We start from the raw sequence: 56,608 nt of genomic DNA, 5'->3' as shown, positions 1-56,608 counted from the left end.
TCCTGTCCGGGCAGCCCGTCCCCGTCCCGGCGGCCCGGATCGCGACGGCGCTCGGCCTGCCGCGCTCCACCACGTACCACCTGCTGGCGGCCATGGCGGAGGAGTCGTTCGTCGTGCACTACCCCGAGGACCGCTGCTGGGGCATCGGCGTGGGCGCGTGGGAGGTCGGGCACGCCTTCGCCCAGCAGGAGCCGCTGGCCCGCCTCGCGCGCGTCCCGCTCGCCCGCCTCGTCGACGGCGTGGGCCTCTCGGCGCACCTGGCCGTCCTGCACGGGGCGGACGTCCTCTACGTCCTGGAGGAGCGGGCGCCGGGGCGGCCGCCGCTGGTCACGGACGTCGGGGTGCGGCTGCCCGCGCACCTGACGGCGTCGGGGCGCGCCATCCTCGCGGCGCTGCCGCCGGCGCAGGTGCGCGCCCTGTACCCGGGGGCCGCGGCGTTCGTCTCCCGCACGGGGCGCGGCCCCACCACGCCGTCGGCCCTGCGCGCGGTGCTGGCCGCGTCGCGGCAGCGCGGGTGGTCGGTGGAGGACGGCGAGGTCACCGAGGGGTTCACCTCGGTGGCGGTGGCCGTGCCGGCGCGCACGGTCCGCGCGAGCGTGGCGCTCACCTGGGAGGCGGGCCGCGCCGCGACCACCGAGGCGGACCTCGTCGGGGCGGTGCGCCGCACGGCCGCGGCCATCGGCGCCCGCCTCGGCGGCGGCTGAACCGCCCGCGGTTCAGGCCACGGGCCCCGCGGCGACGACGTCCACCTCGACGACGGCACCCACCGCGAGCCCCGTGACGCCGACGGTCGTGCGCGCGGGCAGCGGCCCCGCGAACCAGCCGCGGTAGGCGTCGTTGAAGGCGTCGAAGTCGGTGAAGTCGGTGAGGTAGACCCGGACCTGCAGGGCGTCGTCGAAGGTCAGGCCGAACTGCGCGAGGACGGCGGACAGGTTGCGCCGCACCTGCTCCGCCTGCTCGAGCAGACCGCCGGCGACGAGCTGCCCCGTCGCGGGGTCGGTCGGCATCTGGCCCGTGACGAACACCAGCTCCCCCCAGCGGGTGGCGTGCGCGAACGGTCCCACCTGGGGCGGGACGCCGTCGGCCGGGGTGAAGACGAACGTCTCCTTGGTGCGGGCCGGGGGCTGCTGCTCGGGGTCGCTCATGGCCGCACCCTGCCAGCCCCTCGGGGCGGTCCGCCCACCGGATCACGCACCGGGCAGATCATTGACATCTCAAGTACTTCCCCGCATGCTGGAGGTGTCCCGCCCCCACCACCGCCCCAGGAGCCCCCGTGTCCCAGCCCGCCCCGCTCCCGCCGACCTCCCCCCGGACCACCGGGGCGGCGGACCTGCTGGCGCCGGACACGGAGATGGACGCCGTGACCCTGCACGTGGCCGACCTGGCCGTGATGGGCGACTACTACCGCCGGGCCCTGGGGCTGCAGGAGCTGGACCGCACCCTCGCGCGCCCGGTCACGACGGTCGCGGGCGGCGCTCGTCCGGACGTCGCGGTGCTCGGCCGCGACGGCCGGCCGCTGGTCGTCCTCGTGCACACCCCGGGCCTGCCGGCGCCGCGCCGCGGGGAGGCGGGTCTGTTCCACACCGCGCTGCTGTTCCCCGACCGCGCCGCCCTGGCGGCCGCGGTGGCGGGCGCCGCCCGCCACCCCCGCTCGCGCTACGTCGGTTCCGCCGACCACCTGGTGTCGCAGGCCTTCTACTTCACCGACCCCGAGGGCAACGGCATCGAGCTGTACTGGGACCGCCCCCGCAACCTGTGGACCTGGCACGGCGGCCGCGTGCAGATGGCCACCGAGCCCCTCGACCCGAACGCCTTCCTGGCGGAGCACCTGGACGCCGAGGGCGGGAGCAACGCCGCGGTGGGCCACGTCCACCTCAAGGTCGGCGACATCGCCACGGCCCGCCGGTTCTACGTCGAGACCCTCGGCTTCGACGTCACGGCCGACCTGGGCAGCGCCCTGTTCTTCTCCGCCGGCGGCTACCACCACCACATGGCCGTCAACACCTGGGAGAGCGCGGGCACCGGGGCCCGCGCGGCCACGATCGGTCTCGGGCAGGTGTCGATCGTCGTGCCCACCGCCGGTGACGTCGAGGCCCTGGCGGAACGCCTGGGCGCGCACTCCGTGGACCACCGCTCCGACGGGCGCACGCTGCGCTTCGAGGACCCGTGGCGGACGCTGCTCGAGGTCAGCGCCGCCGACCGGGACTGACCGCGGCGTGACCGCAGCTCCGGCTCAGGGGCGCAGCGGCTCCACGAGCAGGCGCAGACCCCCCTTGGGGCGCAGCGTGACCAGGGACTCCACGGCGGGCCGGGCGCCCGGCGCGGGGCGGACGCGCCGGTCGCGCAGGAACGTCGCCAGGACCAGCGCGGACTCCACGACGGCGAGGTCGCGGCCGATGCAGAGCCGCGGCCCGGCCCCGAAGGGCACGTAGCCGACGTCCCGGCGCGGGGCGTCGAGGAACCGCTCGGGGCGGAACTCCTCGGGGGCCTCCCACAGGTCGGGGTGGCGGTGCAGCGCCCAGGTGCAGACGATGACGAGCGTCCCCGCGGGGACGGCGACCCCGGCCACCACGTCGTCGGCGATCGCCGTGCGGGTGATGACCCAGGCCGGCGGGTACAGGCGCAGCGACTCCTCGAGGACGGCCCGCGTGTACGGCAGGGCGGTGAGGTCGTCCCAGCCGGGTGCGCGGGGGCCGTCGGGCGTCGCGAGGACGGCCGTCAGCTCCTCGTGCAGGCGCTGCTGCACGTGCGGGTGGCGGGCCAGCAGGTCCAGCGTCCAGGTCAGCGACGACGCGACCGTCTCGTGGCCGGCGACGACGAACGTGACGAGCTCGTCGCGGACCTCGGCGTCCTCCAGCCCGGCGCGCAGCATGAGACCGACGACGTCGTCGGCGTCCTCGGCCACACCCTGCGCGCGGCGGGCCGCGACGATCTGCGCGCAGATCCGGTCGATCGCCGCGACCTCCCGCTCCAGGCGCCGGCGCGAGGGCGTCGGCCAGGAGTTCGGGACGGGGTTCTGCGCGCGCCCCACGACGAGCTCCAGCGCCCGGCCCACGGCGTCGACGAGGTCCTGCGCCACCCCGGACAGGTCGGCGGCGGCCAGGGTGTGCCCGACCACCTCGAGGCTCGCGCGCGACGTGGCCTCCAGCACCTCCAGCGGTTCCCCGGGCCCGAGGCGGGAAGCCCTCTGCCGCAACCGCTCCGCCGCGGCCACGGACTCCTCCGCCACGCCCGCGAGGGAGGAGTGGTGGAACGCGGGCTGCACGGTGCGCCGGTGCCGGCGCCACGCCTCGCCGTCGCTGGTCAGCAGCCCCGCCCCCGTCACGGTGGCGAGCGCGGAGTACTGCAGCGTCGCCCGGCCGTAGGAGCGGTGCGCCTCGACCAGGACGTGGCGGACGCCGGCGGGGTCGTTCAGCAGGAGCACGGGGGTGCGCGGCAGGGGGAACGCGACGACGTCGCCGTAGCGGCGCGTGGTGTCGGTGAGGAACTCCACGGGGCTGCGGCGGATCCCGGGCACGGCCCGGACCATGTCCCACGGCAGCGGGCCGTCGGCGCCGAGCGGGGTGTAGCGCGCGTTGCGGCGGGCCGGCGCGGGTTCCGCCGCCGGCGCGGGCTCCGGGGCGCTGCTCAGAGGTAGAGCCCGGTCTGACCGTCGTCCACGCGGGGCGCGGCGACGGCGTGCAGGTCGCGCTCGCGCAGCAGGACGTAGCCCCGGCCGTGCAGCTCGACCTCGGCCTTGTCCTCCGGGTCGTACAGGACCCGGTCGCCCACCTCGACCTGCCGCACGTGCTGGCCGAGGGCCACGACCTGGGCCCACGCGAGGCGCCGGCCGACCGCGGCGGTGGCGGGGATGAGGATGCCCGCGGACGACGTCCGCTCCCCCGCGCCCTCGGCGCTGACGAGGACCCGGTCGTGCAGCATGCGCACGGCGAGGCGGGGGTCGTCGGGGGTGGTGCTCACGGGGCCGACCGTAGCGCGCGCCCGTGCCGCCCGCCGACGGAGGGCGGGGGCACGACGCGGGCCGCGGTTTGGGCGGTCTAGGGGGTCAGCGCCGCTTGCGCACGGCCCGCACGACGAGCAGCACGGTGATCCCGACGACCGCCGCGGCGACCGCCCCGACGCGCTCGACGCGCAGGGACCCGTCCTCGGCGGTGGTGAAGGCGCTGACCTTCTGCTTGACCGTGGCGATGCCGCGCTCCTTGATCGCCGACGGGGCGAGGCGGGAGCTGAGCTCGTCGATGGTGCCCGCCAGCTGCGCCCGGCGCAGCTCGACCTCGCGCTCGAGCGCGCGGGGGTCGGTCGTGGTGATCTCGGCCTTGGCGCCGTCGTTGACCATCACGGCCCTCCTGCTCGTGTTCCATGCGGCCCCGTGGCGTGCTCCGGGGACCGCGCTGACGTGGCGATCCGTGCTGCACCCGCCCTGCGGGCCCGGCACGGAGCCCCGACCGTACCGGAGGCGGGCGCCCCCGCACCCGCGCGGGCGGCTAGCGTGCGCAGCATGCCCGAGCGACTCGCTCCGGGGGACGCCGCCCCGGACTTCACCCTGACCGCCTCCGACGGCAGCAGCGTGACGCTGTCGCAGCTGCGCGGCGAGCACGTCGTCCTCTACTTCTACCCCGCCGCGATGACCCCGGGCTGCACGACGCAGGCCTGCGACTTCCGCGACTCCCTCGACGCGCTGAACGCCGCCGGGTACCGCGTGCTGGGCGTCTCGCCCGACCCGGTCGACAAGCTCGCCCGCTTCGCCGAGCGCGACGCCCTGACGTTCCCGCTGCTGTCCGACCCCGACCACGCGGTGCTGGCGGCCTACGGAGCGTGGGGGGAGAAGACGAACTACGGCCGGACCTCCGTCGGCGTCGTCCGCTCCACCGTGGTGGTCGCCCCCGACGGCACCGTGGAGCTCGCGCAGCACAACGTCCGGGCCAAGGGCCACGTCGCGAAGCTCCGCCGGGACCTCGGCGTCGACGCCGCCTGAGCCCGGCGAGTGCGGGAGACGGGACTCGAACCCGCACGCCCGGAGGCACAGGATCCTAAGTCCTGCGTGGCTGCCAGTTACACCACTCCCGCTCGCTGCGCCGGAGCCTAGCCCGCGGGCGCGGAGGCGTCGCGCCACCGCGGGCCGCGGCGCTCAGCCGGCCTGCGCCCGGAGCAGCCCGCCGAGGAACCGGGCGATCTCGCGCGGCCCGGAGCGGGGCGCGGCCGCGTCGACGGCGGCGTTGTAGTTGGTGTTCGTGTTGACGTCGTAGGTGACGATCCGCCCCTCCGCCGTCTCGATGAACTCCACGCCCGCGATCTCGATGTCCCAGCGGCGCAGGAACTCCGCGTAGGAACGCAGCACCGGGTGGTCGAAGCCGTCGCGCAGGCTGAAGATCTGCTCCCCGGGTTCCTGGGGGACCGTCGCCCCCGGCGGCATCACGGGGCGCCCCGTCACCGGGTCGAGCGCGCAGGCGTCCGCGGGGCACAGCTGGAACCCGCCCTTGGCCGTGTCCGCCCGCACCGCGTACAGGAACTCCCCGCCGACGAACTCGCAGCGGGTGATGGAGTCGTCGGCGGGGCGCACGTACTCCTGCAGCAGCCACACGCCGTCGACGGGTTCCTCCAGGTCGCCGGCCGCGACGACGTCGGCGAGCTCCTCGTGGCTGTCGAAGCGGGCGACGCCGAGGCCCTTGCCGCCCTGCGCGTGCTTGGTCACGAAGGGCGCCGCGACGCCCTCCGCGGCGGCCAGCAGCCGCTCGGTGCCGACGACGACGACCGTGCGGGGCACGTCGATGCCGGCCGCGGTGAGGGCGGTCAGCTGGTCGACCTTGCTGAGCTCCAGCTCCAGGACGCGCCGGCCGTTGACGGTCCGCCGGCCCGCCGCCTCGACCCACGACAGCACCGCCCGGGTGTGCGCGGAGGACAGGGCGTGGCCGCGCGTGTGGGAGGACGCCGACATCCGCGACCACCAGACGCCGGGCGCCGGTGCGTCCGCCAGGTCCAGGACACCCCCGGTCAGCAGGTGCTCGTGCAGCTCCACGCCCTCGGCCGCGAAGGCCGCACTGAAGGGCGGGAACCAGTCCGGGTTCTCGTGCAGGACGTGGACGGCGGGCTCGACGCGGGGGACGCTCACCCCCCGAGCCTCTCCCCCGCCCCGGCCCGGCGCCACGGCGGGGCCCCGGTCAGGCGGGGATCGGGGCCAGGAGGATCGGGTCGGTCGTCGGCTGCTGCGAGCCCCCGACGGGCTCCACGGAGATGCCCAGGCCGCTCGCCCCGCCCGTGTCGGGCACGTAGAACGTCGCGCGGCCGTCGGTGGGCGCCGGCAGGAGCCCCGCGGAGCGCAGGGTCTGGCCCTCGACGAGCCACAGCTGGTACTGCCGGTCGCTCACGGCCGGCAGGTCGGCGAGCACCACGGCGCGGGTCCCGGCGTGCACGACGGTGGCCGCGCCGCCGCCCGTGGCGTCGACGCGCAGGACCCTCGCCCCCGCGCTGGTCAGGACCGAGTCGACCTGGTCCTGGTAGGCCTGCTGGGACGCCACCGTCTGCTGGAGCCGGTCCGCGTCGCGCCGGGCGTCCACGGCGTAGGTGACGCCCCCGACGGCGACGACGGCGCAGGCCGCGGCGGCGAGCAGGGCGAAGCCGGGGCGGGCCCGGCGGCGGCTGCGCTCGGCGGCGAGGTCGACGGGGGCCTCCGCGGCACGTCCGGTGGCAGGTGCGGCGGGAGGACCGGCGACCGCGGCGGCGGGCGACTGCACGACCTCGAGGGGCCGGTCCGCGGGACGCTCCTGCGGGGTGGCCGCGATCGCGGCCAGGATGCTCGCCCGCAGGTGGGCGGGCGGCTGCACGGCTTCGGCGGCACCGAGGCGCGCGGCGGTCTCCCGCAGCTCGTCGGCGTCCTCGCGCGCGGCCGGGGAGGCCGCCAGGTGGCGCTCGTAGGTGGCGCGGTCCTCGTCGTCCAGGGCGTCCAGGGCCCAGGCGCCGGCGAGGGAGTCGGCGTCCTCGCGGGGCGCCCGGTGGCGCCCGGTGGTCTCGTCGCCGGTCACGCCGTCACCCCCATCACGTCGCGCAGGCGGATCAGGGCGTCGCGCAGGCGGGTCTTCACGGTGCCGAGCGGCAGCCGCAGGTCCTCGGCGATCTCGCGGTGGGTGCGGCCGCCGTAGTAGGCGAGGTCGACCGCCTCGCGCTGGACGGGGGTCAGGGAGCTGAGCGCCCGCTGGACCTCCTCGCGTTCGAGCAGCACCTCGACCTCCTCGCTCACGCTGTCGTAGGGAGCCGGCTCCCGGATCCCCGCCCGCTCGTCGCGGTCGGAGCTGGCCTGGCTGGAGCGGACGCGGTCCACCGCGCGGCGGTGGGCCATGGTCACGATCCACCCGCGGGCGGTGCCGCGGGTGGGGTCGAAGCGGGCCGCGGTGCGCCACGCCTCGAGGAACACCTCCTGGACGACCTCCTCGCTCTGCGCGTGGTCGCGCAGCACGCGCAGGACGGTCCCGAAGACGACGGGGACGGTCGCGTCGTAGAACCGCGCGAAGGCGTCCTGGTCACCGGTGGCCGCGGAGAGCAGCGCCTCGTCGGCGCTGCTCCGTTCTGCGGCTCCCGTGGCGCGCGGTCCTGACGTGGTCATCGTGGACACTCTCGCACCTCCTGCCCCACCCCACCGGCCATGGTCGGGGTTCGTCGCCGCCCCGCCCCCGGATGGTCCCCGGGGCGGGGACCACCCGTGTGGAGCAGCGGGACCGCGGCCGAGGTCCGGCGCCTACCGGGCGGCCGCTCGACGCGGCCGCCCGGGAACGGGCCCTGCTCGGTGGTGCTCCTGCGGTTGTTCTCGACGCGTCGTCCTCCGCTGGTGGCGGTGGTCCCGCACGGTGCTCCTGCGTGGTGGCTTCAACGGTCGTGCCGTTCAGGTGGTGCTGGTCGGGCGGGGTGCTCAGGCCGGGGGCATGAGGACCGAGTCGACCAGGTACACGGTCGCGTTGGCCGTCTTCACGCCACCGCAGATGACGTTGGTGGTGCCGTTGACGGTCAGCATGTCCGGGGTGCCGGCCACGGTGACCTCGCCGCCCTCGAGGGTCTTGTGGGTGCCCACGATCTGGTCGGGGGACAGCTGACCGGAGACGACGTGGTAGGTCAGGATCTTCGTCAGCGTGGCGGAGTCCGTCTTCAGGCTCTCGATGGTCGCGGGGTCGATCTTCCCGAAGGCGTCGTCGACGGGCGCGAACACGGTGAGCTGCCCGCCGTTGAGGTCGTTGACGAGGTTCACGTCCGGGTTCAGCTGGCCCGAGACCGCGGCGGTGAGGGTCTTCAGCAGCGGGTTCGCGCCGGCCGCGGTGGCCAGCGGAGCGGTGGCCATGCCCCCGACGGACGCGGGGCCGTCGGCGTTGGCGGCGGCGTAGTCGGCGCAGCCCGGGCCGACCGGCATGGACATCATCGCGGGGCTGGTCGAGGCGGAGCTCGAGGACGACGAGGACATGGGCGAGCTGCTGCTGCTGCTGGACGAGCTCGAGGTGTCGGTCGTCGAGGCGGCGTCGGTGCCGCTGCCGCAGGCGGCGAGGCCGAGCGTCACCGTGGCGGTGAGGGCGAAGAGGGTGCCGATGCGCTTCATGGTGAGTTTCTCCTGCTGCGTGTGGTGCGACCCGGCCGGGAGGACCGGATCGTCGTTGCAGGAGTAGTTCGGAACCCCTCCCCCCGTGGATGGGTCCGGCGCGGGAGTTCCTCCCACGAGTTTCCCGGGGCGGACCCCTCGGGGTTTGTCCCGGAGTTCTCCCGCAGGCAGGAGTTTCCCCGCACGCGGGAGTTCTCCGGGCGGCAGCCGTCGTCCGGCTGCAGGGGTTCTCCAGGGCGCCCGGCGGTGCCCTGGTGCCGGCGCGGGAACCCGGGGACGACGAAGGCCCGCCACCGGAGCTCCGGTGGCGGGCCTGCGTCTGCTGCGGTGGTGCGGCTACTGCACGGTGACGGTGACGGAGTCCCAGCCGCTGGCGCCGTCGGGCACGGGAGCGGCGACGTCCTGCGTCTGCGTCTGCCCGGTGCCGTCGGTGGCGCGGACCTGGATCGTGTGGCTGCCGGCCCCGGAGGCGTCCCAGTCGTAGACCCACTGGCACCAGGTGTCCTCGGACACCGACGGGACGAGCTTCGCGGGGGCCCACTCCCCCCGGTCGATGCTCACCTCGACCTTCTCGACCCCGCGGTGCTGCGCCCACGCGACGCCCGCGATGGGCACGCGGCCGGCGCGGACCGTGGCGAAGGACTGCGGCACGTCGATGCGCGACGCCGTCTTGATCGGGCCCTTCGCCGACCAGCCCCGGTCGGTCCAGTACGCGGTCTTCGACGCGAACGTCGTGACCTCCAGGTCCGTGACCCACTTGCAGGCCGAGACGTACCCGTAGAGCCCGGGGACGACCATGCGGACGGGGAAACCGTGCTCGCGCGGCAGCGGCTCGCCGTTCATGCCGATCGCGAGCATGGCGTCGCGGCCGTCGGTGAGGTCGGCCAGCGGGGCGGAGAGGGTGAAGCCGTCGGTGCTGGTGGCGTAGACCATGTCGGCGCCGGCGCCGGGCGCGACGCGCTCCAGCAGGTCCTTCAGCGGGTAGCCGAGCCAGCGGGCGTTGCCGACGTAGGTGCCGCCGACCTCGTTGCTGACGCAGGTGAGGGTGATCCAGCGCTCGCGCAGCGGCATCCCCAGCAGGTCGTCGAAGGTGAGGGTGAGCTCCTCGCCGACCATCCCGTGGATGCGCAGCGACCAGTCCTCGGCCTTGACGTCGGGCACGCTGAGCGCCGTGTCGATCCGGTAGAAGTCGGCGCTGCGCGTCGCGTACGGGGTCAGCCCCGAGGGGCCGGGGTCGATGCCCGCGGGCAGCGGCGGCGCGGGGTCCGCCGGGGCGGGCAGGACGATCGCGTCGCGCGACGCCTCCGCGCTGCGGGTGCGGATCAGCAGCTGACCGCCCCCGGCGGAGGCGCCCGCCACGGCGGCGGCCGCGCCCAGGAGCACCGCGCGGCGCTGGGGGCCCTCCCCCGGGCCCGTGCGGAGCAGCCGGCGGGTCAGCACCGTGAGCGCGTAGGCCCCGGCACCCGCGCCGAGCACCGACGGCAGGGGCGAGAGCGGCGAGGAGTCCGGCCGCGTCACGGCGGCCGCGACGCCCACGAGCCCGAGGGCGCCGACGACGATCAGCCCGGCGCCGAGCCGGCGCCGCGCGAGGACGCCGGCGACGGCCGCGAGCACGGCGATGACCGCGCCCATGGTCAGCAGCAGCACCAGCTTGTCGTTCGTGCCGAACGACCGGATCGCGAACTCCTTGAGCCACGGCGGCACGCGGTCGATGACCGCGCCCCCCACGACGACGAGAGGAGCCGCCGACGGCGAGACGATGCCCGCCGTCAGCTGCCCCACCCCGAGCGTGAGCGCCGCCGACAGGACGCCCGCCCCCGCGAACCAACCGCGACCGGCGCGGGACGGCGTGGGCCGTCCCGCGCTCCCCTCCTGGCCGCCTGCGGCGGTGACGTCCTGCTGGGTGCTCACGAGGAGGTTTCGGAGCCGGTGCCGCCGCGGATGGGTCCGAGGGCCTGCACGAGCGCGGGCACGAGGGCGCGGAAGGCCCGCCCGCGGTGGCTCACCGCGTTCTTCTCCTCCGCGGTGTGCTCGGCGAGGGTCCGGTCGCTGCCGTCGGGGACGAAGACGGGGTCGTAGCCGAAGCCGCCGGTCCCGCTGCGGGCGGTGCGCAGCGTGCCGCGCAGCTCCGCGACCTCGACGTGGGTCGTGCCGCCCGGGCTCGCGAGCGCCGCCGCGCACACGAAGGCGCCGCCGCGGTGCCCGGCGGGCACGTCGGCGAGCTGCGCGAGCAGCAGGTCGAGGTTGGCCGCGTCGTCGCCGTGGCGCCCGGCCCAGCGCGCGGAGAAGATGCCGGGTGCGCCGCCGAGCACGTCGACGGCGATGCCGGAGTCGTCGGCGACGGCGAGCACGCCCGTGGCGGCGGCGACGGCCCGGGCCTTCAGCAGCGCGTTCTCCGCGAAGGTGACGCCGGTCTCGGCGACCTCGGGGACGTCGTCGAAGGCGTCGACGCCGAGGACCTCGACCTCCGCCAGCCGCCCGGCCTCGACCTCGCGGGCGAGCACCGCGCGCAGCTCGCCCACCTTGTGGGCGTTGCGGGTGGCCAGCACCAGGCGCTGCGGGTCCGGGCGCTGCAGGTCCGAGGGCTGCGGGCTCATCGCGCGGGCCCCGCGCTCAGGTCGGTGGCCAGCGCCTCGGCCTGCGCGAGGGCGAGCTGCGAGCAGCCGCCCACGGCCAGGTCGAGCAGCACGTCGAGCTCGGCCCGGTCGAAGGGGACGCCCTCGGCGGTGCCCTGGACCTCCACGAAGCGGCCGTCGCCCGTGACGACGACGTTCATGTCCGTCTCGGCGCGCACGTCCTCCACGTAGGGCAGGTCGAGGACGGGGCGGCCGTCGACGATGCCGACGCTGACGGCGCTCACGGTGCCCGTGAGGGGCTGCTTCCCCTGCTTCACCAGGCCCTGCCCCTTGGCCCACGCGACCGCGTCGGCCAGGGCCACGTAGGCGCCGGTGATGGCCGCGGTGCGGGTGCCCCCGTCGGCCTGCAGGACGTCGCAGTCCAGGACGACCGTGTTCTCGCCGAGGGCCTTCGTGTCGATGACGGCGCGGAGGCTGCGGCCGATGAGCCGGGAGATCTCGTGGGTGCGCCCGCCGATCTTGCCCTTGACCGACTCGCGGTCACTGCGGGTGTTCGTGGCGCGCGGGAGCATCGAGTACTCGGCCGTCACCCAGCCCTGCCCGGAGCCCTTGCGCCAGCGCGGCACGCCCTCGGTGAAGGAGGCGGCGCACAGCACGCGGGTGCGGCCGAACTCCACGAGCACGCTGCCCTCGGCGTGGTCGAGCCAGCCGCGGGTGATGCGCACGGGCCGCAGCTCGTCGCCGGCACGGCCGTCGGCGCGGGTGGGAGGAGGAGGCGTCGTCGTCACCGCTCCAGGGTCTCACCCGGCGCTGGGAGGTGGCCGGGCCGCCGGGTCCATCACTGATGGACGATGAGTGATGACGCTGTGTCGCAACGAGGAACGCGTGGGGCTGGTGTGACGGGACCGGGTCACCGCGACACGGCGGATCTGGCGCAGGACGCCTCCGCGGTGCGGTCGGTGCGGCACCATGGGCGCATGGTGAAGCGCTCCACCCGGGCCCTGCGCCCCGGGGACCGGGTGACGACCGGTCCTGCCGACCACGACGGTGTGGTCCTGCGCCCGCTGCGCGTCACGCTCCTGCCCCTGGCCCGCCTCAGCGTGCGCGAGGTGGCGCGCGTCGTGCTCGTCGGGCCCCGCCTGCTCGGCCGCCCGCTGCCCGGCCTGACCCGCCTCGTCGTCACGTTCAGCGACGGCTCCCGCAGTCAGCCCGTCGCCGCGTCCAGCACCTGGTCGCTCGTCGCGGCGGGCGACGCGCACGCGGGCACGGGCAGCACCGGCGGGCGCCGCCCGGCGACCACCCGGCGGGTCGTGCCGGACCTCACGGGGCTGCGACCACGACGCGGGGGACCGGGCCGGTCTCCTCGACGGAGACGACCTGCGGCCCGAGGAACCGCTGCGCGAGCAGCCGGAACGGTGTCGGGTCCCCGGTCGCGGTGAAGCGGTGCCGGGGCGCCGGCCGGTCGTCCGGGCGCAGCAGCCCGCGGTCGGACAGGCCCCGGTAGACGTCGAAAGCCGTCTCCTCCGCGCTGGAGACGAGCGTGACGTCGTCGCCCACGACGCTGCGCAGGACCGCCATGAGCAGCGGGTAGTGCGTGCAGCCCAGGACGAGCGTGTCGACGTCCGCAGCCACCACGGGCGCGAGGTACTCGCGGGCCGCGCTGAGCAGGTCGGGGCCGCTGGTGATCCCGCGCTCGACGAACTCGACGAAGCGCGGGCACGCGGCCGTGGTCAGCGCGAGGTGCGGCGCGGCGGCGAACGCGTCCTCGTAGGCCCGCGAGCTGATCGTGGCGCGGGTGCCGATGACGCCGACGCGGCCGTTGCGGGTGGCCCGCACGGCGCGGCGCACGGCGGGCTGGATGACCTCCACGACGGGCACGTCGTAGCGCTCGCGCGCGTCGCGCAGCATCGCGGCCGAGGCGGAGTTGCAGGCGATGACGAGCATCTTCACGCCCGAGTCGACCAGGCGGTCCAGCACGTCGAGGCTGAAGCGGCGCACCTCCGCGATCGGCTTGGGGCCGTAGGGGCTGTGCGCGGTGTCGCCGATGTAGTGGATCTCCTCGTGCGGCAGCTGGTCGAGCACGGCCCGGGCCACCGTGAGCCCGCCCACGCCGGAGTCGAAGATGCCGATGGGTGCGTCCACGGGAGCCGATCCTAGGCGGCACAGGCCCCCGCACCGCCCCGCGACGTCACCCCAGCGAGCGGACGAGCGTCTCCTGCAGGTGGGTCGTGAAGTCGTAGACCGCCCACGCGTAGCGGTTCGGGTCGTCCTCGGCGAGGTCGTCGGCGTCGCGGTCCTCGCTGACGCCGAGCCGGGTGCCCAGCGCCAGGCGGATGTCGTTCAGCGCCGTCAGCCACGTCCGGGCGCCCGCCAGGTCCAGCTGCACGCGACCGCCCTGCCCCGCCACGGGCTCCAGGGTGTCGAGCATCTTGCGGGCCGCGACGGCCTTGCGCTCGCGCAGGCTGCGCTCGGTGAGCCGGCGGAACTCCGAGGCGGCCTCGCCCTCGGTGGCGGCGTAGGCGTCGGGGAGCAGCCGGCGCAGGACCTCGTCCTCCGGGGGCGCGGTCGGGCCGACCGTGCCGTCGGCGTCGCCCAGGTCGGTGAGCCCGAGCTCGACGGCCAGCGGGTCCAGGGTGCGGACGGGGACGTCGAGCAGCTCGATGACCTCGCGCGCCAGGGAGGCGAGGACGTCGGCCTCCACGGGCTGCAGGTCGAGGGAGAGCACGCCCCCTCGGGAGCGGCGGAACGTGGCCATCGGCGGCTAGTCGTCCTTCTGCAGGGTGGCCCAGAGGCCGTACTCGTGCATCGCCTCGACGTCGCGCTCCATCTGCTCGCGGCTGCCCGTGGACACGGCCGCGCGGCCCTTGGCGTGCACGTCCATCATCAGCGCCTCGGCCTTGGCGTCGGAGTAGCCGAAGTGGGTGCGGAACACGTACGTCACGTAGGACATGAGGTTGACCGGGTCGTTCCAGACGATGGTCACCCAGGGCGCCGAGAGGTCCGTCCCGAGGTCGGTCTCCGGACGCTCCAGCTCCACGGGAGCGGTGAGGAGGATCGCCGGCACCCCGCCAGTGTAGGGACGCCCAGGCGGGACCCAGCACACCGTGCTCGTGGCCACCTCGAGACGCGCCCACCGCGGGGAGCCCGGCGGGGCCGGTCCGCCTAGGGTGGCGCCCGTGACGACCAGCACCGCGCTGATGACGGACATGTACGAGCTCACGATGCTGCAGGCCGCGCTGGCCGGCGGTGCCGCCGACCGCTCCTGCACCTTCGAGGTGTTCGGCCGCCGGCTGCCCGACGGGCGCCGCTTCGGCGTGGTCGCCGGCACGGGCCGCGTCCTGGAGGCGCTGCGCCGGTTCCGCTTCGACGAGGAGGTCCTGGGGCGGCTGCGCGCCACGGGCGTCGTGGACGAGGCGACCCTCGCGTGGCTGGCCGCCTACCGCTTCACCGGGTCGGTCGACGGGTACGCGGAGGGCGAGGTCTACTTCCCCGGCTCCCCGATGCTGACCGTGACCGGCACCTTCGCCGAGGCGGTCGTCCTGGAGACCCTCGTCCTGTCCGTGCTGAACCACGACTGCGCGATCGCCTCCGCCGCGACGCGCATGAGGACCGCCGCCCGCGACCGCCCGCTCATCGAGATGGGCTCGCGGCGCACCCACGAGGAGGCCGCCGTGGCCTCGGCGCGCGCCGCCTACCTCGCGGGCTTCACGTCGACGTCGAACCTCGAGGCCGGCCGGCGCTACGGCATCCCGACGTCGGGCACGTCGGCGCACGCCTTCACGCTCCTGCACGACACGGAGGAGGAGGCGTTCCGCGCGCAGGTGGCCTCCCTCGGCGCCGGGACGACGCTGCTGGTGGACACCTACGACATCACGCAGGGCATCGCGACGGCCGTCGAGGTCGCCGGCCCCGGGCTGGGCGCCGTGCGCATCGACTCGGGCGACCTGGCCGTGCTGGCCGTGCAGGCGCGCGAGCAGCTGGACTCCCTCGGCGCGACGTCGACGCGCATCGTCGTCTCGGGCGACCTGGACGAGTTCGCCCTCGCCGCGCTGGCCGCGGCCCCCGTCGACGGCTACGGCGTCGGCACCTCCCTGGTCACCGGCTCGGGCGCCCCCACCGCGGGCCTGGTCTACAAGCTCGTGGAGGTCGACGGGCGGCCCGTCGCCAAGCGCTCGACGTCGAAGGTCACCCAGGGCGGGCGCAAGATCGCCGTCCGCCGCCACCGGGCCACGGGCACGGCCACCGAGGAGGTCGTCGGGACGGACGTCGCCCCGCCGGTCGAGCCGAACGACCGCCCGCTGCAGGTCCCGCTGGTGCGCGACGGGGAGGTCGTCGACGGCCTGCCGGGCCTCGAGGAGGCCCGCGAGCACCTGCGCCGCGTGCTCGTGACCCTGCCCTGGGACGCCCTGGCCCTCTCGCGCGGCGAGCCGGCGATCCCGACGACCGTGCTGCCCGCCCCCCGCACCTCCGCAGGAGCCTCGTGACCCGCTGCCTCGTCGTCGTCGACGTCCAGAACGACTTCTGCCCCGGCGGAGCCCTCGGGGTGGCCGGTGGGGACGAGGTCGCGGCCGCGACGTCGGCGCTGCTCGCGCGCGAGGGCATCGCCTACGAGCACGTCGTGGCGACGCAGGACTTCCACATCGACCCCGGCGCGCACTTCTCCGAGACGCCGGACTTCGTCGACTCGTGGCCGCCGCACTGCCGCGCGGGCAGCTACGGGGCACTGCTGCACGACGCCCTGGACACCCGGCGCATCGAGGCGGTGTTCCGCAAGGGCCAGTACACCGCGGCCTACTCGGGTTTCGAGGGGACCACGTCGACGGTCACGGCCGAGGGCGGCGAGTTCGTCACCGGCCTCGCGGACTGGTTGCGCGGCAGGGGCGTCGACGAGGTCCACGTCGTCGGCATCGCGACCGACCACTGCGTGCGGGCCACCGCGCTGGACGCCGCGCGGGAGGGTTTCACCACGACCGTGCTGCTCGGCCTGACCGCGGGCATCTCCGCGCAGACGACCGGCGCCGCGCTGGAGGAGCTGCGCGGCGCCGGGGTGGCGCTGGTCGGGGAACCCGTCGTCGGGTAGCGGGGCCGGCGCCGTCAGCGCCGGGCGCGCACCACGACGGTCCGGCCGAGCTTGTCGTGCAGGGCCTGGCGCCGCGTGTCCCACAGGGGCCAGAGCGAGTCGAGGAACCAGTAGGCCTGGCCCGCGACCGGCACGTTCGCGACCAGGTCGCGCGTCACCCAGCGCAGGACCGCCTGGCCCCAGCCGGGCAGCCCGGGCCGGTCCCAGCCGCGCACCCGCAGCCCGAGCAGCAGCTTGCCGGGCGTCGCGCCGACGAAGCGCAGGAAGAGGACCGTGTAGACCGCGCTGACGGCGATGGCCACGAACGACACCGTGTTCAGCGCGGAGACGACCCCCGGGCCGGTCACCGCGTCGGTCGGCGGGGCGGTGGTCGCCCCGGCCTGCGCGGCCACGACGACCTGGTCGAGGTAGGTCTGGAAGGCGTCGGCCACGACCCGGAGCTGACCCCACGCGGCGACGACGACCACGAGCTGGATGAGCAGCGCGTCGACGATGCGGGCCAGCAGCCGCCGCCCCAGCCCGCCGAGCTGCTGCCCGTCCGGGGTGGCCAGCAGCCGCGCCCGCGGCGAGGCGTCGTAGCCGCCCGCGTACGCGCCCGCCGCGGAGCCGTACCCCGCGGTCCCAGGGGCGTCCCCGCCCTGCCGGCCCCACGGGGCGGGCTGCTGCCAGCCCGGCTGGCGCCACTCCCCCGACGTCGGGCCGGCGCCGCCGTGGGTGTGCTCGGTCCAGTTCGCACCGTCCCACCAGCGCAGCGGCGGGGTGGGTGAGGTGGACGCACCGGGCGGGGCGGTCGGGTCGGGGTACCAGCCGGCGGGCGCGCTCATGGGACCTCAGCGTGCCAGGTCACGCACCCCCGCCGGCCACCGACTCGGCCGCACCCCATCAGACGCCGAACTCGGTGGGGTCCAGGCCGACGGCCTGGCAGACCTCGCGCACCGCGCGGACCTCGTGCGCGTCGAAGTCGCCGTCCGCGCCGCCCACCAGGACGCCCACCTGGACGACCGCGCGCGCCTGCTCGGGCTTGCTGCGCAGCTTCCCGATCGCCTGCAGCGCCTCGATCTTGCCGAAGTCGTAGTCCGTCGTGAGCTTGGTGCAGTAGCGGTCGAAGGAGTCGCGCAGCGTCGCGGCGTCGAAGGCCGACAGCACGTCGTTGCTGGCGATGAACGCGGCGGTCTTGGACCGCTCGGAGGGGTCGATCTGCCCGTCGGCGGCGGCGATCAGCGCGCACGTGGCCATGCTCGCCTCGGCGAAGTCCTTGCTCTTGAACTGCCCGACCCGCGTCTTCAGCTGGTCGACGGCGGGCATGCCCTTGCGCTTGAGGTTGTCGAGAAAACCCACGGGGGAACACGTCCTTCCACGGCGCCGGAGACGGTCCCCGTCGCGTACCCCGACAACGGGTGCGGCGCGGCGGGGGTTCCGCCGGGGCCCCCGGGGACAGGGCCGTGCGGGAACCTCGGCCGGACGGTGGCCCTCAGCTGAAGCGGCGGACGATCTCGGAGTTCCGGTCGGCCAGCAGCTGGCGCAGGGTCCGGCGCACGAACAGCGCGTCGGCGACGCGGCCCAGCAGGCCCAGCGGGCTGCGCCACGACATCCGGTCGGTCATGATCGTCATGCCTGGGCCCTCGGCCTCGAAGGAGTGCTCGTGGCGGAACTGCGCGAACAGCCCGTCGGCCATCTCGTCGACGAAGCGCCGCGGGTGCTCGAGCTCGACGATCGCGGACGTGTGGGTGACGGGGACCGCGCCCAGCAGGCGCATCCGCCAGCGCACGCGCTCCCCCAGCTCGATGCGGCCGGTCGTGCGGCCCGCGCCCTCGACGGCGCGGACCCGGTAGCGGCGCCCCGCGACCCGCTCCACGTCGAGGTCCAGCGACATGTCGAACACGTCGGCGAGGGGGGCGCGGACCATGGTCCGCTGGACGATCTCGGGCACGTGGCGAACCTACCCGAGCGCCCCGCGCCGCGACGGCGCAGCGGGGCCGGGCCCGACCTGCCCTTCGCGTCAGACGAGGGTGAGCAGGTGGTCGCGGCGCGCGCGCAGCACCTCGACCGTCGCCGACGCCGACGGCGGGCCGGGGACGGCCGCGCGGACCTTGGCGTAGACGGAGGCGTGCGGCATGGCGCGCCCGGCGGCCACCCGGCCCACGAGCCCGTGGATCTCCTTGCGCAGGAGCGCCGCCGTGTGCCAGGTCGCCTCGTCGGGCCCCTCGGAGACGGGTTCGGCGACGGGGTCCTCGTCCTCGCGGGGCGGGCGGGTCGTGGCGGTGCGCTTGCGGATCGCCTCGTCGCGCTGGGCCAGCAGCGTGGCGGTCTGCTCGGGCGAGAGCAGCCCCGGCAGGCCCAGGTAGTCCTCCTCGTCGGCGCTGACCGCGCTCACGGGTTCCGGACCCCCGGCCACGACGGCGCGACCGCCGTGCAGGACGTGGGCGAACTCGGCCTGCGCGTCGAGCGCCTCGTACTCGCTGGGCCCGCCGGGCTCGCGCTCGGCCGGCGGCAGGGCGTCCAGCTCCCCCGGGTCGGGCAGCGCGTCGCCCGAGGGCGGCGGGGCCAGGACGTGGTTGCGGTCGGTCTCCAGGGCCGCGGCCAGCGCGAGCAGCGGGCGCACGGCGGGCAGGAAGACGGTCGCGGACTCCCCGCGGGCCCGCGAGCGCACGACGCGGCCGACGGCCTGCGCGAAGAACAGCGGGGTCCGGTAGGACGTCATCCACGCCAGGCAGGCGGCGCGCGGGACGTCGACGCCCTCGGAGACCATCCGCACGCAGACCGCGAAGCGCTGGTCGCCGGCGGCGAAGTCGGCGATCTTCTTCGACGCCTTCGGGTCGTCGGAGAGGATCAGCACGGGCTTCTCCCCCGTGACCCGCTGCACGATCTTCGCGTAGGCGCGCGCGTCGTCCTGGTCGGAGGCGAGCACGAGGCCGCCCGCGTCGGGCATCCCGCACTCGCGCAGGTGGGTCAGGCGCTCGTCCATCGCGGCGATGACGTGGGGCACCCAGTCCCCGCGCGGGTCCAGCGCCGTCCGCCACGCCAGCGCCTCGACGGACTTCGTCGTGGCGTCGGTGAGGGAGGCCGCGACGACCTCGCCGGCGGAGTTCCGCCAGCGCGAGGTGCCCGTGTAGGCCGCGAAGACGACGGGGCGCACCACGCCGTCCGCGAGCGCCTCGCGGTAGCCGTAGGAGAAGTCGGCGACGCTGGTGAGCCCGCCCTCGGACTCGGGGGCGTCGTCGTCGACGTAGCTGACGAAGGGGATCCGCTCGTCGGCCTTGGTTCGGAACGGGGTCCCGGACAGCGACAGCCGGCGGCGCGCGTCGGCGAAGGCCTCGCGCACGGCGTCGCCCCAGGACAGGCCGTCGCCCGCGTGGTGGACCTCGTCGAGCACGACGAGCGAGCGCTTGGCGGTGGAGCGCGCGCGGTGCAGCATCGGGTGCCCGGCGACCTGGGCGTAGGTCGTCACGTAGCCCTGCATGTCGGCGCGCACGGGCCCGACGCCGTTGCTCATGGTCGGGTCGAGCTGGATGCCCGCGCGGTGGGCCGCCTCGGCCCACTGGGTGCGCAGGTGGTCGGTGGGGGCGACGACGACGACGCGGTCGACGCGGCGGCTGTCGAGCAGCCGGCGGGCCAGCGCGAGGGCGAAGGTCGTCTTGCCCGCGCCGGGCGTCGCGGTGACGAGGAAGTCGCCGCGGTCGTCGCGCTCGGGGTCGAAGTACTGCTCCAGCGCGCTCCGCTGCCACGCGCGCAGCGGCCGGGCCGCGGGGGCCCCGGGCGCGTCCAGCGGGGGTGCGCCGACGGTGCCGGCGTCGCCGGCGAAGAGGCCGGACGTGCCGGACGGCAGGTCGGTGCGGGTGGTGCTCACGGTCTGAGAACCGTAGCCGACGTGGCCGGGGCGGGCTCGGAGCGACGCGGCGCGCGGCCCCGGGAGCCGACGACGGCGGCGAGCACGGCGACGAGGAGCAGGCCCGCGAACATGCCCGCGAAGAGGTCGTCCTGCCCGCCGGCGCCGGTGTGCAGGGCGGCGAAGACGGCGCCGACGACGGCGATGCCGAGCACCCCGCCGAGGTTGTCCGACAGCTGCAGGGCGCTGGAGGCGAGCCCGCGCTCCTCCGGCGGCGCCATCCGCAGCGTCAGCACGCTCGTGGTGGCCATGCCGATGCCCATCCCGCAGCCCGCGATGAGCCACACGAGGAGGACGAACCAGCCGCTGATCCCCGACAGGACGACCGCGACGAGCACGCCGATGCCCAGGGCGATCACGGCGCCGCCCGCGACGAGCAGCAGGTGCCGCGGCATCCGCGTGAGGTCGCGGGTCTGGATGGAGGTGCCCGCGAACCAGCCGATCGCGCCGCCCGTCAGCGCCAGCCCGGCCTCGGCGGGCGCGAGCCCGCGCTCGGTGACGAGGAACAGCGGCACGAAGGACTCGGTGCCGAAGAAGGCCGCGGTGTAGAGGCCGCGGACGCCGATGACGCTGGGCAGGCCGCGGGCCGCGCGCAGGGTGCCCCGCGGCAGCAGCCCGGGCAGGGCGGCCACGACGAGCGTCGCCCCGGCGACCGTGAGCACGACCGGCCAGGCCCCGCCGTCGCTGAGGCTCTCCGCCCCCACCTGCAGGGCCCCGGCGCCGACGGCCAGCAGGGCGCCGCGCAGCACGCGGCGGCGGGCGGTCGCCTCGAACGAGCCGGTCCCCTTCGCGGGCACGCGGGGCAGGATCACGGCCGCGACGGCGACGCCGAGCGGCACCACGACGCCGAACACCGACCGCCAGCTGATGGCGTCGGCCATCCACCCGGCGAGGGTGGGGCCGACGATCGCCGGGAGGACCCACGCGGCCGACATGTAGCCGAAGACCTTCGGCCGCAGCGCGTCGGAGAACGCCGCGCCCACGACGACGTAGAGGGCGACGACGACGAGCCCGCCCCCCGCCCCGGCCAGCAGGCGGCCCAGCAGCAGCAGGGAGAACGTCGGCGCGAGGGCGCACGTGAGCTGCCCGGCGGTGAACAGGGCCGCGCCGGCCGCGAGCGGCGCGCGGGGGCCGCGGGCGTCGCCCCACGGGCCGGCGACGACCGTGCCGAGCAGGCTCGCGGTGAGGAAGGAGGAGAAGGCCAGGCCGTAGGACCGCACGCCGCCCAGGTCCGACGCCGCGACGGGCATGGCCGTGGCGACGGCCATGCTCTCGAACGCGACGAGGGTGATGAAGGCGACGACGGACAGCGTGGTCCGGCGGTGCTGCCTCGACAGCGGGCCGGGCGGCTGGCCGGCCTCCCCCGCGGGTGCGGGGACGGTCATCAGCTGCCGGAGCCCCCGCCGTCGTCCTTGCCGCCGCCGGGGCGCTGCAGCCCCTCGTAGATCTCCTTGCAGGTCGGGCAGACCGGGAAGCGCTTGGGGTCGCGGCCCGGCACCCAGACCTTGCCGCAGAGGGCGATCACGGGGGTGCCGGTCACGGCCGACTCGGTGATCTTGTTCTTCTGGACGTAGTGCGCGAACCGCTCGTGGTCGCCCGGCTCGACCTTCTCCTCGGCCGCCTCCTCGCGGTCGAGGACCGCGGTGCGCGACGGCGTCGTCGACGGCGATTCCTGCGGCAGCGGCTGAGGGCTGAACGGGTCGTCGGTGGGCGTGCTCATGCCCCGATCCTACGGTCAGTTCATCGACACGTCGGTGGGGAAGCTGGCCACGAGGGCGAGGTCGCCGCCCTGGCGGCGCAGCACCTCCGACCACAGCTCGCCCGGGGTGTCGGAGAAGGCGTCGCGCGCCTCGGCCGGCAGCACGAACCAGCTGCCCTCGGCGATCTCGGCCTCCAGCTGGGACGCGCCCCACCCCGCGTAGCCCGCGAAGATCCGCAGCCCGGACAGCTCCGCGACGACCGCCTCGGGCGGGGTGTCGAGGTCCACGAGGCCGACGGAGCCGAGCCCGACCGAGCCGAACACCCGGCGCACGCCCAGCGGGTCGGGCCGGTCCCCCGGCACGGCGACGAGGCCGAGCGCGGAGTCCAGCGCCACCGGGCCGCCCTGGAACAGCTTGCCCGGGGCGGTGGCGAAGGGCTGCCAGCCGGGCAGGACGACGTCGACGTCCACGTCCAGCGGGCGGTTCACCACGACGCCCAGGGCGCCGTCGTCGTCGTGGTTGAGCACGAGGACGACGGCGCGGTGGAAGTTCGGGTCGCTCAGCGCGGGCGTGGCGAGCAGCAGCCGCCCGGTGAGGGCGGCCGGGGGCAGCGGGGTCACGACGACCTCCGCTGCGGCCGCCTCCGCTGCGGCCGTCTCCGCTGCCGGGCCTGCGGCCCCACGCGCACCATGGGCCCATCATGGCGCACGCCGCGGGCCGTGCCCCCGCGCACCACGCCCCGCTCCCGCCTCAGGTCCGCGGGGTCACGAGCGGCACGTCGTCGCGGGTCCCGCGCACGTACTGCGGCGGCCAGGCGAGCGTCCCGCGCTCGTGCAGGGCGACCGCCGCGCGCTGCACCCAGCGGGGGTCGGCGAGCAGGGCGCGGGCCAGGAAGACGACGTCGGCGTCACCCGAGACGAGCAGCTGCTCGGCCTGCGCGGGCTCCAGGATCATGCCGACGGCCCCGACGAGGACGCCCGTCTCACGCTTGATCCGGCCCGCCGGCGGGACCTGGTAGCCCGGTCCCACGGGGATCTTCGCGTCCGGGCTGTTGCCGCCGCTGGAGGCGTCGACGAGGTCGACGCCGTGGGCGGCGAGCTCGCGGGAGAGCTCGACGGAGGAGTCGACGTCCCAGCCGCCCTCGACCCAGTCCGTGGTGGACAGGCGCACGAAGACCGGCTTCTCCTGCGGCCACACGGCCCGCACGGCGTCGACCACCTCGAGCAGCAGGCGGCTGCGCCCGGCGAGGTCGCCGCCGTAGCCGTCGGTGCGCCGGTTCGACAGCGGCGAGAGGAACTGGTGCAGCAGGTAGCCGTGGGCCGCGTGGACCTCGACGACGTCGAAGCCCGCGGCGTCGGCGCGCACGGCCGCGTCCGCGAAGGCCTGCACGACGCCCGCGATGCCGGCCTCGTCCAGCTCCCGGGGGGTGGCGTAGCCGCCGAAGGCGACGGCGCTCGGGCCCACGGTCTCCCAGCCGCCCTGCTCCACCGGGACGCTGCCCTGCTCCTCGTCCCAGGGGCGGTGGGTGGACGCCTTGCGCCCGGCGTGCGCGAGCTGCACGCCCGCGGCCGCGCCCTGGCCGTGCAGGAAGTCGACGATGCGCCGCCACGCCTGCGTCTGCTCGTCGTTCCACAGGCCCGCGTCCTGCGGCGAGATGCGACCGGCGGGGGTGACCGCGGCGGCCTCGGTCAGCACGAGCGCGGCCCCGCCGGTGGCGAAGGAGCCCAGGTGCACGAGGTGCCAGTCGTTCGGCACGCCCGGCGCACCCACGGGGTCGCAGGAGTACTGGCACATCGGCGAGACCCACGTGCGGTGCGCGAAGGTGGTGCCGCGGATGGTCAGGGGCTGGAAGAGTCGGCTCACCCGGCCGACCGTACGACGTGCCGCGGCCCGGCGCCCGGGCGGGCTGAGGCGTTGCGCCGCAACCCAGCGGGCGTCAGGACCGGTTGCGGCGCTTCTGGTCGTACATGCGCGCGTCGGCGACCGCGAGGACCTCCGCGGTGCTGCGCGTCAGGTCGTCGACGACGTGGCCCACGCTGCAGCGCATCAGCAGCGGCTCCCGGCCCTCGCCGAGCGGAACCTCGACGTCGGTGAGCGCGTCGCGCAGCCGGCCGGCGAGGACGTCGGGCTCCACGTCCGCGGGGCTCTCCACGAGCAGGACGAACTCGTCGCCGCCGAAGCGGGCGACCGTGTCCTCCCCGCGAGCCGCGTGGCGCAGGCGGCCGGCGATCTCGACGAGGGCGGCGTCACCCACGACGTGCCCGTAGCGGTCGTTGACCTGCTTGAGGTCGTCGACGTCGCAGAAGAGCACGAGAGGCGCGAGGCCCGTGCGGCGCGCCCTCGAGCGCGCCTGGTGCCAGCGGTCCTCCAGCAGGGACCGGTTCGGCAGCCCGGTGAGGCGGTCGTGCGTGGCGCGGTGCGCGAGGTCGCGCTGGCGGGCCACGTGCAGCGAGACGTCCCAGCAGACGACGTGCATGCCGCGCTGACCGGCGTGCACCACGGGCGCCAGCAGGACCTCGACCGTCACCCCCTCGTCGCGGCCGGTGACCAGCCGCCACTCGTGGGGCACCCGCTCCAGCGAGGGGTCGGCCACGGCCTCGGCGGACAGGACGCCGAGCACGTCGGCGCGGTCCTCGGGGTGGACGAAGCGCGACAGCTCCTCGCCGTCCAGCGGCTCGTCGGCGCCGAGCAGGCGCTGCGCGGCGGGGTTGGCCCACACGACCCGCGCGTCCTGGACGACGAGGGTGGCGAGGGGTGACTCCTCGACGAGGCGCCGGTAGTCGGCGTCCTGCACGCTGTCCCCTTCCGTCGGTGGCCGCCCTGGTCGGGCGATCGGCTTTCGACGGTACGTGCGGGGAGCGGAAGGCAAGGAGCCACGCCGGTGATCGCACCGGTTCGGGGGAACGCTTGCGACACAGCGCAACTGCGGGTGGCTCAGCGTCGGTCATCCGGCCGGACCACGGGGACGCGAGCGCCGGCGAGCAGGGCCCGGACGCACGTCGAGGCGGTGTCCCTCGCGGGACACCGCCTCGACGGGTGTGGAGATGGCGGGAATCGAACCCGCGTCCGCCAGCGCTTGACCAGGGCTTCTCCGGGTGCAGTCTGCTACTGGTCTACTCGGCCCCGACGGTCACGCAGACATGCCGTCGCCGGGCCCAGCCGCGTTGGTTGTCCCTCTCACCTACGCGACCTCGGTGAGAGGTGAGCCTCCTAGCTGACGCCAGTACCCGGGGCGGAGGCGCACCCGGGCTGACGGACTCACACTCGCTCAGGCAGCGAGGGCGAAGTCGGTGCGCTTGGAATCGGCACCTATTGGTTTGCACGGATCGTTATCGAGATAACCGTGCGTCCTCGACCCGCTTCCCCTGGCTCGACGACCGACGTCGAAACCTGTCATCCCCGTGTTGAGTTGTGACTACCGGCCCCGTGGTGGCGGCCGTGACCCAGCGTACAGCTCAACGGGCCGGACGGCTCCCGTGTTCCCGGCGGCCGCCGGAGGCCCGGGGCACCGCCCCGGACCACCCGATCAGCGCTCCTGGCGCTTGACCGCCGACATGACGCGGTCGGCCTCGCGCTTGTCCTGCCGCTCGCGCAGGGCCTGGCGCTTGTCGTAGTTCTTCTTGCCCTTGGCCAGGGCGATCTCGACCTTCACGCGGCCGTTGTCGAAGTACAGCGACAGCGGCACGATCGTGTGGCCGGACTCGCGCATCTTGCCGGCCCACTTGTCGATCTCGGCGCGGTGCAGGAGCAGCTTGCGGCGCCGGCGCGGGGCGTGGTTGGTCCAGGTCCCCTGGACGTACTCGGGGATGTGGACGTGCTCGAGGTACATCTCGCCGCGGTCGATCTGGGCGAAGCCGTCGACGAGGGAGGCGCGGCCCATGCGCAGGGCCTTCACCTCGGTCCCCGTCAGCGAGATGCCCGCCTCGACGGTCTCCTCGATCAGGTAGTCGTGGCGCGCCTTGCGGTTGCTGGCGATCACCTTGCGACCGGTCTCGCGCGGCACGTCGATCACTCCTCGGGGGCTGGCTGACCCACCACTCTAGGAGCCGCCGGCCCGGGCCCGCACCACGGTTCTCCCAGGGCGGACGCGCCGGCGGCCCGGGCGCTCAGATGCGCAGCCACCGCCGCAGGCTGACGAGCGAGGCGAAGACGGCGAGCAGGAAGCCCACGCCGAACATCAGCGGCATGGCCTGGGTGAGCACCTCGGGGGTGCCCACGAGCTTTGTCGTGAAGCCGGGGCGGTCGGCCAGGCGGCCCAGGCCGTACTCGACGAGCGACCACAGGGCCCCCGACGCCAGCGCGGCGCCCAGCAGCGTGGCGACCACGCCCTCGAGGACGAACGGCAGCTGGATGAGCAGCCGGGACGCCCCGACGAGCCGCATGATGCTCGTCTCCCGCCGCCGGCTGAAGGCGGTGAGGCGGATCGTGGTCGACACGAGCAGGACGGTGCAGACGAGCATCAGCGCGGCGAGGCCGAGGGCGACGACGGTCGCGGCGTCGAGCGCGGAGAACAGCGGCCCGAGGATCTTGCGGTCGTCGGGGACGTCCTCGACCCCCGGCACGCCGACCACCTGGTCGCGGATCTCCTCGTAGCGCTCGGGGTCGGTGAGCCGGACGCGGAAGGACTCCGGGAGCTGGTCCTGCGTCACGTTCGCGGTGAACGACGGGTCGTAGGTGTCCAGGAAGTTCGCGAAGGCCTCGGCCTGCGACTCGTAGAACACCTGGTCCACGAGCGGGGAGTCCGTCAGCTGCTGGCGGATCGCGTCGCGCTGCGCGCCGGTGACGGCCCCGCCGGGGCAGTTCTCCGCCGTGCTCTCGGAACCGCACAGGAACACGGACACCTGGACGCGGTCGTACCAGTCACCCTTGAGGATCGAGACCTGCTGCTGCACCAGCAGTCCGGCCCCGAAGAAGAACAGCGACACCATCGTCACCAGGACGACGGACACGGTCATGGACAGGTTGCGGCGCAACCCGGTGAACATCTCGCTCAGGACGAAGCCGAGGCGCACGAGTCTCCCTCTCTGCCTGGTACCGCTGCCTCAGCGGTTCGAGCCGTAGACGCCGCGGTCCTCGTCGCGGACCACGCGGCCGTCCCGGAGTTCCACGACGCGCTTGCGCATCTGGTCGACCATGTCGTCGTCGTGGGTGGCCATGACGATCGTCGTCCCCGTCCGGTTGATGCGGTCCAGCAGCTTCATGATCCCGACGCTCGTGGTGGGGTCGAGGTTCCCGGTCGGCTCGTCCGCGAGCAGCAGGGCGGGCCGGTTGACGAAGGCGCGCGCGATGGCCACGCGCTGCTGCTCACCCCCGGACAGCTCGTGCGGGCGCCGCTTCTCCTTGCCCTCGAGCCCGACCAGGCCGAGGACCTCGGGGACCGTCTGGGCCACGACGTGGCGCGGCTTGCCGAGGACCTGCAGGGCGAAGGCGACGTTCTCGTAGACCGTCTTGTCGTGCAGCAGGCGGAAGTCCTGGAAGACCACGCCGATCTGGCGGCGCAGCGCCGGGACCTTCCAGCTGCGCAGCCGCCCGACGTCGCGGCCGGCGACCTGGACGGTGCCGCCGGTCGACCTCTCCTCCTTGAGCACCAGCCGCAGGAAGGTGGACTTCCCGGACCCGGACGGGCCGACGAGGAAGACGAACTCCCCCTTGTCGATCTGGAGGGTCACCTCGGCGAGCGCGGGGCGGTGCCCCTCGCCGTAGGCCTTGCTGACGTGCTCGAAGGTGATCACTCGTGGGGGCGGTCAGTCTCGGGGACGGGGCGTGCGGGCGTGCGGGAACAGCTGCCTGACCTGACGCCCACTGTACGGGCCGCGACCGAGCGTCATCGCCGACGCCGGACGGGTGAGTCGTGCGCCCGCCGGCCGCGGCTCAGTGCTCGGCGCGCTCGCCCAGCTTGCGCCAGCGGATGCCCGACTCGAGGAAGGCGTCGATGTCCCCGTCGAAGACCGCGGAGGTGGCGCCGACCTCGTAGTTCGTCCGCAGGTCCTTGACCATCTGGTAGGGGTGCAGGACGTAGGAGCGCATCTGGTTGCCCCACGAGCCCGAGTCGTCGCCCTTGAGCGCGTCGAGCTCGGCCTGGCGGTCCTTGCGGGCCTTCTCCAGCAGCTTGGCCTGCAGGACGCGCATCGCGGCCGCCTTGTTCTGCAGCTGCGACTTCTCGTTCTGGCAGGTCACGACGATGCCCGTGGGCAGGTGCGTGAGGCGCACGGCGGAGTCGGTCGTGTTGACGGACTGACCACCGGGGCCCGAGGAGCGGTAGACGTCGACGCGGATGTCGTTCTCGGGGATGTCGACGTGGTCGGTCTCGGCCACCACCGGCAGCACCTCGACGCCGGCGAAGGACGTCTGGCGGCGGCCCTGGTTGTCGAAGGGCGAGATGCGCACGAGGCGGTGGGTGCCCTGCTCGACGCTCAGGGTGCCGTAGGCGTAGGGCGCGGCCACCTTGAAGGTCGCGGACTTGATGCCCGCCTCCTCCGCGTAGGAGGTGTCGTAGACCTCGCTCTTGTAGCCGCGGCGCTCGGCCCAGCGCAGGTACATCCGCATGAGCATCTCGGCGAAGTCGGCGGCGTCGACGCCCCCGGCCTCGGAGCGGATGGTCACGATCGCCTCGCGCGGGTCGTACTCGCCGGAGAGCAGCGTGCGGACCTCCAGCTCACCGAGCTGCTTGCGCACGGCCTCCAGCTCGCGCTCGGTCTCCTGCCGGGTGTCCTCGTCGTCCTCGGACTCGGCGAGCTCGACGAGCACCTCGAGGTCGTCGATGCGGGAGCCCATGTTCTGGATGCGGTCCAGCTCGGCCTGCAGCGCCGACAGGCGGCTGGTCACGGTCTGGGCGTGCTCCGGGTCGTCCCACAGCTCGGGCGCGGCGGCCTGCGCGTTGAGGTCGCTGAGCTCCGACCGCAGCTGCGGGAGGTCGGACACCTCGCGGATGGAGGCGTACGTCGTTCGCAGGGCGGAGATCTCGGCGGGGAAGTCGGTGGCCACGACGGTCGAGCTTACGCCGCCCGCGCCGAGCGCCCCTCCGTCAGCTCAGCGGGTGCCCGGGCGACGGCGTGGTGGGGCGGCGCTCAGGCGAAGGCGGACGCCGGGAGGTCGCGCTCGTCCTCGACGATCGCCCGCACGATGCGCTCGGCGACGGCCTGCGGGGCGAGGCCCTCGGCCAGCTTGGGCGCGCTGCCCGCGACGGGCCGGTTCGCCAGGCCGGTCTCGGTGTGCGGCGGGCGGACGTCGAGGATGCGGACGCCGTCGCGGCGCAGCTCCTTGGCGAGCGCCGCGTCGAAGGCCGTCAGGGCCGCCTTGGAGGCGGAGTAGGCGGCCATGCCCGCGGTCGGCTTCTCCGCGACGACCGCGGAGAGCAGGGCCGCGAAGGCACCGGGGCGCTCGCTCGCGGCCGAGCGCAGGTGCGGGACGGCCGCGCGCAGCAGCCGCAGTGGGCCGAGGGCGTTGGCGAGGAAGACCTCGTCGAGCAGGTCGTCGTCGGCGTCGGTGGCCGGGCCGAAGGCGACGACGCCCGCGGCGTGCACGACCCCGTCGAGGCGGCCGAGGTGCCCCACCGCGGCCGCGACGAGGTCGTCGGGGGCGCCCGGCAGGCGGAGGTCGGCGGGGACCACGTGCGCGCCCTCGGGGGCGGAGGCGCCCAGGCGGTCGGCGTCGCGGGCGGAGAGGACCAGCCGGGCCCCGGCGTCGGCGAGCAGTCGCGCGAGCGGGGCCCCGAGGCCGCCGCTCGCACCGGTCACCAGCAGGGCCGCGCCGTCGAGGTTCGTCACGTCCCGACGCTCGCACGGTCAAGATCGCGGCGCACGCGGTGGCGGCGAGTCGTGCGTCACGCCCCCCGTCCCTCGGGCTGGTGACCCCGCTCAGCGGAAGCGGCGGCCCTCGTCGCGGCGCTGGGCCAGGACGGCGAGGGCGGCCAGCACGACGGTCCAGCCCACCAGGACGGGCAGCGCCGTGCCGGGGACGTCGCCCCCGGTGGCGGCACCGACGACGAGGTCGCGGCCCGCGCGGGTCGGCGTCAGCGTCGAGATCGCCCGCAGCCACCCGGGCATGACCTCCGGCGGCAGGAACAGCCCGCCGGCGAAGGCCAGCGGGAGCAGCAGCACCTGCGCCACGGCGAGCGCCGCCTTGCTGGGCAGCGAGTAGCCGATGGCCAGGCCCAGCGCGAGCAGCGGGACGCCCGCCAGGACCAGCGCCGCGACGCCGGCCAGGAACCGCGCCGGGGTCGTCGTCGCCTCGGTGAGCAGGGCCGCGAGCACCAGCAGCGGGACGACGCCGAGGACGCAGAAGAACGCCCCCGTCAGCACGCGCGCGAGGAAGCGCGGGCCCGACGGCACGGGCAGCGTGCGCAGGTGCGTGTCCCACGGCAGCGCCCGCTCCTCGGCGATGCCCGCGCCGTGGGTGAACAGGGACACGCTCATCGCGGAGAACACGCAGAGCTGGGCGACGGCGCTCGTCGCCGCGGCGGCGTCCTGCGCGACGGCCGCCTGCGGGACGATGAAGACGAGCATGGTCAGGGCGGGGAACGCGGCCGAGCCGACGATCGCCACCGGCACCCGCAGGTTCTCCAGCACCTGGAAGCGCGTGTGCAGCAGGGTCATCCGCAGGCCGGAGACGAGCGCGGGCGCCGGCCGGGCGGACGTCGGCGCGCTCACGCCGGCCGCCCCGCCGCGGGGGCGGTGCCCGTCTCGCTCTGTGTCAGAGCCACGAACGCCTCCTCCAGCGTGGCGCCCGCGACCTCGAGGTCGCGGAAGTCCAGGCCGCTGCCGACGAGCTCCCGGACGAAGGCGTCGGCGTCGCCGGCCAGGACCTCCCACCGCCCGTGGCCCCCGTCGGCGAGCACCTCCGACACCCCGGCCGCGGTGGCGAGCGCCGGGGCGGGACCGGCGGCGAAGCGGACGCGCCGCAGGCTCGTGCGCCCGCGGATCTCCGGCACGGTCCCCTCCGCGACGACCCGGCCGTGGTCGACGACGACGACGCGCTGCGCGAGCGCCTCGACCTCCTCGAGGTAGTGGCTGGTCAGCAGGAGCGTCCCGCCGCCGTCGACGAAGCCCCGCACGGCGTCCCAGAGCGCGAGGCGCGCGGTGACGTCGAGACCCGTGGTGGGCTCGTCGAGCAGCACGAGCTCGGGGCGCCCGACGAAGGCCAGCGCCACGCACACCCGCCGCTGCTGGCCGCCGGACAGGCCACCGCACTGCTTGCGGGCGAGGTCGGCGAGGTCGAAGCGCTCCAGCAGCTTGGCCCGGGGCACGGGGTCGCGGTGGTGCCCGCCGACGAAGTCGACGACCTCCGCGACCGTGAGCGTCCCGGGCAGGCCCGTGGACTGCGGCGTGCAGCCGAGCCGTGCGCGCACGGCGGGTGAGCGGGGGTTGCCGCCGACGACGCGGACGCTGCCGCTGGTCGGGGTGCGCAGGCCCGCGAGCAGGCTCAGCAGCGTCGACTTGCCCGCCCCGTTGGGCCCGAGCACGCCGACGGCCTCACCGCGGCCGACGCGGAGGCTGACGTGGTCCAGGGCCGTCACGGTGCCGAAGGTGCGCGTCGCGTCGTCCACCTCGACGACGGGGGACGGGGCCACGGGGTCCTCCTGGCGTCCGGGCGGCCGGGCCGCGGCCCGGTGGGAGGCCGAACCTACCCGGCCGGTTGCGGGGCGACCGGGTCAGCGCAGCAGCGCGGTCGCACGGCTCGTCGCCCGCGCGGGGACGCCCGCGGCGAAGCGGCCGGGGACGAACGCCGCGAACGGCGGGAGGAGGGTCGCGGTCAGGACGACCTCCGCGGTCCGCCCGTCCGGGCTCCCGGTGGCCGGGTCGACCGCCACCCCGGCCACGCCGGGGTCGCTCCCGGCCAGGTAGGCCAGGACGCTCGCCCGCACCGAGGCGTCCGTGAGGGGGACGGCACCGTCCACGAGGCCGCCGCCGACCGCGTAATAGCGGCGCTCGTCGACGGCGTCGGCCGCGTCCGCCGCCGCCGCGTCGGCGACCGCGTAGAGCCGCTTGCGCTGCAGGTGGACCGCCGACGCGCTCACCACGACGAGGACGAGGAGGGTCGCGACCAGCGCGAACACCAGCGACAGCAGGGCGATCCGGCCGTCGTCGTCCGCTCCGGGACGGGCCGCCCGCGTCACGGGGTCCCCACCGCGGCGAACCGGTCGGCGACCGCGACGCGCCGTACGTCGACGTGCACGCTCGTCGGCACGGCGCGGGCGAGGAAGCCCGGGACCAGGGGCAGTGGGACGTCGACCGACACCGTCGCGGCGATCTCAGCGTCGGGCGTGCGGCACGGCGACGCCTCGCAGTCCAGGACGAGGGAACCCGGCGACGCGGGGAACCCCTGGTCGCCCAGGGCGAGGGCGACGTCGGCCTCGGCCCGCCGGGTCGCGAGGTCCTGCCCCGCCGTGGTCGCGAGGACCCGCGACGCCTCCCGCGCGCCGGCCTCCGCGGCGAACGTGGCCGCCTGCACCCGGCCCAGGCACAGCACGAGGTACAGCAGCGGCACGAGCAGCAGGACCCCGACGGCCAGGAACTCCACGGACGCGCTGCCCTCGTCGCGGTGGCGTCTCGCCCGCCGGGCGTCGGAGCTCGCTCCGTCCGGGTTCACGCCGTTTCCTGCAGCGCGTGGCCGCGGACGTCGAGCCCGCGGGCGGGGCCGAACAGCGCGACCAGGGGCAGCGGGGCCCGCACGCGCACCTCGACCACCGGGGCGCCCTCGACGTCGACGACGCGGGCCGTCACGTCGGCGGCGTAGCGCGGCGACAGCGAGGCGCTCAGCAGTTCCCGCGTGCGCTCAACCCCCGCGGCGGGGGAACCACCCGCCAGCGCTGCGGCGCGGGCCCCCTCTCCCGCGCAGTCCACGGCCGTCGAGCGCACGTGCAGCACCAGGCCGAGCTGCAGGACGGCGACGAACAGCAGCGACAGCAGCCCCGCCACGCCGGCGAACTCGGCGACGGCCGACCCCTCGTCGCCGGCCGCCCTCCGTCCGCTCCGGTCGTCGCGCGGCGCGCTCACAACTGCCCGACGACCGTGTCCATCGCCTGGGTGAACAGCGCCTCGAACCGCGGCCCCGCCACGGCCCACAGCCCTACGACGAGCCCGGCGGTCATGAGGGTGACGAGCACCCAGCCGGGGACGTCGCCCCGGTCCCCGCCGTCGAGGCGGCGGGCGCGCGCGCCGGCGGTGGCGTTGCGCAGGAACAGGTGCAGGGCGAGGACGCAGCGGTTCACGGGAGGTTCTCCTGGAGGTCGGGTCGGGTTCGGGGTTCGCGGGGGGACGGGTCTCGTCACGGGCCCACCTGCAGCACCGCGAGTCCGGGGAACACCGCGAACACCACGGTGACGGGCAGGACCACGAAGACGACCGGGACCATCATGAGGACCTCCTTGCGGCCGCCCGCCTCGAGCAGCCGGCGGCGGTCGTCCTCCCGCGCGTCCGCGGCCTGCGCGCGCAGCACGTCGGCGAGCGGGGTGCCGCGGTCGATGGCGACGGCCATGCCGTCGACGAACCGGCCCAGCTCGGGCACCTGGGTCCGGGCCGCCAACGCTTCGAGGGCGGTGACCACGCCGGTCCCGGTGCGGACGTCGGCGAGGGCGCGCCGCAGGTCGGCGCACAGCGCACCGTCTCCGGTCGCCACGCGCTCGAGGGCGGCGACGACGTTCTCCCCCGCCCCGACCGAGAGGGCCAGCAGTTCCGCCACGACGGGGAACTCCGCGAGCAGCTGCTGACGGCGGCGCCGCACCTGCACGCCCAGCAGGTGGTCGCGGGCGAGGGCGCCCGCAAGCGCGCCCGCCACCAGCAGGCCGAAGGCACCCAGGGGCGAGAAGGCCTGCCGCACCGCGAGGGCGGCGACCCCACCGCCGGCCGCCGCGGCCCCCGCCAGGGCCCACAGCACCTGCTCCGCGCGGAACTGCGGCACCTCCCGGTCGGGGTCGAGGACCTGCAGGCGCTGCCGCACCGCCGCGGAGGAACCCAGCCAGCCGCCGAGGGTGCCGGCCGCCGAGGCCAGGAGGCGCCGCGCCGCTCCCTCCGGCGCGGGGGGCGCGTCGGCGAGGTACGGCCCGACGCGGTCGGCGAGGTCGAGGCGGCGCCACCACGGCAGCCGCAGGAGGACCAGGAGGAGGCCGAGGCCGCCGACGAGGCCGAGACCCGCCCCGACGCCCGTCACGCGAACACCCGCCTGGGTTGCGGCAGCCGGGCCCAGTGCAGCATCAGCCGGTAGGCCAGCGCGGACGCGGCGCCGCCGCCGAGCAGGACGAACGCCCCGGTGGCCGTGGAGTACGCGTCCAGCGCCCCGGGGCGGCTCGCGAGCAGGGCCAGCACGATCCAGGGGGCGGCGACGGCGAGGCGCGCGGCGGAGACCGTCCAGCTCTGCCGCGCCAGGAGCTCCCCGCGGGTCCGCGCGTCCTCGCGCAGGTAGCCGGAGAGGGTGCGCAGCGTGCGGCCGAGGTCGCTGCCGCCGACCTGCCGGGTCATCCGCAGCGCGGCGGCCAGGCGGTCGAAGACGGGGTCCGCGAGCCGGCCCGCGAGCGCCCGCAGCTCCCCCTCGAAGTTCCCCGAGGCGCGGTAGCCCGCCGCGAAGACGGCGAACTCTGGGCGCAGGAGCTCCGGGCCGCGCTGGGCCAGCGCGCAGACCCCGTCCGGCAGCGACATCCCCGCGCGCACCGACGAGGCCAGCTGGTCCACGACGTCCGGCCACTGCGCGGAGCGGGCGCTCGTGCGCACGGCCGCGCGCCGGCGCAGCAGGGCGGCCGGAGCCCACGCCGCGGCCACCGCGGCGCAGAGCCCGAGGACCACCACCCCGCTCACCGCGGCCGTTGCGACGAAGGCGAGGAGCGCGAGGAGGACCGACGCGAGCGGCAGCACGACCGGCGGGACCGCCGGGAACCCCGCGTGCCGCAGCAGGTCCGCGACGCGGTGCCGGCGCTCGCGCACCGGGCGGGCGGGGCGCGGCCAGCACGACCACCAGACGCAGAACACGCCGCAGCCGAACACGGCGCCGACGACGGTGCCGCTCACGCCGCCGTCCCCAGCAGTCGGGTGAGGTCGGTCCCGGCGCGGGCGTAGCGCTCCCGGTGCGGCGGCCACCCGCTGCCGCGCACCAGCCGGGTCCCGCCCGCCTCGCGCCCGTAGACGCTCACGGTCTCGACGACGCCGCCCTCGACGCGGCCGGGCACGGCGAGCACCTCGGCCACGCGGCGGGTGCCGTCCGCGTCGAGGTCCACGTGCACCACCAGGTCGACCGACGACGCGACCGCCGGCACCACGAAGGCGCTCGTGACGTTGTCGCCCGCCAGCAGCGGCAGCGTGCAGAGCTTCGCGACGGCGTCGGCCGCGGAGTTCGCGTGGATAGTCGCCATCCCTGGCAGGCCGGAGTTCAGCGCGATGAGCAGGTCGAGGCTCTCCGCCTGGCGCACCTCCCCCACCACGAGGCGGTCGGGGCGCATCCGCAGCGCCTCCTTCACCAGGCGCCGCAACGGGATCTCGCCCGTGCCCTCGAGGTTCGGCTGCCGGCACTGCAGGGCCACCAGGTCGCGCGCCGGGGCCTGGATCTCGAAGACCTCCTCGCACGTGATGATCCGCTGCTGCGGCGGCACGGCCGCCAGCAGGCAGTTCAGGAGCGTCGTCTTCCCGGCCTGCGTCCCGCCGGAGACGAGCACGTTCAGCCCGGCGGCGACCGAGGCGGCGAGGAACGCGGCGGCGGGGGCGCTCAGCGAGCCGAGCCCGACGAGGTCCTCGAGGCGGCGGGCCCGCGCGACGAAGCGGCGCACGTTCACGGCCCAGTGCCGGCGGGTCACGTCCGGGATGACGACGTGCAGGCGCGAACCGTCGGGCAGCGAGGCGTCCACGAAGGGGCTGGAGAGGTCGACCCGCCGGCCGGTGGAGGCGAGCATGCGCTCGACCAGGTCCGCGACGGTCTCGGCGTCGAGGATCGTCGTCGTGAGCTCCGAGACCCCACCGCGCGCGACGAACACCTTGCCGGGTTCGTTGATCCAGATCTCCTCGACGTCCGGGTCGTCGAAGTAGCGCTGCAGCGGGCCGTAGCCCGACACGGCGGCGACCACCGCGCGGGTCACGGCGGCACGGTCGCGCAGGTCCGGCAGCGACCCGTCCAGCGAGCGGAGGTCGTAGTCGACGACCGCGCGGTCCACCAGGGCGCGGACCTCGGCCTCCGAACCCCGGGAGCGGCCCGCGGAGATCCGGCGGCGCAGCTCCTCGCGCACGTCCGCCTCGACCAGCCGTGCGGCGTCCACCGCGCCACCTCCCCCGCTGCCCGACGTCCGTCCGCGGACGGACGTCCCCGGGGGCAGCGACGCTAGGGGGAGCGGAGGCCTCGGCGTTCGGGTGATGTGGACAACTCCGTCAGGCCCCACCTGGGGACCCCGCGGCGCCGGACCGACCTCGCGGACGAGCCGGCCTGTGGACGGACGAGCCTGTGGACGAGCGCTCCGTGCGTCAGCTCCGCCCTGCCAGCCTGCGCGGGTGCTGCTCCGCCTGACCGTCGTCGTCGACTCCCCCGTCGACGTCGAGCTCGACGTCGCCCCGGGAACCCCGCTGCGCGACGTCCGGGCGGAGATCGAGGCGATCACGGGGCCGTGGGCGGCCGTGCCCCGCGTGGGCGGTGTCGCCGTCGCGGACACGGCTGCGCTCGGCCTCCCACCGCTGCTGCGGGGCGCCGTCCTGCACGTGGGCGTGGGCGCTTCCACGCCCGCGGTGGCCCCCGCGCCCACCGTGCGCGTCCACGTCGCGGGCGGTCCCGACGCCGGCGCGCACCTCGACCTGCCGCTCGGCGAGCACCTCGTCGGCCGGCGCGCCGGCGCCGCGGGGGGCACGGCCCTGGCCGACCCGGCTCTCTCCCGCGAGCACGCCACCCTCCGGCTCGACGGGGCCGGCGGGCACCACGTGCGCGACCTCGGGTCGACCAACGGCACCGCGCTCCTGGGCGGTGGCGCCCGGACGGCCGTGGCCACGGGAGTCGACGTCGCGCCCGGGCAGCGGCTGGCGGTGGGCGACTCGGTGCTGCACGTCGACCCGCTCCCGCCGCAGCCGGCCGCCGTGCGCGCCGACGGCGCCGGTCACCTCCTGCTGAACCGCTCGCCGCGGCTGCGTCCCGAGCTCCCCGTGCAGCGGCTGCCGTGGCCCGGCACGGACCCGCCGCGCGCGCCGTCGCGCCTGCCCGTGCTGGCCCTGCTCGTCCCCCTCGCCGTCGCGGGCGTCCTCGCCGTGCTGTGGAAGCCGCTGTCGCTGCTGCTCGGCCTCGCGACCCCCGTGCTGGTCCTGGGGCAGTGGTGGAGCGAGCGGCGCCGCACGGGCGACGACGAGGCCCGGCGGCGGGCCGCGGAGGCGGCCGGGCGCGACGACGTCCTGCGGCGGCACCGCGCCGCGCTGACGACCGAGCACGCGCGGCGGCACGAGGACGCGCCCGACCCGGCGGCGCTGCTCGCCGAGGTCGTCCAGCGCGGGACGCGCGTCTTCGAGCGCGGTCCCGGGGACCCCGACCACCTCGTGCTCCGGGTCGGTCTCGGGGAGGTCGAGGCCACGAGCAGCCGCGTCGAAGGCCAGCCGCCGGGCAGCGTCACCGCCGAGACCACCGGCGACGCGCCACCGGGTGCGCGCCTCGACGACGTCCCCCTCGTGGTCCGTCTCCGCGAGGTCGGCGTCCTGGGCCTCGCCGGCCCCCGCCCCGCGGTCCTCGCCGGCGCCCGGGCCGTGCTCGCGCAGGTCGCCGCGTGGCAGTCCCCGCAGACGACGTCCGTCGCGGTGGTCTGCTCGACGAGCGGGTCCGCGGCCTGGACGTGGGCGACCTGGTTGCCGCACACGAGGACGGTCGAGGGCGTTCCCGCCGTCGCAGGTCGCGAGGACGCACCGCGGCTGCTGGGCGCGCTCGTGCGAGAGCTGCGTGGACGCGTCGCGGACCGACCCGGCGCACCGGCACGGCACGTCGTCCTCGTCGTGGACGGGGCGCACGCGCTGCGCGGCCTGCCCGAGCTCGCCGAGCTGCTGCGCGACGGTCCCGCAGCGGGGATCCACACCGTCTGCCTCGACGCGACGCACAGCCGCCTGCCGGCCGAGTGCGGGGCCGTCCTCCTCCACGGGCGGGACGGCGCGGCGGACGCCGTGCTCCTCGACGCGGGCGGCGAGCACCCGCTGCGCCCCGACGGGACGGGGGCGGCGTGGGCCGAGGACGTGGCGCGCGCCCTGGCCCCCCTCCGCGACGCCACCCCGGTGCCCGGGGGCGCCGACCTGCCGGGGAGCTGCCGGCTCCTCGACCTGCTGCCGGCGGCCGCGACGGACGCCGCGGCGCTCGCGGCGGCGTGGGCGGAAAGCGGGTCCGCGACCCGGGCCGTGCTGGGCCGCGCCGGCAGCGGTCCCTGCGTCGTGGACCTGGCCACCGACGGCCCGCACACCCTCGTCGCGGGCACGACCGGCTCGGGCAAGTCGGTGCTCCTGCAGGCGCTCGTCGTGAGCCTCGCCGCGGGCGCCCCGCCGGACGCGCTGCAGCTCGTGCTCGTGGACTACAAGGGCGGTGCGGCCTTCGCGGGCTGCGCCGGGCTCCCCCACGTCGCCGGGCTCGTCACCGACCTCGACGACCAGCTCGCGGCGCGCGCGCTGCGCAGCCTGCAGGCGGAGGTGCGGCGGCGCGAGGCCGTCCTGCGGCGGGCCGGGGCGCCCGACGTCGCCGGGCTGTCCGCGGCGGAGGCGTCGCGCCTCGGCCTGCCGCGCCTGGTGGTGGTCGTGGACGAGTTCCGGGTGCTGGCCGAGGAGCTGCCCGACTTCGTCGCCGGGCTGGTGCGGCTGGCGGTCGTCGGGCGCTCGCTGGGCATCCACCTCGTCCTGGCGACCCAGCGACCCTCGGGGGTGGTGAGTCCGGAGATCCGCGCGAACACGAACCTGCGGATCGCGCTGCGGGTGCAGGACCGCGCCGACGCCGAGGACGTCGTGGGCGACCCCGCTCCGGCGCGCTTCAGCGACCGCGTGCCCGGGCGGGCCGCCCTGCGGCGCGGCACGTCCGGTCTCGAGACGTTCCAGGCGGCCACGCTGAGCTGGACGCGGCTTCGGACCGGTCCGCGGGTGCGCCGGGTCGGGTCCGGCGCCGCGCGGCCGCACGGACCCGCCCCCGTCGACGACCTGCCGGGCCTGCTCGCCACGATCGACGACGCCGCTCGTCGCCGAGGCCGGCCCGCGCCGCCGCGCCCGTGGTGGCCCGCCCTGCCGTCGTCCGTGGCGAGCCGCGACCTCGTGGGAGTTCCGGCGGACGTCGCGTCACCCCGCGACCCCGGCGCCGTGCTGACCTGGGGCCTGCGCGACCTGCCTGACGAGCAGCGTCGTGCCCGCGCGGCTTGGGACCTCGCCGCCGGCGGCCACCTCCTCGTCGTCGGCACGGTGCGCAGCGGCCGCAGCACCGTGCTGCGCACCCTCGCCGCGGCCGCGGCGGAGGTCTCCGAGGTCCATGTCCTCGACGGCGGCGGGACGCTGGGTGACCTGGCCCGGTACCCGCACGTGGGGTCCGTCGTCGGGCGCGGGGAGCTGTGGCGGGCGGGGCGGCTGCTGACCCGGCTGCAGGAGGAGGTGGACCGCCGCCGGACGGCCTTCGCCCGCACGGGCGCCGGGGACCTGGCCGAGCAGCGGGCCCGCGCCGCTGCGGGGGCCGCCGGCGACGCCGCCGAGCCGTACCTGGTGCTGCTCGTGGACGGCTGGGACGGGTGGGCCGCCGCGCTGGCGCAGGTGGACCTGGGCGCGGGAGTGGATGCGCTGCAACGGCTCCTGCGCGAGGGGTCCGCCGCCGGCGTGCGCGTCGTCCTGACGGGCGACCGGGGCCTGCTCACGTCGCCGGTCGCCGCGGCCGCCGCGGACGTCCTCCTGCTGCGGCTGGCCGACCGCGCCGACGCGGCCCTGCTCGGCCTGCGCGCCCGCGACGTGCCGCGGCAGGCACCTGCGGGGCGCGGCCTGCTGGTGCGCGACGGCGTCGCTCAGGAGGTGCAGGTCGCCCTGCCCACACCGGGAGCCGCGAGCCCGCCCACCGAGCGACCCGGCCCGCCGCGCACCTGGCGGGCCCGCGTGGACCCCCTGCCCGACGCCGTCGCCCTCGCCGGCCTCACGGCGGACCCCGCGGGCGTCCTGGTGCCCCTCGGAGTCGGCGGCGACGACGCGACCGAGGTGGGGCTGCCGGTGGACGGGACCGTGGTCGTCGCCGGGCCGCCCGGCAGCGGACGCAGCACCGCGCTGCGCACCCTCGCCCTCGGTCTGCGCGGGCGGGCCGTCCTCGTGACGGCGGATCCCGCTGCGCGACAGGGGCTCGGCGTGCCGGTGCTGGGCCCGGGCGACGGCGCGGACCTCGCGCAGCGGCTCGGCGCCGAGCCCGGCACGGTGGTGCTGGTCGACGACGTCCTGCGGCTCCTGGACACCCCGGTCGAGGAGGTCCTGCTCCGTCGCGCGGCCACGGGTGCGGCACTGCGGATCGTCGCGAGCGCCGACGGGACGGAGCTGGCGGGCAGCTTCCGCGGGCTGCCCGCCGCCCTGCGCAGCGCCCGCACCGTCCTGCTGCTGGGACGTGGCGGCACGGTCCCGGCGGACCTGCTGGGCCGTCGCCCGGTCCTGTCGCCCGCCCCCGGGCCGGGAGCGGGGTTCCTGGTCGTCGACGGCACCTGGACGGCGGTCCGGGTCGCGGCGCCCGCACCCCTCGGCTGAGGACCCCGGCGCCCCTACCGTGGACGCATGTCCTCCACGGCACCGACTCCTCCCCCGCCGTCGTCCACGCCGTCGTCCACGCCACCCGCGACGACGCCGACGTTCCGGCTGCGCACGGCCGGTCCCGGAGACGGCGCGGTCATCGCCGCGCTGGTGCGCGAGCTCGCGGCCTACGAGGAGGAGCCGGACGCGGCCACCGCGACCGCCGGGGACTTCGACCGCGCCCTCGCAGGCGGCACCGGGGTGGGCTGCCTGCTCGCCGAGGTGGACACCCCCACCGGTCCGGAGGTGGCGGGGATGGCGTTGTGGTACACCACCTTCTCGACGTGGCAGGGGCGGGCGGGGATGTGGCTGGAGGACCTCTTCGTCCGCCCCGAGCACCGTCGCCTCGGCATCGGCCGGGCCTTCTTCGCCGAGATGGGCCGGCTGTGCCACGAGCGCGGGTTCGGGAGGCTCGAGTGGTGGGTGCTGGACTGGAACACCTCGGCGCACGCCTTCTACCGCTCGCTGGGCGCGGCCCCGCAGGACGAGTGGACGGTGTGGCGCCTCGACGGCGCCGGGTTGGCGGACCTGACCACCATGTGACCCACCGTCACGCGCGGGGGACGCTCCGCGTCTGCCAAGCTGCTCACAGCACGACGGACGCCCCACCACCACCACCGGCCCGGACCTGCCGGAGCACCCGAGAGGACCCTCACGTGTCGACCCCCCTCGCCCACGGAACCGCGCACGCCGAGGCCGGTACCGACCTGGTGGAGCTGCGCGTCCCGGCCGACCCGGCCTACCTCACCGTGGTGCGCACCGCGAGCGCCGGACTGGCCGCCCGGCTCGACCTCACGCTCGACGAGATCGAGGACCTGCGGATCGCGGTGGACGAGGCCTGCACGCTGCTGCTGGACCCGGCCGCGACCGACCAGGACCTCGTCGCCACCTTCCGCCTCGGCGAGGGCAGCCTGGAGGTCGAGGTCCGCGGGCCGGCCCGGGAGCTGCCCGAGCGCTCGAGCTTCGCGTGGGCCGTCCTGGAGGCCCTGGTCGGCGAGGTCTTCACGGGCACGTCCACCGAGGGCGCGTGGATCGTGCTGCGCCACACCCGCACCGCCGGGACGACGACGGGATCCGCCGCGGGGGTCCGGTGAACGCCGACGCGCCGACGACGCGCACGGCGTCCGACGGCGACGGCCCCGGCGGGCGCCCGGCGCGCCCCGGCGAGCAGCAGCAGGGCGGTCCGGGCGAGGAGCGGGTCGCGGAGCGCACCTCCCCGCCGGCGGCACGGCCCGCGCCCGACGACGACCCGGCCCCGCTGCTGGCGCGCCTGGCCAGCCTGCCGGAGGGCTCCCCCGACCGCCGCGCGCTGCGCGACGAGCTGGTCCACCGCCACCTCCCCCTGGCCGAGCACCTAGCGGCGCGCTTCCTGGGCCGCGGGGAACCGCACGACGACCTGGTGCAGGTCGCCACGATCGGGCTGCTGAAGGCCGTCGACCGCTTCGACCCGGAGCGCGGCGTGCCGTTCGGCGCCTACGCCGTCCCGACGATGCTCGGGGAGATCAAGCGGCACTTCCGCGACCGCGGCTGGGCGATGCGCGTGCCGCGGCGCTGGCAGGAGGCGGGACGCAGCCTCGCCGACGCCCGCGAGGCGCTGACGCACGAGCTGGGCCGGGCCCCGACCGTCGCGGAGCTGGCGGCCCGCACGGGCCGCGAGGCCGACGAGGTCGTGGAGGTCCTGGAGTCGGCGAACGCCTACACGACGCTGCCGCTGGACACCGGGTCCCCCACGTCGCCGGTGGCGTCGCTGGGCAGCCTGGACGACCGGCTGCTCAACGTCGAGAACCGCGAGGCGCTGCGCCCGCTGCTGGTCTCGCTGGCCCCCCGCGAGCGCCGCATCCTCGCGCTCCGCTTCGTGCGCGGCATGTCGCAGGCGCAGATCGCGGCGGAGGTGGGCATCTCGCAGATGCACGTCTCCCGGTTGCTGGCGCGGACGCTCGCCGAGCTGCGCGAGGCCCTGGGCGAGGAGGACGGCTGACCCGCTGCGCCCCGGCGGTTCAGCAGGAGGTGCCGGTCCAGCGGAGCTGCCGGGTCAGCGGGAGGTCGCGGCGGCGACCGGCCGCAGGAACAGCCCGACGAGCACGAGGACGGGCGGCAGGCCGATCAGCACGCCGAGCCAGGCGCTGCCGCCGCTGAAGGCGGGCAGCCCGGCGGCGAGCTGGAGCAGCTGCCACACGATGACCGGTGAGCGCGACCACGCCGCCCCGCGCAGCAGGCCCCGGGCGCAGAGGGCCAGCCCGGCGGCGAGCAGGAGGGCGACCGCGGCGAGGGCGCCGGCGGCCACCGGGTCGACGGCCTCCTTCCCCGCGAGGAGCCCCTCGACCTCGTAGGCGGCGGCGGCGACCAGGGTCAGGGACTCCAGCGCGACGAGCGCGGCGACGGCGACCAGCAGTGGCGGGCGGTGGCCGGAGGCCTCAGGCTTGGACGGCACGGGAGCACGGTACGACCACCACGACAGGCTGTCCCCCGACTGGGGGTCAGCTCCGGGATTGCCGGGAGGGGTCCTGCGTGTTACGACCATGTGACGAACCCGACACGATCTCCCCACGACCTAGCGCGGCCCACCCCTTGTGGGACGCGCTTGAGAGTGTGACCCTGGGTTCGACGCGATCCCCGACGCACGTCAGCCCCAGGAACAGCTTCCTCGTCCTGGGGACGTGCGTCCCGGCACCGCCGGCGCAGCCGGTGCTCAGGGATCAGTGTGGCAGCCCGTCCCCGCGGGTCTGTCACGCGCACTGAGACCGCTACCGCTAGAAGGAGTGAACACCCCATGGACTGGCGCCACCGATCCGCCTGCCTCGACGAAGACCCCGAGCTGTTCTTCCCCATCGGGAACACCGGGCCGGCCATCCTCCAGATCGAGGAGGCCAAGGCTGTCTGCCGTCGCTGCGACGTGGTCGACTCCTGCCTCAAGTGGGCGCTGGAGACCGGCCAGGACGCCGGCGTCTGGGGCGGCATGTCGGAAGACGAGCGCCGCGCCCTCAAGCGCCGCGCTGCCCGCGCCCGCCGCGCGAGCTGACGCAGCACCTCGAGGTCCGTTGCGGGGCAGCAGCTCCGCGACGACCTCTCCTCGCACCCCCCGCGGGTGCGGGCTCCACCGCACGACCTGATCGCCCCGTCCGCTCCCGCGGCTCGGGGCGATCGGCACGTCCGGGCACCTCTCGTCCCGACCAGGCGCGCCCGTCGCGGTCGGCACGGCTCAGGGCGTCCGGACGCTGCCGATGGACGCGGGTCCCCGGCGCACCCGCAGGTCCAGGCGGACCTCCGTTCCCCCCGTGGAGCTGGCGCCGAAGTCCATCCGACCGCGCAGCTCCCCGGCCACCAGCGAGCGCACGATCTGCGTCCCGAGCCCCGAGCTGCCGGCCTGGAAGTCGTCGGGCAGGCCGACACCGTCGTCGCTGACGACGACCTCCAACCGGTCCTCCTCGGGGTGCTCGACCCGCACGACCACGGTGCCGGCGCGGCCGCCGCCGAAGCCGTGCTCGACGGCGTTGGTCACGAGCTCGGTGAGCACCAGTGCTAGCGCCGTGGCGTCCTCCTGGCGCAGCTCCCCGAACTTGCCCTCGCGCACCGTGCGCACGCGCTCGGAGTTCGCCATCGCGACCTCGGCCGCGAGCATCAGGCACCGGTCGAGCACCTGGTCGAAGTCGACGTGCTCGTCGATGCCCTGCGACAGCGTCTCGTGCACCAGGGCGATGGTCGCGACCCGGCGCATGGCCTCCTGCAGGGCGGAGCGGCCCTCGGGCGACTCGATCCGGCGGGCCTGCAGGCGCAGCAGCGCCGCGACGGTCTGCAGGTTGTTCTTCACCCGGTGGTGGACCTCGCGGATCGTGGCGTCCTTCGTCATGAGCTCGCGCTCGCGACGGCGCAGCTCCGAGACGTCGCGGACCAGCAGCAGCGCCGCCACCCGCACCGGCGGGCCGCCCGCCTCGCGGCGCGTCAGCGGGATCGCCCGCATCGACAGCGTCGCGGCGTCCGTCTCCAGGTCCGTGCGCCACGGCGCCCGGCCGGTGACGACCAGCGGCAGCGACTCGTCCACGGGCAGGTGGCTGGCCGCGAGGCTCGAGGACACCTCCGCGAGGTTCGCCCCGACCAGCTCCCCGATGAGCCCGGCGCGGTGGAAGGCCGACAGCGCGTTGGGGCTGGCGTAGGTGACGACGCCGTCCGCGTCCAGGCGCAGCATCCCGTCGCCCACGCGGGGCGCCCCGCGGCGGGGACCGGTGGGCGCGGAGACCTGGGGGAAGTCACCGGCCGCGATCATCCGGGTCAGGTCGTCGGCGCACTTGACGTAGTTGAGCTCCAGCCGGCTCGGCGTCCGCGACGTGGCCAGGTTGGTGTGGCGGGCCAGGACGCCGAGCACGACGCCCTCGCGCACCACGGGAATCGTCTCCTCGCGCACGGGGACGTCGTCGTCCCACTCCGGGTCGCGTCCGCGCAGGCTGCGCGCCTCGTCGAAGGTGGTGTCGACCTGCGCGCGCCGGCCCCGCTCCAGGACGGCCCCGACGACGTCGTCGTAGTGCACGGTCGGGCCCGTGGTGGGCCGGCAGTGCGCCACGGCCACGAAGTGCTGGCGGTCGTGGGACGGCACCCACAGCACGAGGTCGGCGAAGGACAGGTCGGAGATGAGCTGCCAGTCGCCCACCAGCAGGCGCAGCCACTCCGCCTCGGGCGCACCCGTGCGGGTCTCCGAGTGCAGCAGGTCAGCCATGGTGGGCACCTGCAGAGACTACGGGCCGGGCCGCGGGACGGGACGCCCGCCCGCGTCGGGCCGCGGAGCCGCCCGGCGGGGACTCCGGACGGGCGGCCCGGAGCGGGTGACAAGATCCCCCGCATGTCCTGGGCCGCGCAGCGGGACCGCCGTCGGCGGCGGCCCGCCGCACGCCCGGGCGGCGCCTGAGATGGCCCGCCGGCTGTTCGTCGGGGTCGACGTGGGCACGTCGGTCGTCAAGGCCGTCGCGCTGGACGAGCGCGGCCGCGAGGTGGGCGTGCGGTCCGACCGCGTGCCGCTGGAGCGTCCGCGGCCGCAGCACGCCGAGCAGGACACGGGAGCGGTCGTGGCGGCCGTGGCCTCGGTCCTTCGGCAGCTGACGTCCGCCGTCGACGGCGAGGTCGCCCTGGTGTCCGTGACCGGGCAGGGCGACGGCTGCTGGCTCGTGGACGCGGACGGGCGTCCCGTGGCGCCGGGCATCACGTGGATGGACGGCCGCTCCGCCGCCGTCGTGCGGCGCTGGCAGGAGGACGGCACGGCGGACCGCCTCGCCCGGTCCACGGGCACGTCCGTCTTCCCCGGCGTCCAGGCGTGCCTGCTCGCGTGGCTCGACGAGCACGACCCGGGCACGCTCGACCGCGCCACGACCGCCGCCTACGCCAAGGACGTGGTGTTCCAGGCCCTCACGGGTGAGCGCTGCACCGACGTCTCGGACGCGTCCGCGGTCTTCGGGCGCCCTCCCGGGGACGGCACGGAGGACGGCGCGACGGACGGGCTCGCGACGGGGTACGACCCCCGGCTGCTGCGGCTGTGCGGCCTGGAGCACCGGGCCGGTCTCCTGGCCCCCGTGACGGCCCCGGTGCCGTGCGCGAGCTCCGGTCCCGCTGCGGCGCAGCGCTTCGGTCTGCCGTCCGGCACGCCGGTGACGGCGGGCCCGTTCGACATCCCCGCCTGCGAGGTCGGCGCGGGCCTCGTGCGGCCCGGCGACGCGGTCCTGGTGCTCGGCACGGCCCTGGCGTGCTCGGGGCCGGCGCGGGTGGCCGCGGGCGCCGCGCTCGACCGCGGCGGGATGCTGGTGCGCACCCCCACGCCGCAGGGCTGGTCGCGGATGCTGCCCGCCATGGTCGGCACCCCGACGCTGGACTGGGCGCTGCAGCTGCTGCGCCTCGGCCACGAGGACCTGGACCCGCTGCTGCGGCAGTCGGCCGGCGGCAGCGGCGGGGTGCGCGTCCTTCCCCACCTGTCACCGTCGGGCGAGCGCGCGCCCTTCGTCGACACCGCCGCCACCGGTCAGCTGCTGGGGGTGTCGCTCACCACGACACCCGCCGACGTCCTGCGCGCGGTGTGCGAGAGCCTCGCGCACACGGCCCGGCAGTGCCTGGAGGCCCTGGGCGCCACGGGCGAGGTGGTCGTGTGCGGCGGCGGGGTCCGCAGCCGCACGTGGCTGCAGATCATCGCCAGCACGCTGGGCCGGCCGCTGCGGATCGCCTCGACCGCCCAGGTCGGGGCGCGCGGCGCGGTGCTCGCCGGGCTGGCCGCCTCCGGAGCGGGCGCGGACGTCGACGCGGCCGCGTGGCCGCTGCTCGGCGAGACCGTCGACCCGGTCCCGGAGCTCGCCCGCCGGGCCGACGAGTCGCACGCGCTGTTCCTCGCCGACCAGGCGGAGGCCCGCTCGCGCTGGCGGCGCGAGCGCGGGGACGGCTGAGCCGCACGGCACCCCCGCCGCGCGCCGTCAGCCGTTGCGCAGCACCGTCCGCAGCACCCGGAGGCCGACCGAGAGGGAGGCGAGGTCCGCGCGGTCGGACGCCTCGATCTCCTGCATCGTGGAGCGGGCCCGGCGCACCGCCGGGCCGTGCGCCTCCTCCCACGCGGCGACGGCGGCCGCCGCGTCCCAGGGCGTCGTGGCGCCGGCGTCCGCGACGTGCGCGTGCACGGCCGCGGTGAGGTCGCGCAGCGCCGAGTACAGGTCGTCGCGCAGCGCGGCGCGGGCCAGGGCCTGCCAGCGGTCGGTGCGCTCCAGCCGCGAGATGCTCGTGAGCAGCGAGTCGATGCCGTAGCGCTCGGAGATCGTGAACCACGTCGCGGCCACGTCGGCCGGGGCGCGCCCGCTGGCGGCCGCGACCTCCGCGACGTCGAGCAGCGGGTAGACCGACAGCAGCGCCGCGGTGCGCAGCGCCTCCTCGGCCCCGACGCCCTGCGCCTCGTACTCGGCGGCCTCGCGCAGCACGACCTCGCGGTCGACCCCCACGGCCAGCTCCGGGACCCGCGGCGCGAGCTCGGCGACCACGGCGGCGAACCGCTCGACCTCGGTGGGCACGTCGATGCCCTCGGGCCGCGCGTGCAGGAACCACCGCACCCCGCGGTCCAGGAGGCGCTGGTGCTGCTGGCGCACCCCCGACTGGACCTCGGCCGGGACGCGGCCGTCGAGGGCCTCCACCGCGGCGGCCCGCTCGGGCAGGCCGAACACCGCGAGGGTGACGGCGAACGCGCGCACGACGTCGGCGAGGTCGCTTCCGGTCTCCTCCGCGGCGCGGAACGCGAACGTCAGCCCGCCGACGCCGACGACGTGGTTCACGACGACGGTGGTGGCGATCTCGCGGCGCAGCGGGTGCTCGACGAAGTTGTCCCCGAAGCGCTCGGCGAGCTCCGCCGGGAAGTAGCTGCGCAGCGTCTGCGCCATCCACAGCTCGTCGGGCAGGCCGCTGGCGAGCAGGGCCGCCCCGAGCGAGATCTTGGCGTAGGCGGCGAGGACGGAGAGCTCCGGCATCGTGAGCCCGCGCCCGTCGCGGGCCCGGCGGTCCAGCTCCGCCGACGACGGCAGCGCCTCGAGCCGGCGGTCCAGCTGGCCGGAGGCCTGCAGCGCCTCGAGGAAGCGCCGGTGCGCGGGCAGCAGGCCCGTGGCGAACGTCCCCTCCACCGACAGCAGGACGTTCTGCTCGTAGTTGTCCCGCAGGACGTGGCGGCCGACCTCGTCGGTCATCCGCAGCAGCGTCGCGTCGCGGTCGGCGGCGTCGAGGTGGCCCTGCGAGACGAGGTGGTCCAGGAGGATCTTGATGTTGACCTCGTGGTCGCTGCAGTCCACGCCCGCCGAGTTGTCGATGGCGTCGGTGTTCAGCTTCACGCCCGCGAACGCGGCCTCGATGCGCCCGCGCTGGGTGAGGCCCAGGTTCCCGCCCTCGCCGACGACGCGGACGCGCAGTTCCCCGCCGTCGATGCGCACCGGGTCGTTCGCCTTGTCCCCGACGTCCGCGTGCGACTCGGTCGAGGCCTTGACGTAGGTCCCGATCCCGCCGTTCCAGAACAGGTCGACCGGGGCGCGCAGGATCGCCTGGACGAGGTCGACGGGGCTGAGGCTCGTGGGCCCCGGCAACCCGAGCCGCTGCGCCACCGGCGCACTGACGGGGATCGCCTTCGCCGTGCGCGGGTACACGCCGCCGCCCGCGGAGATGAGCGAGGCGTCGTAGTCGTTCCAGGACGAGCGCGGCAGGCCGAACAACCGCAGCCGCTCGGCGTGCGCCGCAACGGGTTCGGGGTCCGGGTCGAGGAACACGTGCCGGTGGTCGAAGGCGGCGACGAGGCGGATCTGCTGCGAGAGCAGCATCCCGTTGCCGAACACGTCGCCGCTCATGTCGCCGACGCCGACGACCGTGGTCGCCTCCGTCTGCACGTCGTGGCCGAGTTCCCGGAAGTGCCGCCGCACGCTCTCCCACGCCCCGCGGGCCGTGATGCCCATGGCCTTGTGGTCGTAGCCGACAGAACCCCCGGACGCGAACGCGTCGCCGAGCCAGAACCCCCGGGAGACGGCGATCTCGTTGGCGATGTCGGAGAACGTCGCGGTGCCCTTGTCGGCGGCGACGACGAGGTAGGAGTCGTCGCCGTCGTAGCGCACCACGTCCTTCGGCGGCACCGTGACCTGCCGGCCGCCCTCGGTGCGCAGGTCGTCGGTGACGTCGAGCAGGCCCGAGATGAACGTGCGGTAGCTCGCGATCCCCTCGGCCCACCACGCGTCGCGGTCCACGGCCGGGTCCGGCAGCCGCTTGGCGACGAAACCCCCCTTGGCGCCCGTCGGCACGATGACGGCGTTCTTCACGATCTGCGCCTTCACCAGCCCGAGCACCTCGGTGCGGAAGTCCTCGCGCCGGTCCGACCAGCGCAGCCCGCCGCGGGCCACCTCGCCGTAGCGCAGGTGCACGCCCTCCACGCGCGGGGAGTAGACCCAGACCTCGGCGTGGGGCGCCGGGTCCGGCATCCCCGCCACGCCGCGCGGGTCGAGCTTGAACGACAGGTACGGGTGCGGGCGGCCCGCGGCGTCCTTCTGGTAGGCGTTGGTGCGCCGCACCGCCAGCACCACGGACAGCAGCGCCCGCAGGATGCGGTCGGCGTCCAGGCCCTCGACGGCGTCGAGCGCGCCCCGGGTCTCCTCGACGAGCGCGTCGACGGTCTCCGCGCGCTCCGTCTCGTGCCCGGCGCGGGTCGGGGCGAAGCGGGCCTCGAAGAGCCGGACGAGCAGCCGGGTCAGGGCGACGTTCGCGAGCAGGCAGCCGGAGACGTAGTCGACGGAGTAGGCGAGCCCGACCTGGCGCAGGTAGCGCGTCAGCGCGCGCAGCACGGCGACCTGGCGCCACGTGAGCTGCCCGGCGAGCACGAGGCGGGCGAGGCTGTCGCTCTCCGCGTCCTGCGTCCACGCGGCCGCGAACGCCTCGGAGAAGCGGTCGCGCGCGGCGGCCGGGTCGGCGTCGAGGTGCCACACGTCGACGGGCAGCCGCAGGCCGACGTCGTAGATCCAGACGCGCCGGCCGTCCTCGCGCTCGACGACGTGCGGGCGCTCGTCGGTCACCTCCACGCCGAGGTCGGCCAGCACGGGCAGGACGGCGCTCAGCGTCACGGGGCTCGTGCGGTACGACGCCAGCCGCCACGTGCGGGCCTCGCCGTCCGGGGCGTCGCGCAGGGCGAGGACCGGGGGCGGGTCGGCGGACGGGTCGCCGGAGGCGTCGACCTGGGCCAGCAGCTGCTCGACGCGGACCAGGTCGCCCACGGCGACCTCGGCCGGGACGTCGGCGCGGTAGCTGCCGGGGACGCCGCGGGTCCAGCGGCGGGCCAGGGCCGCGCCCGCGTCGGCACCGAGCTGGTCGCGCGCGGCGTCGAGGAGGTCGTCGTCCCAGCTGCGGACGGCGTCGGCGACCCGGGCCTCCAGCTCGGCGGCGTCGACGTCGGTGAGCTCCTCGCCGGGTCGTGCGCGGACGACGACGTGCAGCCGGGCGAGGACGCTCTCCGTCACCGCGAGCGTGCTCTCGGCGGAACCGCCGTCGAACGCGTCGCGCAGCAGCGCCTCGACGCCCGCGCCGACCCGCGTCGAGTAGCGGTCGCGGGGCAGGAACACGAGGCAGGACATGAAGCGGCGGTAGGCGTCCTGGCGCAGGAACAGCCGGGTGCGACGCCGTTCCTGCAGGCGCAGGACGGCCATCGCGGTGTCGAGGATCGAGTCCACGCCGGCCTGCAGCAGCTCGTCGCGCGGGAACCACTCGAGGATGCTGAGCAGGTCCTTGGCGGAGTGCCCGCTCGAGCCGAAACCGGCGCGCCGCAGCACCTCCGCCACCTTCTCGGCGACGACGGGGACCCGCCGCACGCTCTCGGTGTAGGCGTTGGACGTGAACAGCCCGAGGAAGCGCCGCTCCCCCGTGACGCGGCCGGACGCGTCGAACGTCTTGACGCCGACGTAGTCCAGGAACGAGGGGCGGTGCACGGTGGCGCGGGCGTTGGCCTTGGTCACGAGCAGGACCTGCGGTTCGCTCGCCTTCTCCCGCACGGGACCTGAGAGCCGCCGCAGCCGCCCGGACGTCCGGCCGGGGCGCTCGGCGAGGACGCCGAGACCCGTGTCGGGACGCGCCGCGAGCACGACGTCGTCGCCGTCGGCCTGCAGGTCGTACTCCCGGTAGCCCAGGAACGTGAAGCGGTCGTCGGCCATCCAGCGCAGGAACCGCTCCGCCGTGCGCAGCTCGTCGTCGCCCACGCCCGCCGGCGGGTCGACCTGCAGCTCGTCGGCGATCTGCAGGGCCTTGGCGCGCATGGGCTGCCAGCCGCGCACGGCCGCGCGCACGTCCTCCAGCACCGAGGAGAGCTCCGCGACCAGGGCCTCGAGGACCTCCGGGCCGCCGTCGCGGTCCACCTCGATGCGGATCCACGACTCGGCGAGGTCGCTCGGGGCGGCGGTGTCGACGTCGTGCAGGTCGAGCAGCACCCCGTCGTCGGTGCGCCGCGCCGCCAGCCGCGGGTGCACCAGGAGGTGGATGGCGTGCCCACCGCGGGTGAGCGCCGCGGTCAGGCTGTCCACGAGGAAGGGCATGTCGTCGGTGACGACCTCGAGCGTCGAGCGGCTCGCCCCGGCCCCGGAGGCCTCGCCCTCGACACCCCGCACGAGGGTCGTGCCCGGCCGGCGCCGGCTCCCCGCGACGACGTGGGAGGCCACCGCCTGCGCGAGGTCACCCGGATCGCGGTCGGCCAGGTCCTCGACGGCGGTGTGCGAGAAGTAGTCGAGCAGCAGGCGCTCCGCGGCCGTGTCGGGCTGCAGCGCGTCGGGCAGCTCCTGCGCCCAGCCGGCTCCGCGCGCAGCGCTCGCCGAGCGCATGAGGGGTCGAACTTCGGACGCGGACGTCGGCATCGTTGGCTCCGGGAGTGGCGGGGCGGTTGCCGTCCCGACACTAGCCCGTCCGCGGTCCTGCACCGGGGGACGCGGAGGGGCCGCGGTCCTAGGGTTGGCGCCGTGCCGCCCTCCCGCCCCTCCGCCGACGACGCCATCGCGGACGACGCCGCGTCCCGGCTGCGCGAGGACCTGCTGGACGCGGGCGACGCGGTGGCCGGCACGCACGCCGACGCGCGCCGGCCCGGCACCGCGGACGCGCTCGTCGACCTGCGGGTGGACGCGCAGCGGGCGCTGGCCGCGCTGGCCGACCGGCTGCCCGTCCCGGGGCGTCCGGGGTGAGCGTGGTCGACCTGCGCGGCAGCGCGGGAGGGGACGCGGCGGGCCTCGGCGCCCTGGCGGCGGCCCTGCAGACGGCGGCGCGGACGGCCGAGCGGGCGGCGGAGGCCGCCGGACCGCTGGCCGTCGACGAGGCCTTCGCCGCCGACGCGCGCGACATCGCGGCGGCGCTGCGCACGGCGGCCGGCGCCCTGCTGGACGCGGTGGACGACGTCCGGCACCTCGCGGCGACGTCAGCCGGCCGGGACCCCGCGGCGGCCGACGCCGTGGAGGCGACCCTGGCCGAGCGGCTGCGCGAGCCGCTGGGGAGACTGGCGGGCGCGCTCACCGCGCGCTGACGCACAGGGAGGACCAGCAGTGCAGATCCACGAGGAGTCGCAGTACACGGCCACGCCGCAGGAGCTCTTCGCGGTGATGAGCGACCCGGAGTTCGCGAAGGCGCGCGCCACGGCGTCCGGGGCGCTCGAGCAGAGCTCTGACGTGACGGAGGTCGACGGCACGGCGCGCATGGTCAGCAGCCGCACGATCAGCACCGGGCCGATGCCGGACGCGGCCCGCCGCTTCGTGGGCGCCACGGTCGTCGTCGAGCAGGTCGAGCAGTGGTCGGCGCCCGCCTCGGACGGCAGCCGCAACGGCACCGCGGTCCTCACCGTGCGGGGGGTGCCGGTGACGTTCGAGGGGACGATGACGTTGCGCCCCACCGCGACCGGTTGCACCCACGTCCTCGACGGTCAGCTCCGGGCGAAGGTCCCGCTGATGGGGTCGACGATCGAGAAGGCGCTCGGCCCGATCGTCACCTCGATGGTGCGCTCGGAGGCCGAGCTGGGCCGGACCTGGCTCGCCCGCGGCTGAGGCGCCGCGGGCGAGCCCGGTCGGGGACGGTCGGGTCGGCGGGGGGTCAGCCGCCGACCGCGATGAGCAGCGACAGCTCGCTCTGGTCGTACCAGAGCAGGTCGTGGCCCTCGACGGACTCGACGGTGAACCGCGCGTCCTCGTCGCCCGCGTCCGCGGCCGGCAGTGCGGCGATCGCGGCCCGCACGTCGGCCTCGGCCTCCTCGGCGTCGACGTGGACGCTGACGAGCTGGCTGAGCAGGAGGCCGCCGGCGAGCTCGACGCGCGAGCGGCCGGGCCCCGACCACGCCCCCCGCTCCGGTGCCGGACCCGACGGGTCCGGCACGTCCAGCGCCAGGACGACGCGCCGCGCCGACCCGCCCGCCGCGGCCAGGAGCCGCAGGGACTCCTCGGCCGCGTCGGTCATGGCGATGAACTCGAGCTCCTCCTCGAGGTCGCGCGGGTCCGCGTCGGCGAAGTAGTCGCGCAGCGCGGGCGTCACCGCGTGCGCGAGCACCGGACCGCTCGCGAGGACGTCACCCTCGAGCGCCGAGAGAGCGCCGAGGGTCGTCGGCCAGTACACGCGCACGATCGGTCCCCCTGCTCAGTTGGCCGGATCGGCGGGGTCGGCGGGGTCCGCCGGGTCGGCGGGATCCGCCGGGTCGGCGGGATCCGCCGGGTCAGCGGGATCCGCCGGGTCGACGGGGTCTGCCGGGTCCGCGTCGTCGGACTCGTCGTCGTCGGACTCGTCGTCGTCGGACTCGTCGTCGTCGGACTCGTCGTCGTCGGACTCGTCGTCGTCGGACTCGTCGTCCTCCTGGGGAGGCTCGACGCGCGAGGCGTCGGCAGCGGGTGCCTCGGGCTCGTCGTCGAAGCCGTCCTCGTCGAGCTCGAGGACCATGCCGTCGAGCTCCTCGAGCCGCTCCATGGCGTCGGTCTCACCCTCGGGGTCGGCGTCGGCCGCCCGCTCGAGCCAGGTGCGCGCCTCGTCGAGGCGGCCCACGGACTCCAGCGCGTCGGCGTAGGCGTACCAGAGGCGCGCGCGCCACGGCGCACGGCTGTCGGTGTGCAGCTGCGGGACCTGGAGGGCGACGACGGCGGCCTCGTGCTGGCCGAGGTCGTGCCGGGCGCCGGCGGCGACGATGAGCATCTCCACGCGGCCGGCCTCGTCGAGGCGGCGGGCCTCAGGCGACCCGGCGAGGTCGAGCGCCCGCTCGGGACGACCGAGACCGCGCTCGCTGTCCGCCATGAGCGGGAGGTAGCTGTCGTCACCCGTCATGCGCCGCGCGGTGCGGAGCTCGCCGAGGGCCTCCTGGAAGTGACCCGCGCGGTAGGCGGAGATCGCCGCCGCCTCGCGCACCGCGGCGACGCGGCCACCGCGACGCTGAGCTGCGAGGGCGTGCTGCCACGCGGCCTCGGGGTCGACGTCGACGAGCCGACCGCTCATGACGAGGTGCCGCGCCACGACGTTGGCGTTCTCCGGGGTCAGGCCCTGCAGCGCACGGCGGACGTCCGGCGCGAGCTCGCGACCGGTGACGTCCTCGGGCAGCTCGGGACCGACGGGACGGTCGACGCGGTGCCGGGGGGCGCGGTCCTCGCGCCGGTCGGCACCACCGCTCCGCTCCCACGGACGCGCGGTGCTCGCACGAGGGCGGTCGCCGCCGCGAGCGTGCTCGCCGGACGGACGGTCCGAGCGGGGACGGTCGGAACCGCCGCGGTTCTCCCACGGGCGGTCCGTGCGGGGACGGTCGCTGGAAGGACGGTCGGTACGCGGACGGTCGGACCCCCCGCGGTTCTCCCAAGGACGGTCACTGCGCGCCGGACGGTCGCTCGAGGAACGGTCGGTACGCGGACGGTCGGACGCCCCGCGGTTCTCCCAGGGACGGTCCGTGCGCGGACGGTCGTTGGAGGGACGGTCAGTGCGCGGACGGTCGGAACCCCCGCGGTTCTCCCACGGGCGATCCGTGCGGGGACGGTCACTGGACGGACGGTCACTGCGGGGACGGTCCGACCCGCTGCGGTTCTCCCACGGACGGTCGCTGCGCACCGGGCGGTCGCTGGACGGACGGTCCGTACGCGGCCGGTCGGAACCACCGCGGTTCTCCCACGGACGGTCCGTACGGGGACGGTCGCTGGACGGACGGTCCGTGCGCGGACGGTCCGATCCGCTGCGGTTCTCCCACGGACGGTCGCTGCGCGCGGGACGGTCGCTGGACGGACGGTCCGTACGCGGGCGGTCGGAACCACCGCGGTTCTCCCACGGACGGTCCGTACGGGGACGGTCGCTGGACGGACGGTCCGTGCGCGGACGGTCCGATCCGCTGCCGTTCTCCCACGGACGGTCGCTGCGCGCGGGACGGTCGTTGGAGGGACGGTCGGTACGCGGGCGGTCGGAACCGCCGCGGTTCTCCCACGGGCGATCCGTGCGGGGACGGTCGCTGGACGGACGGTCCGTACGAGGGCGGTCAGACCCACCGCGGTTCTCCCACGGACGGTCGCTGCGCGCGGGACGGTCGCTGGAGGGACGGTCGGTGCGGGGACGCTCGGAACCCCCACGGTTCTCCCACGGTCGGTCCGTGCGGGGACGGTCGCTGGAGGGACGGTCGGTGCGCGGAGCACCGGAGGGTCGACCACCACCGCCGTCACGGGACGGCCAGCCGCGCTGACCCCCCTGCGCGCGGTCATCGCGGCCGCCGGTCGAGGGACGCGAGGCACCCGAGCGGGAGCCCTGGTAACCGCCGGAGCGCTGACCGTCCCGCTCGTTGAACGCTCGGCCGGCGACAGCGGAGTCGTTGCGACGGGGGGGCCGGCCACCGGCCGCATCACGCGTGGCACCGCTGAGGCGACCGTCACTCCCGGCACCCGACGAGCGGGTGGCGCTGTCGGTGCGCTCGCGCCAGGGCGCGGGGGACGCGGGCCGGTCGCTGCGACCGTCGCGCTGCAGGGCTCGGTCCGCGGACTCGCGGCGGGGACCACCGCTGTAGGGGCGGCCCGAAGGACTGTCACGACGAGGAGCGGAGCCGCCGGCCCCGCGAGAGGCGCCACTGCTCGATCCACCACGGGAGTCGTTGCCGCGGAAGCGGTTCGGTCCGCCGCGCGCACCCGACCCCTGGTCGTTGCGGTTGCGGTCTTGCCCGTCTCGTTCAGCCATGTCGTACTCCCGTCACCCCTGCCGGCATGCCGGAGGAGATCCTCGTCGTCACTGTTCAGATGAGGGCACCGCGCGCTGGAGCGCCGGCGGCACCGAGGGCTCGATGAGCCCGGATACGACAGTGGGGAGCCGTTCTCTTCGTAGAGAAGAGATCGACTCCCCACCATCACGTTGAGCGGTCCGGCGGCGTCCTACTCTCCCACTCAGTCTCCCGAGCAGTACCATCGGCGCTGGCAGGCTTAGCTTCCGGGTTCGGAATGAGACCGGGCGTTTCCCCACCGCTATGACCACCGGACCACAAACACCAGGATCCGACCACCACACCCCCACACCAACCACTCTCACGAGGGGTCGTGCTTGGGGTGGGTTCGGTTGTATCCCGAGAACCGCACAGTGGACGCGAACAACAGTTGAT

The 56,608-nt window shown here is 75.9% G+C and carries 56 protein-coding genes, 1 tRNA gene, 1 rRNA gene and 1 other RNA gene (1 of these 59 cut by a window edge); 14 read left to right on the top strand and 45 right to left on the bottom strand.

The features are described from left to right. Positions 1-704, top strand: partial view of an IclR family transcriptional regulator gene (locus F1544_RS07540; RefSeq protein ID WP_308469936.1) — the 3' portion only. Its footprint begins 49 nt before the window's first position; only the last 704 of its 753 coding nucleotides appear in the window; its start codon lies off the left edge, out of view; it ends in the stop codon at positions 702-704. A 12-nt stretch (positions 705-716) separates the two neighbouring features. Here the strand turns inward: F1544_RS07540 and F1544_RS07535 are convergent, their stop codons facing one another. After that, positions 717-1,145, bottom strand: coding sequence for a RidA family protein (locus F1544_RS07535; RefSeq protein ID WP_167583841.1), 429 nt, complete (start codon positions 1,143-1,145; stop codon positions 717-719). A gap of 128 nt (positions 1,146-1,273) precedes the next feature. On the opposite strand from F1544_RS07535, the gene F1544_RS07530 reads away from it, so the two are divergent. Continuing rightward, positions 1,274-2,209, top strand: coding sequence for a VOC family protein (locus F1544_RS07530; protein WP_208971450.1), 936 nt, complete (start codon positions 1,274-1,276; stop codon positions 2,207-2,209). A gap of 24 nt (positions 2,210-2,233) precedes the next feature. Here F1544_RS07530 and F1544_RS07525 read toward each other — a convergent pair whose 3' ends face one another. The 3 genes from F1544_RS07525 to F1544_RS07515 form a co-directional block, all read right to left on the bottom strand. Then, on the bottom strand, positions 2,234-3,541 hold the full coding sequence (locus F1544_RS07525; protein WP_280114627.1) for a cytochrome P450: 1,308 nt from the start codon (positions 3,539-3,541) through the stop codon (positions 2,234-2,236). Positions 3,542-3,627: 86 nt separating this feature from the next. Beyond that, positions 3,628-3,921, bottom strand: a complete 294-nt coding sequence (locus tag F1544_RS07520) for a GroES family chaperonin (RefSeq protein WP_167583939.1) — start codon at positions 3,919-3,921, stop codon at positions 3,628-3,630. 124 nt (positions 3,922-4,045) lie between these two features. Next, positions 4,046-4,336: a DUF3618 domain-containing protein gene (locus tag F1544_RS07515; protein WP_244308107.1), complete on the bottom strand. Its 291-nt coding sequence runs from the start codon at positions 4,334-4,336 to the stop codon at positions 4,046-4,048. A 162-nt stretch (positions 4,337-4,498) separates the two neighbouring features. Between F1544_RS07515 and bcp the strand changes: the two genes are divergently transcribed. Further along, positions 4,499-4,975 carry a thioredoxin-dependent thiol peroxidase gene (gene bcp, locus F1544_RS07510; RefSeq protein WP_167583835.1) on the top strand — a complete coding sequence of 159 codons (477 nt, stop codon included), beginning with the start codon at positions 4,499-4,501 and terminating at the stop codon, positions 4,973-4,975. 10 nt (positions 4,976-4,985) lie between these two features. On the opposite strand, the gene F1544_RS07505 is transcribed toward bcp, so the two are convergent. From F1544_RS07505 to clpS, 11 genes are all read right to left on the bottom strand, one after another. Further along, positions 4,986-5,067: transfer RNA gene (locus tag F1544_RS07505), tRNA-Leu, on the bottom strand. 61 nt (positions 5,068-5,128) lie between these two features. Beyond that, entirely contained in the window at positions 5,129-6,109 is a 981-nt protein-coding gene (locus F1544_RS07500) for an ATP-grasp domain-containing protein (RefSeq protein ID WP_308469934.1), read from the bottom strand. A gap of 49 nt (positions 6,110-6,158) precedes the next feature. Further along, positions 6,159-7,019: an anti-sigma factor gene (locus F1544_RS07495; RefSeq protein ID WP_167583833.1), complete on the bottom strand. Its 861-nt coding sequence runs from the start codon at positions 7,017-7,019 to the stop codon at positions 6,159-6,161. Further along, positions 7,016-7,597 carry an ECF RNA polymerase sigma factor SigK gene (gene sigK / locus F1544_RS07490; RefSeq protein WP_167583831.1) on the bottom strand — a complete coding sequence of 194 codons (582 nt, stop codon included), beginning with the start codon at positions 7,595-7,597 and terminating at the stop codon, positions 7,016-7,018. The genes F1544_RS07495 and sigK overlap by 4 nt, the downstream gene beginning before the upstream one ends. 303 nt (positions 7,598-7,900) lie before the next feature. Further along, positions 7,901-8,575 (bottom strand): fasciclin domain-containing protein, encoded by a 675-nt coding sequence (locus tag F1544_RS07485; RefSeq protein WP_167583829.1) that lies wholly within the window; start codon positions 8,573-8,575, stop codon positions 7,901-7,903. 336 nt (positions 8,576-8,911) lie between these two features. After that, positions 8,912-10,486: a molybdopterin-dependent oxidoreductase gene (locus tag F1544_RS25295; protein ID WP_167583827.1), complete on the bottom strand. Its 1,575-nt coding sequence runs from the start codon at positions 10,484-10,486 to the stop codon at positions 8,912-8,914. Next, complete coding sequence (rdgB, locus tag F1544_RS07475; protein WP_167583825.1) at positions 10,483-11,172, bottom strand: RdgB/HAM1 family non-canonical purine NTP pyrophosphatase; 690 nt, start codon at positions 11,170-11,172, stop codon at positions 10,483-10,485. The genes F1544_RS25295 and rdgB overlap by 4 nt, the downstream gene beginning before the upstream one ends. Next, positions 11,169-11,939, bottom strand: a complete 771-nt coding sequence (gene rph / locus F1544_RS07470) for a ribonuclease PH (protein WP_167583823.1) — start codon at positions 11,937-11,939, stop codon at positions 11,169-11,171. Before rph ends, rdgB begins: the two co-directional genes overlap by 4 nt. A gap of 532 nt (positions 11,940-12,471) precedes the next feature. Next, on the bottom strand, positions 12,472-13,293 hold the full coding sequence (murI, locus tag F1544_RS07465) for a glutamate racemase (protein ID WP_308469933.1): 822 nt from the start codon (positions 13,291-13,293) through the stop codon (positions 12,472-12,474). A gap of 46 nt (positions 13,294-13,339) precedes the next feature. Beyond that, on the bottom strand, positions 13,340-13,906 hold the full coding sequence (locus tag F1544_RS07460; RefSeq protein ID WP_167583821.1) for a DUF2017 domain-containing protein: 567 nt from the start codon (positions 13,904-13,906) through the stop codon (positions 13,340-13,342). A gap of 6 nt (positions 13,907-13,912) precedes the next feature. Then, positions 13,913-14,215 (bottom strand): ATP-dependent Clp protease adapter ClpS, encoded by a 303-nt coding sequence (gene clpS / locus F1544_RS24115; protein WP_308469932.1) that lies wholly within the window; start codon positions 14,213-14,215, stop codon positions 13,913-13,915. A 133-nt stretch (positions 14,216-14,348) separates the two neighbouring features. Here clpS and F1544_RS07450 point away from each other — a divergent pair, with 133 nt between their 5' ends. Together F1544_RS07450 and F1544_RS07445 are read left to right on the top strand one after the other, a co-directional pair. Continuing rightward, positions 14,349-15,635, top strand: a complete 1,287-nt coding sequence (locus tag F1544_RS07450) for a nicotinate phosphoribosyltransferase (protein ID WP_167583935.1) — start codon at positions 14,349-14,351, stop codon at positions 15,633-15,635. After that, the gene (locus F1544_RS07445) at positions 15,632-16,231 is read left to right on the top strand and encodes a nicotinamidase (protein ID WP_167583817.1); all 600 of its coding nucleotides are present in this window, start codon (positions 15,632-15,634) and stop codon (positions 16,229-16,231) included. Before F1544_RS07450 ends, F1544_RS07445 begins: the two co-directional genes overlap by 4 nt. A 14-nt stretch (positions 16,232-16,245) precedes the next feature. Here the strand turns inward: F1544_RS07445 and F1544_RS07440 are convergent, their stop codons facing one another. The 24 genes from F1544_RS07440 to F1544_RS07325 form a co-directional block, all read right to left on the bottom strand. Further along, positions 16,246-17,055 (bottom strand): RDD family protein, encoded by an 810-nt coding sequence (locus F1544_RS07440; RefSeq protein ID WP_167583816.1) that lies wholly within the window; start codon positions 17,053-17,055, stop codon positions 16,246-16,248. 58 nt (positions 17,056-17,113) lie between these two features. Beyond that, the gene (locus F1544_RS07435; RefSeq protein ID WP_308469930.1) at positions 17,114-17,569 is read right to left on the bottom strand and encodes a tellurite resistance TerB family protein; all 456 of its coding nucleotides are present in this window, start codon (positions 17,567-17,569) and stop codon (positions 17,114-17,116) included. A gap of 133 nt (positions 17,570-17,702) precedes the next feature. After that, positions 17,703-18,161, bottom strand: coding sequence for an SRPBCC family protein (locus F1544_RS07430; RefSeq protein ID WP_167583814.1), 459 nt, complete (start codon positions 18,159-18,161; stop codon positions 17,703-17,705). Positions 18,162-18,230: 69 nt separating this feature from the next. After that, positions 18,231-19,997 carry a DEAD/DEAH box helicase gene (locus tag F1544_RS07425; protein ID WP_167583931.1) on the bottom strand — a complete coding sequence of 589 codons (1,767 nt, stop codon included), beginning with the start codon at positions 19,995-19,997 and terminating at the stop codon, positions 18,231-18,233. Positions 19,998-20,074: 77 nt separating this feature from the next. Beyond that, positions 20,075-21,502, bottom strand: a complete 1,428-nt coding sequence (locus tag F1544_RS07420) for an MFS transporter (protein ID WP_167583812.1) — start codon at positions 21,500-21,502, stop codon at positions 20,075-20,077. Beyond that, positions 21,502-21,837, bottom strand: coding sequence for a DUF3039 domain-containing protein (locus tag F1544_RS07415; protein WP_167583810.1), 336 nt, complete (start codon positions 21,835-21,837; stop codon positions 21,502-21,504). Before F1544_RS07415 ends, F1544_RS07420 begins: the two co-directional genes overlap by 1 nt. 15 nt (positions 21,838-21,852) lie before the next feature. Next, positions 21,853-22,437 carry a YqgE/AlgH family protein gene (locus F1544_RS07410; protein WP_167583808.1) on the bottom strand — a complete coding sequence of 195 codons (585 nt, stop codon included), beginning with the start codon at positions 22,435-22,437 and terminating at the stop codon, positions 21,853-21,855. A 130-nt stretch (positions 22,438-22,567) separates the two neighbouring features. Next, positions 22,568-23,680: an NADH:flavin oxidoreductase/NADH oxidase gene (locus F1544_RS07405; RefSeq protein ID WP_167583806.1), complete on the bottom strand. Its 1,113-nt coding sequence runs from the start codon at positions 23,678-23,680 to the stop codon at positions 22,568-22,570. Between the two features lie 73 nt (positions 23,681-23,753). Beyond that, a complete protein-coding gene (locus F1544_RS07400; protein ID WP_167583804.1) occupies positions 23,754-24,611 on the bottom strand; it encodes a GGDEF domain-containing protein in 858 nt (285 codons plus the stop codon). Positions 24,612-24,853: 242 nt separating this feature from the next. After that, positions 24,854-25,218: a transfer-messenger RNA gene (gene ssrA, locus F1544_RS07395) on the bottom strand. A gap of 125 nt (positions 25,219-25,343) precedes the next feature. Continuing rightward, the gene (smpB, locus tag F1544_RS07390; protein ID WP_167583802.1) at positions 25,344-25,820 is read right to left on the bottom strand and encodes an SsrA-binding protein SmpB; all 477 of its coding nucleotides are present in this window, start codon (positions 25,818-25,820) and stop codon (positions 25,344-25,346) included. 103 nt (positions 25,821-25,923) lie between these two features. Further along, a complete protein-coding gene (gene ftsX / locus F1544_RS07385) occupies positions 25,924-26,829 on the bottom strand; it encodes a permease-like cell division protein FtsX (RefSeq protein WP_167583799.1) in 906 nt (301 codons plus the stop codon). A gap of 30 nt (positions 26,830-26,859) precedes the next feature. Continuing rightward, a complete protein-coding gene (gene ftsE, locus F1544_RS07380; protein WP_167583798.1) occupies positions 26,860-27,549 on the bottom strand; it encodes a cell division ATP-binding protein FtsE in 690 nt (229 codons plus the stop codon). A 139-nt stretch (positions 27,550-27,688) separates the two neighbouring features. Continuing rightward, positions 27,689-28,801 carry a peptide chain release factor 2 gene (gene prfB, locus F1544_RS07375; RefSeq protein WP_167583796.1) on the bottom strand — a complete coding sequence of 371 codons (1,113 nt, stop codon included), beginning with the start codon at positions 28,799-28,801 and terminating at the stop codon, positions 27,689-27,691. 83 nt (positions 28,802-28,884) lie between these two features. Beyond that, positions 28,885-29,583, bottom strand: a complete 699-nt coding sequence (locus tag F1544_RS07370; RefSeq protein ID WP_308469928.1) for an SDR family NAD(P)-dependent oxidoreductase — start codon at positions 29,581-29,583, stop codon at positions 28,885-28,887. Positions 29,584-29,673: 90 nt separating this feature from the next. After that, positions 29,674-30,465, bottom strand: coding sequence for an ABC transporter permease (locus tag F1544_RS07365; RefSeq protein ID WP_208971448.1), 792 nt, complete (start codon positions 30,463-30,465; stop codon positions 29,674-29,676). Continuing rightward, entirely contained in the window at positions 30,462-31,385 is a 924-nt protein-coding gene (locus F1544_RS07360) for an ABC transporter ATP-binding protein (RefSeq protein WP_208971447.1), read from the bottom strand. Before F1544_RS07360 ends, F1544_RS07365 begins: the two co-directional genes overlap by 4 nt. Positions 31,386-31,466: 81 nt before the next feature. After that, entirely contained in the window at positions 31,467-31,931 is a 465-nt protein-coding gene (locus tag F1544_RS07355) for a hypothetical protein (RefSeq protein ID WP_167583794.1), read from the bottom strand. Next, entirely contained in the window at positions 31,928-32,404 is a 477-nt protein-coding gene (locus tag F1544_RS07350; RefSeq protein WP_167583792.1) for a pilus assembly protein, read from the bottom strand. The genes F1544_RS07355 and F1544_RS07350 overlap by 4 nt, the downstream gene beginning before the upstream one ends. Then, positions 32,401-32,811 carry a TadE family protein gene (locus F1544_RS07345; RefSeq protein ID WP_167583790.1) on the bottom strand — a complete coding sequence of 137 codons (411 nt, stop codon included), beginning with the start codon at positions 32,809-32,811 and terminating at the stop codon, positions 32,401-32,403. Before F1544_RS07345 ends, F1544_RS07350 begins: the two co-directional genes overlap by 4 nt. Next, entirely contained in the window at positions 32,808-33,026 is a 219-nt protein-coding gene (locus tag F1544_RS07340) for a hypothetical protein (protein WP_308469927.1), read from the bottom strand. Before F1544_RS07340 ends, F1544_RS07345 begins: the two co-directional genes overlap by 4 nt. Before the next feature lie 56 nt (positions 33,027-33,082). Next, positions 33,083-33,964, bottom strand: coding sequence for a type II secretion system F family protein (locus F1544_RS26225; RefSeq protein WP_167583788.1), 882 nt, complete (start codon positions 33,962-33,964; stop codon positions 33,083-33,085). Beyond that, entirely contained in the window at positions 33,961-34,815 is an 855-nt protein-coding gene (locus F1544_RS26220) for a type II secretion system F family protein (RefSeq protein ID WP_167583786.1), read from the bottom strand. The genes F1544_RS26225 and F1544_RS26220 overlap by 4 nt, the downstream gene beginning before the upstream one ends. After that, the gene (locus F1544_RS07325) at positions 34,812-36,050 is read right to left on the bottom strand and encodes a TadA family conjugal transfer-associated ATPase (RefSeq protein WP_167583785.1); all 1,239 of its coding nucleotides are present in this window, start codon (positions 36,048-36,050) and stop codon (positions 34,812-34,814) included. The genes F1544_RS26220 and F1544_RS07325 overlap by 4 nt, the downstream gene beginning before the upstream one ends. A gap of 229 nt (positions 36,051-36,279) precedes the next feature. Between F1544_RS07325 and F1544_RS07320 the strand changes: the two genes are divergently transcribed. From F1544_RS07320 to F1544_RS07310, 4 genes are all read left to right on the top strand, one after another. Continuing rightward, positions 36,280-40,485 (top strand): FtsK/SpoIIIE domain-containing protein, encoded by a 4,206-nt coding sequence (locus tag F1544_RS07320; RefSeq protein ID WP_167583783.1) that lies wholly within the window; start codon positions 36,280-36,282, stop codon positions 40,483-40,485. A 27-nt stretch (positions 40,486-40,512) separates the two neighbouring features. After that, the gene (locus tag F1544_RS07315) at positions 40,513-41,070 is read left to right on the top strand and encodes a GNAT family N-acetyltransferase (RefSeq protein ID WP_167583781.1); all 558 of its coding nucleotides are present in this window, start codon (positions 40,513-40,515) and stop codon (positions 41,068-41,070) included. 113 nt (positions 41,071-41,183) lie between these two features. Further along, positions 41,184-41,621, top strand: a complete 438-nt coding sequence (locus F1544_RS23400) for an ATP-binding protein (protein WP_208971446.1) — start codon at positions 41,184-41,186, stop codon at positions 41,619-41,621. Continuing rightward, positions 41,618-42,505, top strand: a complete 888-nt coding sequence (locus F1544_RS07310; protein WP_308469926.1) for a SigB/SigF/SigG family RNA polymerase sigma factor — start codon at positions 41,618-41,620, stop codon at positions 42,503-42,505. The genes F1544_RS23400 and F1544_RS07310 overlap by 4 nt, the downstream gene beginning before the upstream one ends. 54 nt (positions 42,506-42,559) lie before the next feature. Here F1544_RS07310 and F1544_RS07305 read toward each other — a convergent pair whose 3' ends face one another. Beyond that, positions 42,560-42,958: a hypothetical protein gene (locus F1544_RS07305; RefSeq protein WP_167583779.1), complete on the bottom strand. Its 399-nt coding sequence runs from the start codon at positions 42,956-42,958 to the stop codon at positions 42,560-42,562. A gap of 339 nt (positions 42,959-43,297) precedes the next feature. Between F1544_RS07305 and F1544_RS07300 the strand changes: the two genes are divergently transcribed. Further along, positions 43,298-43,546: a WhiB family transcriptional regulator gene (locus tag F1544_RS07300; protein WP_167583777.1), complete on the top strand. Its 249-nt coding sequence runs from the start codon at positions 43,298-43,300 to the stop codon at positions 43,544-43,546. A gap of 180 nt (positions 43,547-43,726) precedes the next feature. Here the strand turns inward: F1544_RS07300 and F1544_RS07295 are convergent, their stop codons facing one another. Beyond that, positions 43,727-45,235, bottom strand: a complete 1,509-nt coding sequence (locus tag F1544_RS07295; RefSeq protein ID WP_167583920.1) for a sensor histidine kinase — start codon at positions 45,233-45,235, stop codon at positions 43,727-43,729. Positions 45,236-45,425: 190 nt separating this feature from the next. Here F1544_RS07295 and F1544_RS07290 point away from each other — a divergent pair, with 190 nt between their 5' ends. Then, on the top strand, positions 45,426-46,940 hold the full coding sequence (locus F1544_RS07290; protein ID WP_167583775.1) for an FGGY family carbohydrate kinase: 1,515 nt from the start codon (positions 45,426-45,428) through the stop codon (positions 46,938-46,940). Between the two features lie 27 nt (positions 46,941-46,967). On the opposite strand, the gene F1544_RS07285 is transcribed toward F1544_RS07290, so the two are convergent. Further along, a complete protein-coding gene (locus tag F1544_RS07285) occupies positions 46,968-51,893 on the bottom strand; it encodes an NAD-glutamate dehydrogenase (protein ID WP_167583773.1) in 4,926 nt (1,641 codons plus the stop codon). Between the two features lie 102 nt (positions 51,894-51,995). On the opposite strand from F1544_RS07285, the gene F1544_RS07280 reads away from it, so the two are divergent. The 3 genes from F1544_RS07280 to F1544_RS07270 are packed head-to-tail and all read left to right on the top strand — an operon-like array spanning position 51,996 to position 53,063. Next, entirely contained in the window at positions 51,996-52,214 is a 219-nt protein-coding gene (locus F1544_RS07280) for a hypothetical protein (RefSeq protein WP_167583771.1), read from the top strand. Next, positions 52,211-52,549: a hypothetical protein gene (locus tag F1544_RS07275; RefSeq protein WP_167583769.1), complete on the top strand. Its 339-nt coding sequence runs from the start codon at positions 52,211-52,213 to the stop codon at positions 52,547-52,549. The genes F1544_RS07280 and F1544_RS07275 overlap by 4 nt, the downstream gene beginning before the upstream one ends. Positions 52,550-52,568: 19 nt before the next feature. Then, on the top strand, positions 52,569-53,063 hold the full coding sequence (locus F1544_RS07270) for a DUF2505 domain-containing protein (protein ID WP_167583767.1): 495 nt from the start codon (positions 52,569-52,571) through the stop codon (positions 53,061-53,063). A gap of 46 nt (positions 53,064-53,109) precedes the next feature. Here the strand turns inward: F1544_RS07270 and F1544_RS07265 are convergent, their stop codons facing one another. The 3 genes from F1544_RS07265 to rrf all read right to left on the bottom strand — a co-directional run bounded on the left by F1544_RS07265 (position 53,110) and on the right by rrf (position 56,488). Continuing rightward, the gene (locus F1544_RS07265; RefSeq protein WP_167583765.1) at positions 53,110-53,631 is read right to left on the bottom strand and encodes a DUF6912 family protein; all 522 of its coding nucleotides are present in this window, start codon (positions 53,629-53,631) and stop codon (positions 53,110-53,112) included. A gap of 15 nt (positions 53,632-53,646) precedes the next feature. Then, on the bottom strand, positions 53,647-54,507 hold the full coding sequence (locus F1544_RS07260; RefSeq protein WP_167583763.1) for a tetratricopeptide repeat protein: 861 nt from the start codon (positions 54,505-54,507) through the stop codon (positions 53,647-53,649). 1,864 nt (positions 54,508-56,371) lie between these two features. Beyond that, positions 56,372-56,488: ribosomal RNA gene (gene rrf / locus F1544_RS07255) — 5S ribosomal RNA — on the bottom strand. Between the last annotated feature and the right edge of the window lie 120 nt (positions 56,489-56,608).

It is taken from the genome of Kineococcus rubinsiae, from assembly GCF_011839805.1.
Classification (GTDB): Bacteria; Actinomycetota; Actinomycetes; order Actinomycetales; family Kineococcaceae; genus Kineococcus; species Kineococcus rubinsiae.
This window is presented reverse-complemented; position numbering and strand designations above follow the sequence as displayed.

Excerpts from the sequence above, each read along its gene's own strand:
- F1544_RS07535 (WP_167583841.1), bottom strand. The coding sequence starts at position 1,145 with ATGAGCGACCCCGAGCAGCAGCCCCCGGCCCGCACCAAGGAGACGTTC.
- F1544_RS07300 (WP_167583777.1), top strand. The coding sequence starts at position 43,298 with ATGGACTGGCGCCACCGATCCGCCTGCCTCGACGAAGACCCCGAGCTG.
- bcp (WP_167583835.1), top strand. The coding sequence starts at position 4,499 with ATGCCCGAGCGACTCGCTCCGGGGGACGCCGCCCCGGACTTCACCCTG.
- F1544_RS07290 (WP_167583775.1), top strand. The coding sequence starts at position 45,426 with ATGGCCCGCCGGCTGTTCGTCGGGGTCGACGTGGGCACGTCGGTCGTC.
- F1544_RS07420 (WP_167583812.1), bottom strand. The coding sequence starts at position 21,502 with ATGACCGTCCCCGCACCCGCGGGGGAGGCCGGCCAGCCGCCCGGCCCG.
- F1544_RS07460 (WP_167583821.1), bottom strand. The coding sequence starts at position 13,906 with ATGGCCACGTTCCGCCGCTCCCGAGGGGGCGTGCTCTCCCTCGACCTG.
- F1544_RS07315 (WP_167583781.1), top strand. The coding sequence starts at position 40,513 with ATGTCCTCCACGGCACCGACTCCTCCCCCGCCGTCGTCCACGCCGTCG.
- F1544_RS07520 (WP_167583939.1), bottom strand. The coding sequence starts at position 3,921 with ATGCTGCACGACCGGGTCCTCGTCAGCGCCGAGGGCGCGGGGGAGCGG.
- rdgB (WP_167583825.1), bottom strand. The coding sequence starts at position 11,172 with ATGAGCCCGCAGCCCTCGGACCTGCAGCGCCCGGACCCGCAGCGCCTG.
- F1544_RS07285 (WP_167583773.1), bottom strand. The coding sequence starts at position 51,893 with ATGCCGACGTCCGCGTCCGAAGTTCGACCCCTCATGCGCTCGGCGAGC.
- sigK (WP_167583831.1), bottom strand. The coding sequence starts at position 7,597 with ATGACCACGTCAGGACCGCGCGCCACGGGAGCCGCAGAACGGAGCAGC.
- F1544_RS07515 (WP_244308107.1), bottom strand. The coding sequence starts at position 4,336 with ATGGTCAACGACGGCGCCAAGGCCGAGATCACCACGACCGACCCCCGC.
- F1544_RS07415 (WP_167583810.1), bottom strand. The coding sequence starts at position 21,837 with ATGAGCACGCCCACCGACGACCCGTTCAGCCCTCAGCCGCTGCCGCAG.
- F1544_RS07440 (WP_167583816.1), bottom strand. The coding sequence starts at position 17,055 with ATGAGCGCGCCCGCCGGCTGGTACCCCGACCCGACCGCCCCGCCCGGT.
- F1544_RS07450 (WP_167583935.1), top strand. The coding sequence starts at position 14,349 with ATGACGGACATGTACGAGCTCACGATGCTGCAGGCCGCGCTGGCCGGC.
- F1544_RS07485 (WP_167583829.1), bottom strand. The coding sequence starts at position 8,575 with ATGAAGCGCATCGGCACCCTCTTCGCCCTCACCGCCACGGTGACGCTC.
- F1544_RS07295 (WP_167583920.1), bottom strand. The coding sequence starts at position 45,235 with ATGGCTGACCTGCTGCACTCGGAGACCCGCACGGGTGCGCCCGAGGCG.